The following is a 57,671-nucleotide window of genomic DNA, read 5'->3' as shown; positions in this document are numbered from 1 at the left end:
TACCACAGTACCCTCGCTGGTAGACGTTTCCATCTTAGGCGTATAGACAGGGTACTTGATAGCTTCGCCTAGCGTTTCGATTAAGCCTTGGAATAGACCAACGTCGGTATATACCCAACGAGTCAAATCGGTATCTGACTTACGAGAGATCAGTACCACATCACTAACCAAGACACCTGAACCACCAACGAGTGAACGGCCTGGTTCTAAAATAATCTCAGGCATCTCATCATCATTATAATCATCAGTCAAATAGCTGGTAATCTCTTCTGCATAGACCTTAATAGGATTGACTTCGCTGATGTAGTTGGTTGGGAAGCCGCCACCTAGATTGATCATTTGTAGCTTGATGCCTTCTTCGTTCTTCATCCAGTCAAACATATATTTAACTTTGGATAATGCATCATCCCATGCAGCGACGTCTTTTTGCTGGCTACCGACGTGGAACGAGATACCATAAGGCACTAAGCCTAACTCACGTGCTTGAACCAGTAGGTCGATTGCCATATTAGGATGGCAACCAAACTTACGTGACAATGGCCATTCTGCTGTCTCTGAGCCTTGAACCAAGATACGAACAAATATTTTAGAGCCTGGAGCGTGTTTGGCAATGTTTTTTAGATCCGCTTCTGAATCAGTCGCATATAGATCGATGCCTTTCTCAAAAGCATATTTAACATGCTCAGCTTTTTTGATGGTGTTGCCATACGAGATACGAGATGGATCAACGCCGCAACCAAGCACGCGATCAAGCTCATAAATAGAGGCACAGTCAAAGTTAGAACCAAGGTTTGCTAGTAAATTGATTACTTCCACCGCAGGGCTAGCTTTCATTGCATAATGCAGTTTTGCATTAGGAAACAGGCTTACCATTTCGTGGTATTTGGTTTCGATACGACTAAGGTCAACTACCAAGAAAGGCGTCTCGCGACCTTCAGCAGCCTTGGTGAATTTCTGCCAGCTGGCAGGTTCAAAATATTGGTCAATTTTGATCATTGTCATAGTAGTAAACCTTTTGTGGAAACTGTATCGGTTAGAAAAATTATCGCCAAACGGTGAATGCTAAATATTAACACTCACTGTGACGTAACTATGTGAAGGATAAAGACGAAATAAAAAAGATAAGAATAAAGAGTAGGGCTTTAAGAATTGACGGCTTGTGTCTGTTTTTCTGCTGATTGAGCTTCTTGCTTTTCGCGTATTTTAAGAACTTTGCGAACTTTATCACGAGCACGAGTCTGTTTAAGACGAGACAAGTAGTCAACGAAGATTACGCCATTTAGGTGATCCATTTCATGCTGGATACAAACAGCAAGCAGTCCTTCGACTACTTCGTCGATGACCTCACCGTTACCGTCTAACGCTTCAATACGGACTTTATTAGGACGCTCGACCTTGTCATAGACATCAGGTACAGATAAGCAGCCTTCTTCATACGGTTGCTTTTCTTCTACCAGTGGCGTGACTTTTGGATTGATAAAAACTCTAGGAGAGCTTTTGTCTTCAGACAAATCCATAACGATAAGCTGAATATGATGATCCACTTGACTGGCTGCAAGCCCAATGCCTTGAGCATCATACATCGTCTCGATCATGTCTGCGATTAAGGTTTTGATTTCAGCAGTCACTTCCTTGACAGGCTTGGCGATAGTACGCAAGCGAGGATCTGGGTAACTTAAGATAGGGAGTAGTGCCATAACGCTCACCTCAAAGATAAGGACAAAATAGGGTTGATATTATAAGATAAATGGGGACAAAAGTAATGCTTATCAATACTTTCGCAGTCATATGATGCTATATGCATATAGAAAAATTAAATTTCGATGATAAATGGCATAAAAAAGCCCTGCTTAACGCAAGGCTTTGTTTATATAGTATTTTAATTAGCTAGTAATTAATTACGCACAGTTTATAACTAGTTATGCACGGCGTTTGTTTACAATCATTTCATATAGGAACAATAAGATAATTGCACCAATTACTGAGAATATAAGACCAGTGAAACCGCCATCAGCGTTAATACCAATTAGGCCAGCTAGGAAACCACCTAGCATTGCACCAACGATACCCAATACGATAGTCATAATCCAACCCATAGGGTCGTTACCTGGTTTGATGGCACGTGCTAATAAACCTGCGACTAAACCTACAATAATCATCCAAATAAAGCTCATGTTATTCTCCTAATATTATTAATATTTATAATGTGTTACAAGTTTTGATAAGCCTATTGTAAACACTCCTCGGACGCAAAAGTAAGCATAAAATGTTACTACTGTAGGGGCTATGTGAGGAAAAAGTCCGATTTGCTATCGAGTAAGGGCAATAAGTAAACGAAAGGTTACAAAGGTAGCAGTGGTGCTAACAGCGTTTATCAACGTGGTACCTGTAGTGCCGAATTCATATAATGAAGGCATATAAATATTAGAAGTAAAAAACGCAGCCATCTATTAGATGAGCTGCGTTTGTATATAAGAGAATAAGAAGAGCTGCTTCTTTATCTTAGCTAGAAGCGTTAACCGTTATGCAATGCCGTTAATAAACGCTGATGAATCCCTTCAAAACCGCCATTTGACATGACCACAATCGCATCACCTGCTTTTGCATGACTGCTGATATGCTCAATAATAGCATCAATGCTTGATAGCACTTGTTGGTTGCCGATAGCGTCGCTAGTAGCCTTGGCTTGTTCGATGACCTCTTTTAAGCCCCATTCCAGACCAGTAGGCTCGTACCATAACGTGTAGTCAGCAAGTGCCGCTGATTGAGCCAAGCTGTCTTGATGAATACCCATTTTCATGGTGTTACTACGCGGCTCAATGATAGCCCAAATACGTCTATCAGCCAGCTTCTTTTTGGCACCATCCAATGTGGTTGTAATAGCTGTTGGATGATGGGCAAAATCATCAAAGACTAAGATGTCATTGACATCGCCAATCAACTCCATCCGACGCTTGATACCAGCGAAATCTGATAAGGCAGCACAGGCAGTCTCAACACTGACACCAATGTCATAAGCAGCAGCCACAGCAACTAACGCGTTATTGACGTTATGGATACCGCTCATTGACCAGTTTACGATAGCAGAGGCATCTTCATTAGCGGAAAAACTGACTTTGAACTGGCTACCGTCTTCTTGAATCAGCTCAGCCTGCCAGTCGCTACTATCTTTCAGAGCACGCGTATTTTCGCTGGTATCAGCTAAAGTAGAGTCGATGACGGCAGTACGCCAGATAGGTGTCCAAACCCCTTTTGCTAGCGTATCTTCTAAACTGATGGTCGCGGCTGGCATGATAATTTTACCAGTGCTTGGAATCATACGCACCATATGGTGGAACTGAGTTTGTATCGCATTGAGATCTGCAAAGATATCTGCATGATCAAACTCAAGGTTATTCAAAATAGCAGTACGCGGACGATAGTGAACGAACTTTGAGCGCTTATCAAAGAAGGCAGAATCATACTCATCTGCTTCAATCACAAAGTAACCAGCTTTATCATCAGCGCTTTTATCAGCACCCAAATAGCTGCTGTGCGCGAACACTTGCTGCAAATGCTTGTCAGTCGTATCAACCAATGGTACACCGCCAATCAAAAACCCTGCATCGATACCAGCATAATGTAATATCCACGCAAGCATAGTCGTGGTTGTGGTCTTACCATGCGTCCCTGCAACAGCGATTACGTGACGTGACTGCAATACTTGCTCAGATAAAAACTGCGGACCTGAGGTATAGCGCAAGCCATTATCTAGCATATACTCAATCACATCCATGCCGCGCTTCATCGCGTTCCCAACGACGACTAAGTCTGGCGTTGGTTGCAAGTGCTCTACTAGGTAGCCCTCTTCGATAGTCACGCCAGCATTTTCGAGCTGAGTGGACATAGGAGGATAGACATTGGCATCTGAACCCGTGACCGTATGTCCAAGCGCACGTGCTAGCAATGCCAGTGAGCCCATAAAAGTACCACAAATACCAAGGATATGAATATGCATAGACGTTCCGTACGCGCTTGAATGAAAAGAATAGAAAGCGGATAAAATAAAGTATGAGGTGCCTAGCTGTCATCAGTAAAAATAAACGCTTTGATAAACAACGACCAATATATCAGCTGGGCAAACAAGCAATCATTGTAAAGTAAACCCTGTTCGATGACCAATAAAAAACGCCTAACAAGTAGGCGCTATGTAGCTAATGCAATTTGGCTGTTTTAGTATGCAGCGATACGCCAACTAACAGTTAGCATGATGACGCTTTTATTTAAGTGATTCTTATTGATGCGCCTATCATTTGCGAGATAACGTATAGTCATCCTCTAAATTATCGTGTTCATCGATCCGTATCAAATGATTGTCTTGGATATGGTAGGTCTCGATATTTTTTCCTTCATAGACAATGGTGATCTTATCATTGTCTTGTCGGTAGATGCCCGATTCGAGTAGAGGTGTTTTTGGTTTTTCAGGATTATGATAATAACTTGCTTTTAGTACAGACCCATCAGCAAATAAGTTCAATGTAACGTCGATACTGTCGCAATCTATACAAGAGACCATACCACCATAATCGCCCATTAAGGTCGCTTGCAGCATACTGCTTTTCGCTTCTGATCGCTCCATAGAGCTGTCTGCATAGGTATCTTTATTTGACTGAGCAGCAGCAATCAATGATTGTCCTTCTGCCATTTCGCTTGACTCATCATTAGTTGCTGATTCAGCGTTGTCATCTTGAAAAGATTGTGAAGCACCCTGTGGTTCAGAGTTAGTAGTAGCGAACGTAGATACCATGTCTTTTTCGGTGTTAGATGAGGCACTATCACAGCCTACTAGTAACATGCATAAAGGCACTACAAGTAACGATGGACGCCACCGTTTTACGATAGCAAGCGTGGTAGAGCAAATAGGAGCAAGATATATCATGGTTATACCAAAAACAGTTTTTAAAAAGAATTTTTAAAGCTGGTTTGCACATCGACAACACAGCATTATTGGCGAAAATAAGGACAATCAAAAAGAGACGCTTAGCGATAACTTAAGTTGAAAATGATAAATGTCTTACATATTTTTCATATAAAGCATTCAGCTTTATATAGTCATAAATTTCTTAAGGCTATCTGTTAATAGAATAAGCTGGCTAAAGATATCAAAGGCTTGAAAATATCTCTGTGGATTTTTTGTTGTTGCTCATGTATCTAAAAGGTAGAGTGGGTGGTAGAAATACTTAGTGGTATTGCTAATATGGGTTGTAAGAGCGGATTAATAGTAGATAAAAAAACAGACATTGTATCGAAGATAGCAATGTCTGTTTTAAAAGCAGAACTAGGAAAGAAACCTAACGTCTTATTGAGTCATAAGATACTACTTGGAAGATTTTACGATACGCATTAATATCAAGACATGTACGATCAGCAGCACACTAAATAGAATCAACGACTGCTCAGGAATACTTAATCCCATAAGCATCCAATCAACAGAGGCGCATTCGCCAGATCCTGCAAATACTTCTTTGAATACTTGTAGGATAGGGAGGGTATCAAGCCAATAGTTCAGTCCTGGACCACAAGAAGGTACTTGGTCAGCAGGTAAATGTTGCAGCCATACATGGCGTGCTGCTACCGCAGTTGCCCAGCCGATACCTACTAGACTCCCAAGCCATAGCAATAGTCTTATCACTTTAGACTTAGGGTTAAACAACGCTGATATCAGGGCAAATCCGCCCATGACGATTAGACCAACACGCTGAAAAATACAGAGTGGGCAAGGTGAAAGCCCTAGATGACGCTGTAGATAAAACAGCGCAAAACTCATGCCTATGATGGCCATTATCACCAAAAATACTTGCAGGTTACGGTAAGTGGTTAGCTGTCGCATTGTGCGGTTACTCTTATGGGTTTATCTATAGTAGATGTGGGGTAGCAATCAAGATTAAGCAGTCAAAACCTCACAGTCAGGATTTAGAAATCAGACCTTAGCAATCGTCAACTAGTCATCAGAATTCAGCAATCAATAACTGGCAGTTAAAAGTTAGTAATCAAAAGCTAGTAATCACGCCTTAGCGATACTGCTGTAAAAATTCCGCAAAGTCTTCTGTTTCAGATTGCTCAATCTCAGCTTGCTGCAAGATAGATTTTTCTGCCAATACCTCGTATTTAGCTTGGGTATTTGGACTAAGTGTCTGCTGTAATAAAGACTCGCGATGCTGCTGAGCCAACGTAAATCCGAGCTGCCATAAGCTGCCTAAGCGTTTGCTGTCGGAATTTACTTGTGCAGAGATAGTCGACTCAGAGTGTCCTGCTTTGCCCTGCATTAGTGCTACAGCTGCACGGTAATCATTACCACCGTAGTGAGCATCAAGCAACGCAGCAAGCGGCTGCATACGCTCTAGATGCGTTAGCATCCAGCTTTCAAGTGACTGCTCTTGACTATTATTGATAATATGCAAGTCATCACGGCGACCTTCATTGACCACCCGCTCAAGATTGATAGCGAGCGTGTCTTCTTCTTCAGGTAGCAGGTCTGGTGAGTCACTAAACAGGCAATACAGCGCCATCACTTCCAAGAAACAAGCACTAGAGAGGCGAATACCTACGTCACTATATGGGTCAAGATCGATAGCACGGAACTCAACATAAGCGATACCGCGACGCTCAAGCGCCTCGGTTGGTGTTTCACCGCTCATTGCGATTTGTTTAGGACGAATAGGGCTGTAGTACTCGTTTTCTATCTGCAGAATATGATTGTTAATTTGGATTGGATTGCCATCTTCGTCTTCTAGGCCAAGCTTAGCAAAGCTTTCGTGCGGCGTTTGAATAGCACGGCGCAGACCATCGACATACTCTGGCAGATAGTTGTAACGGATATCAAGCTGCTCTTGCACGCTATTGGTATAGCCAAGCTTACCCATACGCAGGCTAGTCGCAGCAGGTTTGTAATAAGTCGAATCATTAAGCAATTCTAAATCGTGCTCACGCCCTGCCAAGAAGCAAGGACACACGCTTGGACTGGCACCTAGTAAATATAAGACAAGGCTAGTCAGACGTTTAAAGTTACGAATCAGCCCTAAGTATTTCTCGTTTTTGAACTCTGTCAATGTTTGGCTTTGTGCAGTCGGTGTTTGTGCTTGCCAAGTCTCAAACAACGTATCACCAAAAGACAAGTTGTAATGCAAACCAGCAATCGTCTGCATGCGGCGACCATAGCGGATACCAAGGCCACTACGATATAGGGTTTTTAGCTTACCCGTATTAGAGCTACCGTAATCAGCTAGTGGGATATCCTCATCTTTAGAAGACAACATACAAGGCATCGATAATGGCCACATCAGCTCACCTTCAGGTATGCCCTGATAGACCAATACGTGCAATTGGCGCAGCATATTGAGGGTCTCTTTTGGTGAGGATTTTGGTTCAGTGATGAGCTCAAGCAGACTTTCTGAGTAATCGGTAGTAATAAAAGGATGGGTAAGTTTTGACCCAAGTTTGGCTGGATGCGGGGTCTGTGCCAAGAAACCATCAGGCTTTACGCGTAGGCCCTCTTTTTCAATACCGCGGAGCATACCCGTTAAGTGTTGGCTATCAAACCAATTAGGGATTTCGAAATTAACAAAGCTACTCGCAAAATTACTCATAATAGTCATCTATTGTTATTTATTATGGCGGATCAAAACACGATAAGCGTTTGTCCATAAAATAGGTAAATGTTAGGTCAATAATTCCGTCAGTTTAGCTCAAAGCTGTCTTGAAAACCACGGACAATTACAAATACGATAAGCTTTAGGCAAAGCGATTTGTGAGGATTTTGACCCTGTTTTTAATACAAATTCATCTCGAATATAGCGTTATTCTGGCCAGACAGTTTGATAAAAAAAGCATCTACCTGAGAGATAGATGCTTTGTTCATTATGCCTACAAGCCATTTGACATAGTATTGGCACACTACCGCATTATCTTAATAACCATAGCGCGACCGCGTCTATTTAGCTTATATAGAGAATGACGAACCGCAGCCGCAAGTGGTCGTGGCATTTGGATTGGTCACGACAAAACGTGCCCCTTCCAGTCCTTCGGTGTAGTCAACGGTAGAGCCTTGCAAGTATTGATAGCTTAGCGAATCGACGACTAACGTCACATCACCATTATCAAAATTGGCATCGTCTTCGTTTAGATCGTTGGCAAAGTTAAACCCGTAAGAGAAACCAGAACAACCACCACCTGTCACATAAACACGTAACATAAGATCGCTATCACCTTCTTCTTCGCGTAGACGGCGTACTTTTTGTGCGGCACTATCGGTTAGGCTTAATACCGTAGGATCTACTGGCTGGCTTGAGCTTGGACTAAATTGGTTGGCTGATTCGTTCATATCTACCTCAGTTGCTAGGATCAAATGCGGTCGTCGTCCTGTTTGGGTTTGCAATAGGGTACTTGCAAATAAAGATACGCACGGCGTTTGATTTAATTGGGTGCTGTCATTATGGCAAAGCTATTGGTGCATTATAAGCTGTTTGTGCAATTTCAAAATAGTATTTGTGCCACTACAATATTTTATTGGCTCTATTGATAGTGGGCACTTATCTTTTAGCAGTATATCATAATGGGGGTGCTGATTCGTTTGTCAAGAGTGATGCAACTATTGAATTATTACTAATGAATAGCAGTTATCCATTTTTGATATTGTGTTTTTTAAAATAACTGCGTCAATGGGCTAAACCAATAACCAGACTAAAAAATAATAGCGTGTGACTAAATAGCGTATGACTATATAAAACACTACTTAATAATATTAGACAGTCTTAAAGCTTATTAGTCATATTACGGTATTTTACGGCCATAACCTTTATAATAGTAACAACCATGTATGAGCTCAAGAGTCGCTTGTGCAACGTAAGGTGTTTAGCGTAATAAATACTTAGTTTTGAAATAGTTATTTAATTGTTTGCCTATGGGGCGAGCGTTTGAAATAATAGCCGCCAGCTGGCATACCCTATGTGTGTTTCTTATTGCCCTATATCTATATTATTGTTGAGATGAAGAAATTATATGATCGAATTTAAAGACGTTGGTGTTCGCCGTGATGGTCGTGAGTTGTTTGCAGGGGCAAGCTTCCAGCTACATCCGGGCCACAAAGTTGGCTTGACGGGCAACAACGGCACCGGCAAATCTACCTTATTTGCCTTATTGTTGACGCGAATGGGCAGAGGAGATACCGAGGTCACGCTTGATAGAGGTGAAGTCAGTATTCCTGATAGCTGGCATGTGGCACACATGGCTCAGGAAGTCGGCGCTACGACGCAGTCTGCGATCGATTATGTATTGAGCGGTGATGAGCAGTGGTATGAGATTAATGCTTCTTTGAATGATTTGAGTAGCGTCAGTGATGAGCAGATCGGGGTATTGCATCAGCAGTTTGATGAAATTGATGGCTATCGTACACCCACTAAAGCAGCACAAATTATGGCAGGTCTTGGTTTTAATACCAGCCAGCATGAATTACCCGTAGAAGGGTTTTCGGGTGGTTGGCGCATGCGTTTGAATCTCGCCAAAACTTTGATGAGCCGTGCAGACTTAATGTTACTCGATGAGCCGACCAACCATTTGGATTTGGATGCTATTCTTTGGTTAGAGACATGGATCAATGCCTATACTGGTCTGGTCATCGTCATCTCGCATGACCAAGCCTTTTTGGATGCCACGGTTGGTCATATTCTGCATGTTGAACAACAAAAAATCACCCTTTATACTGGTAATTATCAGCAGTTTATTCGCACCCGTCATGAGCGTATGGCGCAGCAGCAGCAAGCGTTTGAGAAGCAAGAAGCGACTAAAGCACATTTGGATGACTTTATTCGTCGTTTCCGTGCCAAAGCCAGTAAAGCCAAGCAAGCACAGAGCCGTATTAAGCAGTTAGAGCGTATGGCAGAGCTATCACCAATGATGGCTGACAATCCGTTCTCGTTCCAGTTTTACGAGCCAGCAAACATGAGCTCACCGCTAATTGAGCTGACCAACGCAGATATTGGCTATAGTGAGACACCGCTTCTACACAATGCCAATGTACAGGTAACCCCTGACACCCGTCTTGGCTTATTGGGTATGAACGGCGCTGGTAAATCAACGCTGATTAAAGCATTAGTCGGTGAACTTGGCGTACTAACAGGGAAGTATCGTGTTTCGGATACCCTAAAGCTAGGCTATTTCAATCAGCATCAAATGGATATCCTAGATGCCAAAGCAACGCCTATAGAGATGCTACGTCGCCTAGCGGGCAAAACCTCTGATGCGATGCTACGTTCATTTTTGGGTAGCTTTGACTTCCGCGGTGAGCGCATTGATACACCAAGCGAGCTATTCTCTGGTGGTGAGCGTGCGCGTTTGACCTTGGCGTTGATTGTTTGGCAACGTCCAAATGTCCTTGTACTCGATGAGCCAACCAACCATTTAGACTTACAAATGCGTCAAGCATTGACGATTGCATTACAAGGTTTCAAAGGTGCAGTGGTACTGGTATCGCATGATCGAGAACTAATTGCCAATGTCTGTGATGAGCTGTATCTGGTACATGATGGCATCATCGAAGAGTTCGATGGTGACATTGGCGACTACGGCAAGTGGCTAGCAGAGAAGCGTAAGCAAGAGAACGCATCAGATAAAAATACAGGTAAGAAAAAAAGCAAAAAAGAGAGTAAGAAGTTTGTTTCACGTGAAACAGATAATAGTCAAATAAATAATAAAGCATCTGATAATTCGTCAAACAGTAAAGCTGCGACGCCTGCACTTACTAAAGAAGAGCAGCGTAAGCTAGCCGCTGAACAACGTAAAATGACAGCACCTATCCGCCGCGAGATAGAGGAAACAGAAAAGACATTGGCTAAGATTGATAAGCAGCTCGTGACGCTTGAAGAAAAACTGGCTGATACAGAGCTGTACGAAGAGAGCCGTAAGTCTGACTTGCTTGTATTGCTCAATGAGCAAATGGCGCTACAGCAGCAGCATAGTGATAATGAAGAGAAGTTACTACTATCAATGACGACTTTAGAAGAGATGGAAGCTAAGTTCGCATAAAGCGTTCTAGATAGTTAGTGATATAAACAGACATAAAAAAGGGATGGCATAAGCCATCCCTTTTTTATTACATTATTCCTTACGATATTTGCCATCACCGTACGATAGTATTTCCATCGTGGTCGTACAAAGCTGACAGTTTATTTCACCAGCAGCGGCTTTTGATAAATCAAGGATACGACCTCTAATAAAAGGTCCTCTGTCCGTGATTTTTACAATGACGCTCTGCTTTGTCTTTTGATTGGTTACTTGTACCTTCGTGCCGAACGGTAACGTGCGATGTGCAGCGGTTAAAGAGTTCATGTTGAAGATACTACCACTCGCTGTGCGCTTGCCATGAAACTTACTACCGTAATAACTGGTATTGGCAGCGAAAACTGTGGTGCTAATTAGTAGCGATAAAGTGACAACCAAAGACTTGATTAAATAAGACATTTAATACCTTTAAGCAATTAATAAAATAGACAGATGCTCTTGCCTACGTTATCTATACTCCCTATGAGTATGAATAATAGGGGATTCTACAAGAGCTAGCTTGTCATATTATTACTGCCGTGTAAAAAACTCATGAGGTCAAATAGCTGTTTTTTAAGGAAAAATAGCTATTTTTTAGCAAAAATAATGATGACGTAGGTACTAAAATTAGTCTTATAAAGAGTGATTCTCATAAAGAAGCCGACAAAATACTGGAAAGCCAATAACGTAATATAAATAGGTAATATATAAAGACCAAATCTATCGATATAGCATAATTATCGTTATGAAAGCTCAAATAGTAATAGATAATATAATGTAAAAAAACCTTGCTATATTCTTACTATTTTGTAGAATGCATAAGGTTAAACATTATTCTAGAGTATCTATGAAATATACTCATAATAAGTTTGATTTTTGGTCAAATAATCTATTTTTTATCGTCTTTCGAGGAAGTTTTATGTTGAAAAAAATTGCGTTCGCTTCAGTTGTTGCGGCAATGATTCCATTTAGTACAGCGAATGCTGATCTTGGTTCTAGCTTTAAAACAGCTGATACTGGTCGTACTATCGAGCAAGTATATAAAGAATGTGGTCTTGGTGGCGCTTTGTTTGGTAATTCAAGCCCTATCCTTGCTATTATCTCTAACGTGACTTGGGATTTAGGTACAACAGCTGCTACCTCTGACTCTATGTCTCCTGCTACTTGCCAAGGTGGTAATGTTAGAGCAGCTGTTTTGATCAAAGAAGCCTTCCCAAGTGTGGAAAAAGACTTAGCTTCAGGCCAAGGTGCTCATTTATCTGCACTACAAAGCGTTGCTAACTGTGATTCAGCTGCTAGTGTACGCGCACAATATGGTCAATATACTCAGACTTCTGCCTATCGTACTGCTACGCAAGATCAAAATGCTGAGACGCTATTTAGCATCGTTAAGCAAAGCTGTGCTATCTAAATATTGAAAGTGCTAGGTATTAAGTTTTTAGTTTAATACTCAAACTTTTGATGATTTAATGATAAAAACACGTAAACCTAGTGCTTACGTGTTTTTTATTGCTCATGTATTTATGGTATCTAAATAAAATGCAAAAGATGTTTTTATGGGTGGCCTGTTTGGCTGCAACGACTATTTGCAATGCGGAAGTTGATGAAACGAATGCCTATGCTTCAGATCCAGTAATAGTAGATAACGAAAATAAGTTCTCTTCTAGTAATGATTCGGCTATCGCAGCAGACATGACTTTAAGTGATCGCGAGAACTTGTCAGATATTGAGCCAAGCGTACAACGACTCACTGAATCGCAGATACAAGAGCAAAACCGAAACTCTCAAAAAAATACCGCTATTGATCCCATAAAACTAAAATCATTGGCTAAGCACTCCCAATGGCAACATTTATTGTTTTATAAAAATGGCAAGGCTGAAGTCATCTCACCAGATTTTTATTTAACCAATCCTAAGCCTCGTTCGAAACGCAATTTTGATCCCTATGCAGAGCTTATAGCAACGATAGAGCAAATAAATAATGAGGGCGTAGCTTGTAAGTATCCAGCCAGATATTTATGGCTTAATCATCATCTACCAGAGCTGAACGTCGATCTCAAAAACTGCTCAAAATTACCCGATGCGAATCAAGAAATAAGCCTGATCCTAGTAAGCAGCTATTTAAAAAACCCAGCTTCTTCATTTGGTCATGTACTGGTCAAAACCAACACGTCTATAGGTAATATAAATAATACGAACAGTGATGTTAGAGAGCTATCTAGCGAGGACTTACTTAATAATTCATACAACTTCGGCGCTCGTATTCCAGAAAATGAGAACGGTGCAATGTACGCGCTAAAAGGACTATTTGGGTTTTATGATGCTGGGTTTTCAGAGACGGAATTTTTTAAACAAGACGCGGTATACTCCAAGAACGAGCAACGTGATATGTGGGAGTACGTGCTCAATCTAGATACCTTTGAAACGCAATTATTGAACTATCATTTGTACGAAGCGAAGTTCGCTCGCTTTGACTATTACTTCATCAAGCAAAATTGTGGTTATCGCTCAGGAGAGATACTTGAGCTGATAAGCGACATAAGAACGACTGAGCGAGTAGGTCCTTGGTATGCGCCAGACTATGTATTCGATCAGCTATTAGAACACGATAACGGCGCTGATTCATTAGTGTCTTCAGTACGCTATTTGCCCTCTGAACAAACGCAGCTGCGCGAGAAGTTTGTACAATTATCTAAGCCAATACAAGCCATCATAAACTCTGTCATTCGTACAGAAAGCACTGCCCCGCTTGCTACTTTAAACGCGGACGATAGGGCGGTTGCGCTTGATTTTCTGATCTTACATCGTACTTATAAAATCACCCAAGACAATACACTGAAGCAGCGAGCTTTCAAAAGCGAATTGCTCAGTCAGCGTTTTGCGCTACCAGCTAGCAATGGTTTGGCTCAGCTGACTGTACCGAACAAACCCTCTCCAGCATTGAGTAACAAAACCACGCAGACTACCGTCGTTTTATCTGACGAGAGGGCAGAAGTTGGTTTATCGTTATTTGTAAAAGACCCACTGAACGCTCATACAGATATTGATAAGCATTTTGAAGCCGTAAAAGTGTCACTGGGTTATAACTTTGATGAGTATCAATGGACATTGACGGATTTCGTATTTTTGGATATGCAGCAGATTGAAGATCTTAGACAACCGTTATCGGGCGAACCTAAACTGTCTTGGCAATTGAAAACAGGCGCTCGTACAGACATGTTTACTGGCAATCGGCATAGCCCTTACGCACAAGCTGGCGTTGGCGCAGGCGCTAAGTTTGGTAAACATATACTTGGCTATGGTATGGTCAATGCGACGGTCCATGATCAAGATAGACACGCAGATATCGGTATTGAGCTTGGCTTACGTATGAAACGTAATAACCAAAGTGCTGAATTGTCTTACGTAACTTCAAAGCGAGAAGGGCGCGCTGCTATTGATGTTGCCAAGTTGACATTACGCCAGCAGCTATCAAAGCATAACGATGCTAGGCTTATAATGACATATTCAGACACTGTGATGGCCGATAATAGCGTAGTGTTAGGTGATTCAGATACGATAGATGCTGCAGTCGCTTGGCATCACTACTGGTAATATTTATATAACGGTGTTTGTTGTAATTATTGCTATGATGATAAGTAGGCTACAAAAATTGCTATAGCAGAATCTAGTAGCCATTTATACCGTATCGTTTGAAATTGGCAGACTGATACCACTAATATGTTTTTATTTTGGGGAAAATAACATGGCAGAGAAAAACTACTATGACATTTTAGGGGTCAAAAAAGACGCCTCAGACGCTGATATCAAAAAAAAATACCGTAAGCTCGTTCGCCAGTATCATCCCGATGTCAGTGATCATCCAGATGCTGATAATAAAATTGCAGAAATAAACAACGCTTACGAAACGATCAGAGATAAAGAAAAGCGCGCTGAATATGACGCTATGCTCAATAATCCGTTCGCAGGTCAAAGTAGATCAAGTGGGTTTGGTGGTAGTGGGCAAACTGATGCGGGTCAAGGTGGTTTTCGCTGGGAAGATATCAAAGACCAGTTTGGTGACGGTGAGGCCTTTGGTGATGGTGGTTTTCGCTTCGATGATATTTTTTCAGCATTTGGTCGCGGCGCACGTGGGTCAGCTGGTGGGCAGACGGGTGGTCGCTCTCAAAGCAGCGGCTTTGATCAATTTGGTGGTGGCTTTGGGGCGCAAGATAGCAAAGGTCAGGATCAGCATGCCGAGATTACCGTTGATTTGTCTTCAGTCTATAGTGGCGACGACTACAGCATTAAGCTAAACGTCCCTGTTCGTCAGCCCAATGGTAATGTCGAATACGACAATAAAACCCTTAAGATAAAAATCCCTAAAGGTATCACTGACGGTAAGCAAATTCGTTTAGCAGGGCAAGGTGCTGCTGGTAGCAGTAATGGCAAAAATGGCGATTTGTTTTTGAAGGTTAAAATTCGTCATGATGCCAATATTCGTATAGAAGGCGCAGACGTTTATCAAACTGTGAATATTGCACCGTGGGAAGCGGCGTTGGGTGAAAAAATCAACGTCAGTACGCCAGCGGGTGCGCTTGGTGTGACCATTCCTAAAAACAGCAAGTCCGGTAGTAATTTACGTCTTAAAGGCAAGGGTATCCCTGCCAAGCAAGCAGGCGACTTGTATCTAACTTTAAATATTGTCAATCCTGATGTCAGTAGTGATGCGTCGATACAGGCTTATGAGCAGCTAAAACAAGCCTTTGCTGATACCAATATTAGTCGTTAAACAAGATTATGAATAACCGTTACTTATTACTGAAGTAATAAACGAATAGCAGAGATGAACACGATACCGATGAAATAAAGAGAAAACGAGGATAATAGCTATGAACCACTCGACTGAATTTACAGACATCATCATGAGCTTAGATGAACTGGTCTCTGCCTGTGGCCAAGAGCGCCAATGGGTCATCGAATTAATCGAAGAAAATATCATTGAGTATGATGTACCAGAGCGTGAGCAATTCACTGGTTATCAGCTGACGACAGTGCGCCGTGCATCACGACTGAGTCGTGACTTTGAAGCCAGCGTACCAGCAATTGGTTTGATACTTGAGCTGTTAGATGAGGTTGAGCAACTGCGCCAACTTAAACGTCAAATAGAACAGCAAACACCAGTCATCGAAGTCGACATAGATAACCTAAAGTAATCAAACAATCAAAATACCGCATAAAAAAAGGGCCCTTTAAAGGCCCTTTTTTTATGTCTATATAAAACACTTTAGCAGAAATTAACGCGAATACGTAGGATCCGCTGCTGCTGTAAATAATACATCAGTTGAAGAGTTCAAGGCAGTCTCAGCTGAATCCTGAATCACACCGATGATAAAGCCAATCGCAACCACTTGCATCGCGATATCATTTGGAATGCTAAATAAGCTAGCAGCGAGTGGAATCAATAGCAACGAACCACCAGCAACACCAGAAGCACCGCAAGCACTAATCGTAGCAACCAGACTGAGTAGCAGCGCTGATGCAAACGTCACTTCGATACCCAACGTATGAGCAGCAGCAAGCGTTAAGACATTAATGGTAATCGCAGCGCCCGCCATGTTGATGGTAGCACCTAGTGGAATGGTCACCGAATAAGTGTCTTCGTGCAATCCAAGCTTACGGGCAAGGTTCATATTGACTGGAATATTGGCCGCTGAACTACGTGTAAAGAAGGCAGTAATTCCTGATTCGCGCAGACATCTGAACACGAGTGGATAAGGATTTTTGCCAGTTTTGATAAGGACGATAAGCGGATTGGCAACCAACGCAATGAATAACATACAGCTGATTAATACCATCAAGATACGTGCGTAGCCTGCCAAAGAAGCAAAGCCTGTCTCAGCAACCGTGCTAGCGACTAGGCCTAAGATACCAAATGGGGCTAAAGCAATAATCCATTTAACCACTTGTGAGATGGCATCAGCGAAATCGCCAACGACATTGCGAGCAGTATCACTGGCTTGGCGCAATGCAAAACCGATAATAATTGCCCATGCTAAGATACCAATATAGTTGGCTTCAGCGATTGCATTGATCGGGTTAGCGACCAAGTTCATGAGCAAGTTCGTCAAGACTTCTTTTAGGTCAGCAGGTGGTACTTGCGCGATATCGGCGTTGATCAAGACCAGCTCAGTCGGGAATAAAAAGCTGGCACCGACTGCCGTTAGTGCTGCCAAAAAAGTGCCGAACATGTACATGATAAGCACCGGCTTTACGTAGACTTCATTGCCACTGCGATGTTGACTAATGGCTGCCATAACCAGAATAAACACTAGGATGGGAGCGACTGCTTTTAGTGCGCCGACAAAGAGTGTACCAAGCAACCCTATGGCGGTGCCGATACTTGGCGCCAGCCAACCAATCAATACCCCTAATACCAAACCAATAATAATAAGCGGCACCAGCCCTATACGCTGATACATCGCAATCAATGAACGCATCTGTACACCCTCAAGTCCGTTAAAAGTAAGTGAATTGTCACAACAGAAAATTTATCGAAGGATGGTAGCATTTTTTGACATATTCGCATACCGCTCATAGCAGTAGCTGTTGCGTGCAAACAGAGGGATAGTAGAGTTATAGAACTAGTATAAAAAAAATGGGTGGTGTTCTAAAAAGTATGCTGGTGATAAAAGTCAATAAGAAATCTATGCTAAGTTCTCTGATTCTATAGGGCTTTCAAGGCTTCAAAAATTGTTCAAATTTTAATCAGCATACTTTTTGACACACCACCAAAAAATGTAGCACTTATAGGCAAGGGCTAGCTACTCAGAATACCTCATTTATAGGAGAGTAAAAGCAGCAATATAGGCAGTGATATATAAGGTAGGAAGAGATTTCACTATGAAAGGTAAGAGGGAAATAAACAGTAGAGCTACACCTTAAAGTGGGTCAGATCGTAACCTAATTGCTGGTAGGCTTTATATTTATTACGACCTTCTTGTGTACTTGTGGCATCAGGTAGGATCAGCTCAAGGACTCGAGAGGGTTTTGAATTATTGGTAGCAGTCATAAAATCGTTGACGGGACGTGTCGTCGTATTGAGCACGATACCATTAAAATCAGCTGGCATATGATTGCCTAATAGTACAGGCGCTAATACTTCAGAAGTAGCAATGTTACTATCATCAGTACCTCTATCACTGGTACTTTTATTGTCATTATCAGAAAGACATTGATGCGGTATAAAACTCGTAGGCTCTTGAGCCCAAAGTGCCGTATCTAGATTTGCTAGTAATGTCTCATCTTCAATTAAAATCAGCAAAGACTGAGCGCTTTTGTTAAGCGCCGTCTGAGTCAGCTGACAAATAAAGCCCAAGAAATCTTGGGCCTTACTTTCACTTAATACATAAAAACTAATTTTCATAAATGGATTAAGCCATCTCTGCGCTGTTTTTTAGATATTGCATAAACAGTGGCACAGGACGACCAGTGGCTGCTTTGTCTTTACCTGAGTTCCATGCAGTACCAGCGATGTCTAAATGCGCCCATGCTTGACCTTCTTCAATGAAACGCGATAAGAAGCAGGCGGCAGTTACGGCACCAGCACCTTTACCACCAATGTTTTGCATATCGGCAATTGGTGAATCAAGCTGAGCTTGATACTCATCATCTAAAGGCATATGCCAAATTAGGTCACCTGATAAGTTGCTAGCATTTTCTAAATCAAACAGGACATCTTCATCATTACTAAATACGGCTGAACGCACATGGCCTAGCGCAACCACACAAGCGCCAGTCAAAGTGGCAACATCGATGATGGCTTTTGGCTGATAACGCTGCACGTAGCACAAAGTATCTGCTAGTACTAAGCGACCTTCAGCATCAGTGTTCAAGATTTCAACTGATTTACCATTCATCGCTTTAACGATATCGCCTGGACGCGTGGCATCACCTGATGGCATGTTTTCAGCACAGGCTAGCGCACCAACGACGTTGATTGGTAGACGCGCTTCGCACAACGCTTTAATCGTACCGAGTACTGATGCTGAACCACCCATGTCAAACTTCATCTCATCCATCGCCGCACCTGGCTTGATTGAGATACCGCCTGAATCAAAGGTCACGCCTTTACCGACTAATACAATAGGTGCGTCGTCATTGGCCGCTTGTGCATTGTCATTGCTACTTTTGCTTGCATTTTTAGCTGACTTTTTGGTTGGTAGTTTATCGGCCAATGCCTTTAGACCACTCACTTTTGCGTTGCTAGTGGTTTGCTCGGTAGTGCCTGCATTTGAACTAAATTCTGATTTGCCACGGTACTCCATGAGCACCAGCTTACCTTCTTTGGTGGAGCCTTGTGCAACGGCCAAGAAGCAATGCATACCTAGCGCTGCCATCTCGTCTTCACCTAGTACTTTCACGGTTAATAGGTCAGGGTAAGTTTTTGCAAGCTCTTGAGCTTGTTCAGCCATATAAGCTGGGAAGCAGATGTTACCTGGCTCATTGGCTACATCGCGAGTGAGGCTCTGACCAGCAAATACTGACTGAGCAAAGGCAAGTGCAGGCTGTAATGACTCATCAGCTAATAGATAGACATCAGTCAATACAGGACTTGCTTGCTCAGACTTATACTTGTCAAAGCGGTAGCTAGCTGCCAGTAGATTAAGGGCAAATTGACCAAAGTGATTTTCTTCTAGTGCATCACCTAAGGCGACAGTGATAGAAGACACACGCTTTTGTGTGCTGCTATAGATAGTATTGGCAATTTTTTGCAGTACGGTGTTGTTAAACTTATCAGTGTTACCTACACCGACCAACAGCAGTTGTACAGGGTTTTGCTTAGTGGTTTTCTTATCACCTGCCAGCGCATAATCAGCAACAGTCTCACAGGTAGCACCCTTGAAATGTGATACTTCAATCAACTGCTCAATACGAGCGGTATATTCGCTTAGCACAGATTCAGCCAGAATGTTTTTCTTGTCATCGACCAAAACAACCAGACAAGCATCGTCTTTACTTTTGGCTTCTTTTTTCAAGATTTTTTGCGTATGAGTCTTTGGTAAATGCTGAGATAATTTGATATTCATATAGTTATCCTTATTAGAGTTATGAAAATTGCAGGATTTGTAGGACTGCTTATACCTGTCAGATTATTAGATTATTTGGTCTGTTGAGCAATCACAGTAGTGTAGCATATTGCGATAATCGTGCGCAGTTAGCAAGCCTTAGGTAATACGTTTGAATTATTATGCTGTGCTAACTTACGCTATGGTGTAGCGGTTACATTATCATTTTTCGATGATGCCAACATATTAGCCATTGACCAATTCATCGGTCGTTACCATCGCGGCAAATCTGTCTTGTAGTGCGGCCATGGCAGTATCATGCATGATTTCAGCGCTTATCGGCTCTCTAGTAGCGCTAGGTAGGTCGCGAGTGGCACAGGCATCATGGCAGACAAAACTATCGAAACCTAAATCAAATGCGGCGCGGACGCTTGAGCTGACGCACATATGACTCATAAAACCTGCAAAAATAATCTGCTTTTTTTCTGTTGCTGAGATCAATGATTGTAATTGCGTATCATAAAAGGCATTCGGATGCTTTTTGGCAATCACTGTTTCGCCATCTTGCGGCTGCAATTGCTCGACTATCTCAACGTTAGCTGATAAAGGATCAAAGACATTGCCATTCTCTGCACCATGATGGGTAATGTGAAAGATAGGTAAATCTTGCTGACGCGCTTTATCGAGTACTAGGCGTGCATTGGCGATGGCTTTTGCCCCAGCGTCCCCTAATAGCATAGCGCCATCGACATATTCATTCTGATAATCAATAAGAACGAGCGCACAATTTGACCAGTCAAGCGCATCGAATGTGCCGCCAGCGAGTTCAAGTAGGGTAGAGGGTGTAGAGGTCGTTTTATTCATTAATATTATTCTCCGTTTGACGATATAAGTATATTTTTCTATTAGTCAGTCTAGCAATTAATAACAGAGATAAATGTTCGATGATACGAATGACAAACAAACCTTTCTAAAATAAATAAAGCAAAAACTTAGCGCTATAAATGCTATCAATTCGATGTAATTTGAGGTTTTATCAATTATTTATCCAATACTTGCTATATTTGTTACTTACTGTCAATAATGCGCTCTCAGCAAGGTGTAGGTAATGTTTTCAAACACATTTCACAGCCATTTTTGGGCAAAACATGCTAGCATTAGCGGTTATATCTGTCGCTTGTGTTTATTGAGTATGACTAACCAGTCGCTTAGTAACGTTTACCGTTATTTGAGTATTTAGATGACCCATATCATGCTGATGATATGTCGTCGTACGTCCTAAATATTTAATAAGCTCATCATCAATCGCGCGCATACCAACCGTTTAAGAGTACCCATTGTGATATTACGCCGCTACATGACACAACAAGTTGCCTCGACCACTGCCTTAGTGTTGGGGTTTTTGGTAGTGATGATGCTCGGCGGTCGTTTGATACGCTATTTTGGCATCGCTGCTGAAGGTCGTTTGGACGTCAGTCTACTGTTTACGATCATTGGGTATAACCTACCGTATTTTTTAGAGCTCATTTTACCGTTAGCATTCTTTATCGCTTTGATGCTGGTATTTGGTCGCTTGTATGTCGATCAAGAAATGGCAGTGATTAATGCTAGTGGCGTGTCTCGAGGTAAGCTTGCTCGGTTAATGACACCGTTAATATTGGCGCTGTTCGTTGGTGAAGCGGCGCTATCTGTCGTTGGCAAGCCTTGGGGTGTTCGCTCGTCTGAAGCTGTGTGGCAGCAGCAAGCATTGACCAGTGCGTTTGATTTGATCCGTCCGAACGAGTTTATCAGTAGCGGTAATTATCATTTATATGTGGGTAGTCTCAGCGATGATAAGAAAAAATTGCAAGATGTGATCTTGATCCAATCTGAACCTGCGAAAAAAGGTAGTGCTGCTGAAAGTGTCGATGCTAATGCTACTGATATGAATAATACGATCGACAGCGAAACAGCCGAACAAATTGGCATATCTAACATACCAAAAAATATTATAAATAGTGGTGCAAAGGACATTAGCAAAGACACGATTACGTTGGCTAAGCGTGCTGAGCAAGTGAATACTGGCAATAGCGGCGTTACTCAGTTGGATTTGTTCCAAGGACGTCGTTACGAAGTTGGCGCAGGCAGTCTGAAATATAATCAAGTCGCTTTTGATCGTTATCGCATCACCTTGACTGAGTCTTCACAGGAAGTTATCACCGAAGACAATATTGAAATGCAGAAGATTGGACCATTGTGGCAAGTCGCAACGAGTAGCTCACCATCAGGCTCTAACAGTGCAATGCGCGCTGCACAAGGTGAGCTTGGCTATCGTTTGGCGCTACCATGGCTGATGATTATCGCGCCTATGTTGGCCGTGCCACTGGCGCAAGTCCGTCCGCGTCAAGGACGTTGGCTGCGCTTGTTTCCTTCTATCTTATTATTTGTCAGCTGTGCATTAGGTATCATCTCGCTCAAAAACGCGGTGAGCAAAGACAGCATCAGCGTATGGGCGTATGCATGGCTTATCTTAGGATTTATGGCATTGGCGCTTTATATGAATTGGGGTAGCCGTGTGCAACATCGACTGCGCTTTCGCAAACAAGAAAATAGGCTAGCCGCTGCCACCACTAGTTCAGTTAGCGACATAGATAATCAGAACAACAGCTCACAAGGAGGGCAGTTTTAATGCGCTCTTTATTTGCTAAGTCAGCCGAGTCTGATCAATTGGCTAAGAAACCTGCCAATCTAAAAGTCCTCAGTCGCTATGTCAAACTCAACGCTCTATTGGCTATTATCGCTGCCGTCATTGGTTTATGGGCCTTGCAGCTGATTTTCTCTTACTTATCAGAGCTTGATTCTTTAGGCGATAACTACACCATGGGCGAGGCGCTCAAATATATCTTTTATCGCTCGCCTTACTTTTTAGAGCAATTTATCCCAACGGGTGCGCTATTGGGTGCTGTCATAGGATTGGGCTTGCTAGCTAATAAAAGCGAGCTGGTCGTCATGCGCGCGGCTGGGGTCAGTATCTATCGTATCGTCGGCTGGGTATTACAGCCCGCTTTGATATTTGTGCTATTGGCATTGGCTATCAATCAGTTCGTCCTACCGTCTTCTAACCAGTTAGCGAAACAGATTAATGATGAAGACAGCACCTCACTGGTCACATCAGTACGCGGCTACTGGACGATACAGACACGTTTCGAAACCGCAGAAGATGGCAGTGCAACACCTGATGGTAGCGATATTTTATATATTGATTATGCTGATGTCGCGGGTAATATTGGCGAGGTGAAACGCTGGCATTTGGACAATAACGGTAATTTACAAACTGCTGTCCACGCGGAAGGTGGGAAATATACTGGCCGTGAACCAATTGATGTAAATAGTGAGAAGCCAAGTGAGCAGTATCGTTACGAGTGGCAATTAAACGATATGGTTAAGCTCTCTATCAATCAAGGTTTTGAGAGTAGCCAAGCCGTTTCACCATCAGATACGTTAAGCTTACCCTTTGCCCCAGAGTCTGTGTATCTGCTGACGCGTAAGGCAGAAGATTTGTCATTGACGCAGCTGTACGAGCATCGCGCGTTTATGCGTCAACAGGGCAATCGCTCCTTAGAGCATGAAGTGGCATTTTGGCAAAAGCTACTATCGCCATTATCCATATTGTCGCTAGTGATTGTTGCTTGTTCATTTGTCTTTGGCTCGCTACGGACGCACAGCTTAGGCTTGCGTATCGTCGTGGCGTTGTTGTTTGGTTTGCTATTTAGCTATATTCAAGACTTAGTTGGTTTTGTATCGCTAGCCACAGGCTTTTCACCAATGCTCATGGTGCTATTGCCGATTATCGGCAGCGCGCTATTAGGCGGATATTTGATAAAACGCCAGATGTAGAAGGATAGTTGGTCATACAAAATAAAAAGCACGCTAAATCTAATTTAGCGTGCTTTTTTATGTCGATTTCAATTTAAGCTTCAGTTTAAATGGCCGAAACTCAATCATGGAAAGCTAAAACTAGTCTTTGGTCGCCATCGTAATCGTATAGGTTTTACCTTGTTTGATTTTATCGCTATTACCAAACACTTCGGTAAACGAGCGTTTCACAAATTGGCGCAGACCATTGATGGTGACGACATAAAAACGGCCACCTTTACGCATGCGTGCATAAGCATCGAGGAAGTATAAGTAATGCTGCTCTTTACCGACTTTGGCTGGCAAGTTTGACATCACAAGGCTAAAGTCTTTGTCTTTTGCCACATGATTAAAGCCATTTGATAAATGTACATCAACATTGTTTAGACCATTTTTTTCACAGTTACGGCGTGCGTATTCTACTGCCATAAAGTCTTTATCAATCAGCGTATGCTGACCATTCGGACATTCACGTGCTGCCGTCATACCAAGTACACCATAACCACAGCCCAAATCAATCGAATCATCATCTTGCTCAAAATCTACATAATCAAGCAGCATCAAGCTACCATCATCGAGCTTTTGCGGTGAAAAAATGCCCCACGTGGTCGCAAAATCAAACGGCTTACCCAGCACTTCTTGGCGAAAATTGATATCTTCGCGCCAGTGTTCGGCGTTTTTTAATAGGTCAGCAGGTGGCTTATGATTTAGTGGGTGGCTCATAGGATTCTCAGATAATGAATAGGTAAAAGGTAGTGCGCAGCCCAGTTAGGCAGCATGTATATCATGACGCACTTTAATAAGGGTATTGTAACGAGAAAAGGATGGGTTTGCAGCTATCTATTTATGGAACTGCATTTTGCTATATCGCAAAAAATTCTAAGAAAAATGTTAGAGACATTAGATAAGAGGCATCGCTTAATATAGAATCAAATTTAACCTGATAGTCTCTAAGTATTATTTATGCCAGACATTATATTCGTATCCAAAATAGACTTTTGGCTTGCACTGCTACTTTGGGGTTTGAGCTTATTTACTGTGTCTGTTCCATTATGGCAGTGGAAGCGAGGTGCTCACAAATCCCTCATACAAACTATATTAATGACGGTTACTCTCATCCCTATTGCAGCACTAATGCTCATACCTTTCTTCGGTACTGAGTACACATTAACGAATGACCAACTACAAGTAGATAGTGGGTTCTCTGTTCAAAAAATTGAGCTTACAGATATCATCTATATTATGCCAACACAAAGCATGAGTTCTGCGCCAGCACTATCATTGGATAGGATTAAAATATCATATCAAGATGAAGAAATACTAATCTCACCAAAAGACCAGTCACGTTTTTATCGCGAGATACAGGCACGTAATCCTAAAATAGTGATAGATACAGCAGGCGAATAGAATGGCATTATCGTTAGCCGCATTCAGCTATACATCGTTCCTGATAGTGAATTTTTTTCGAAACTACTTCCCCAAATTCTTATTTAATAAGTGATCAAATATAAATGGCCCAAATGGCAAAAACGAGCCGAGCACACCAGCAGGTAGCGCCCAAAGCGGCATTTTTATTCTGCTCGCGGTGATGATTAATACCATGACATAAGCAACGAATAATACCCCATGCACTGGACCGATATAGCTTACCGCTTCTGGAATATCGAACATATATTTGAGTGGCATCGCGATACCAAGTAACAATAGAAAAGACGTACCCTCTAAATAACCCATGATAGTAAGGTTTCGGAGAGCAGAGTTTTGACTCTTTGTTAAGGTAGATGGTTGAGCTTGCGACACGATATATTCCTCTTACAATCATCAATAATATTAGATTTCAATGCTGCCCATATGGCAAGGCTACCCACGTGGATGATGCTCGGCATGCAATTTCTGCAATCTCGCTGTTGCCACATGAGTATAGATTTGCGTGGTTGATAAATCGCTATGTCCTAGCAATAACTGCACACTACGCAAGTCTGCACCGTGATTAAGCAAATGTGTGGCAAATGCGTGACGTAGCGTATGCGGGGATAATTCTTTATCGATACTGGCAACTTTGGCGTACTTCTTAAGTAAATACCAAAAGTTCTGCCGCGTCATATAGCCGCCTTGCGCCGTCAAAAATACCGCTTGGCAATTGCCTGATTTTAAATGCGCAATCAAGTCTCCACGCCCATGAGACAGATAATCTTCCAATGCATCCGCTGCATATTCGCCGAGGGGCACCAGTCGCGTTTTATTGCCTTTACCCGTGATTTGTAGCCAGCCAGAGTTTAGATTCACTTGCTCTAATGAGAGGTTAATCAACTCACTCACTCGCAGACCGCAGGCGTATAAAACTTCTAACATGGCTTTGTCACGCAGTCCAAGTGCCGTACTGGTATCAGGTGCAGCAAGTAGATTATCTACGTCAGCCTCAGCTAAGTCTTTTGGCAGCGGACGTCCCAGTTTTGGGCTTTTAATACGTTCACAAGGATTGTCCTCACGCAGATTGCTGGCAATCATCCATAGATAAAACTGACGCAAGCTTGAGAGCATGCGTGCTTGGGTACGTGGGGTTTTGCCTTCTTTAGCAAGCAGTGACAGACAGTGCAGCACATCATCAGGCTGCCATCGTGTCAGGGCTATAAAATTGGTCAGCTCGCAAGAGCGTAGGTCACGGACGTACGCATTGCGAGTACGCGTCGCTAGACCGCGCGCCAGCATGGCTTGACGAAACTCAGTCATATAAGCTGGCTCATCATCGACCGCCAATGCTTTAGGTTGACGCTGTTGCACGGCACGATCACGGCTCATAGGATGATACTCAGGTAGGGGTTAAGTTAGCAATAACAGACAGTTATTAAAATAATGCCAAACTTATCATGCCATTTTTTTCTTAACCAGATAGCGATATAGCGTTACGCTTGCAGGCGTATCCTCATCGCTATCGATGGTAATTTCATCAGGATCAGCGTCTAAGCTCACGTTCTCAGCCAGTGTTTCTTGGCCTACTAGTTCATGACCTAAATGACGACAGAAATTTGGAATATCGCGCGTGGTAGCCGGATCTGTCGCCAATATTTCAATCACTTCACCGCCATCTGCTTTGCGAATGACGCGGTGTAGCATCATGACGGGTTCAGGACAAATGAGCCCTTGAGTATCTAAGTGATGGTGGATAAGCGTGTCTGGTATCGAAGTGGTCATAGTCATTATCATAAAGCTAAATAAGTGGGTTGGAGGACGAGTAGGGTAAGTAGTTTGCTTAAGTGCTTATCATGGCGTACTTTGTAGATCGTCTATGCTTTAGTACTTTCAGCCTCTTCGTCGGCATCAGGCGTATCAGCTACTTCTAAAAAGTTAAAAAACCGCTTAAAACTTACTTTAAATAAAAATGCCACACCTAGCCAACAAGATAGTCCCAACCATGCAGTATCGGCAAAAATTAATCCACCAACCAATATAATAGTCGATACGCCAATACTCATGGCAATCATCGACGGTTGGTTTAAGCGATAACGATAAACGACCAATGCATCATAAATAGTAATGGGTATCGTGAGGGCTACCAGGGCGTAGGGCAAATTGTAAAATAACTGATAAAGCAGCTGGTTGTCATGGAAAGCTTTGATACTAGCAATCGTGCCAAAGACCACAAATGCAAAAATAGCCGCATAAATGAGATAAATCGCTATTTGGTTGGCACGTTGGGCGCCTTTAATACGGGCAATAGCAAGTGGAGCAAAACCATGCTGTGACTTATGTTGCGAGGGTTGGTCTGAGACAGTGGTCATAGTAATCAGTCATTTATCCGTTAAGAGGTACGATGTATCGAAGTGACATTATAGCCGCACACGTGTCTTTTACCTATTTGGCTGCTTTATTCTGCTTTGATTGCATCGATAGCGATACTGCTATTAGGATCAGCAAAATAGGTCGACATTAGGATACAAGCGGAGATATCATCGATTGGGTCGCGTTCGTTTTTGATCCAACCATTGTCCCATGCGATTTCTCTTGCTTCGATTGAAGTCAGCCGCTCATCACACAGTGATACGGTCACTGGCAAATGCTGCTCCATTATTCTATGGGCCAGACGACGAGCGAATTTGTGCGCTCGTTTTGAAAGCATGGAGCTAGTGCCATCCATATTAAGCGGTAGGCCAACCACGACTTGCGCCACGCCCCAGACTTTGATGATACCAATTAAGTTGTCCCAATCTGGCTGCCCGTTATTCATTGCCAAAATGTCAAAGGCACGTGCCGTCTGTGTGATGGTATTACCGAGTGCCATTCCCATCTTTTTGACACCGTAGTCTAGTGCCAAGATAAGATGCGGCTTTACCTCTGGCTCAATAGTTTCAGCAGTGCTATTGCTACCGTTATCGAGAGTATCAATATCAATGTCATTATCTATAGCGTCTGTGCTACTGGCTGTAAAAGTACTATCTACCATAGTAATGGGTGTCCTTTATGTCTTTATCTAAATTCGCAGAGCGTATGAGATTACGCATGACCTATGTCACTACTAAGATAGTCGAAATTGACTCCGATTTTGTCGGCTGCGATTTGCCAGCGTTCTTCAAACGGTGTATCAAATAATAAATTCAGATCAGCAGGGCAGACTAACCAATCACCATTACTCAGTTCTTGGTCTAGCTGTTTCTTACCCCAGCTGGCATGACCTAGACACAGCTGATAATGACCGACGCCTTGACCTGCGGCGATACGTTTTAGAATATCTTGGCTAGTTGTGATGCAAACGTTCTCCGAAATAGCAAAAGAAGAAGCCCATTCTGGCTGACCAGTATGCAGCACAAAGCCGACCTCCGGATACATAGGGCCACCCTCTAATGCCACATCTTCCATCACCTGCGGATTGGTCACTTCAATATCTAAATCTTCTAGTAGCTTACCTACGCGAGATTGCTCAAGCGGACGATTGACCATCAGACCTAGCGCACCGTGCTTGTCATGACGGCAAATATATATAAGTGCCTGCTCAAACCTTGGGTCTGACAGCTCTGGTGCTGCAATCAAAAAATGATGGGTCAAATTGGTTTTAGACATAGAAACAAACGCAACCTAATAACAAGGGTGAAAGACCACTATATGGTGATAATCAATAGAAAAGCAAGATTCGCACTAATTGCTACTGACTATTACTGAAATTCAAATAACCATTCGTTTTGATGAAAACGAATAATTATTTAACGTTAGATAGGTCAGGTAGAGCGTTATTTAACATCGGATAATAAGCTGCGGGCATGATCGCGCGTGACATCAGTGATAATGACACCGCCAGACATACGTGCCAGCTCGTCTACTTGCGCACTGTCGGTCAGTATGAGTAGCTCGCTTTCGGTCTGTTCTTGATGGTGCTTTTGTACCAAGATATGTTGATGCGCTTGCGCTGCGACTTGTGCTTGGTGTGTGATGGCTAGCAATTGCTGTGTTTGCCCAAGCGAGCGTAGCAGTTCGCCAACCACTTGCGCAGTACCGCCACTAATACCAACGTCGACCTCATCAAATACCAACATAGGCTTGGCGGCGTTGTTATCAGCATTGGTCGCTTGTAAGACTTGCATCACGAGCGCCATACGTGACAGTTCACCACCTGAGGCGATTTTGTGTAGAGGCTGCATTGGCATACCGACATTGGCGCTGAATAATAAATCAATATCGAAACAACCTTGAGCATTGTACTGACTAGATTCGGTTTTTTTGGTAAAAATAAATTCACAGCGAGCATTGGGTAGCGCAAGCGGTTGTAGCTGTTTGATGAGTTGCTTACTAATTATCGGAGCAGCTTTTGTGCGCTCTTTATTTAACTGTGTCGCCAGAGCGAGATAGTCTTGCCAAGCCTGCTCAATTTGCGCTGCCATTGCATCACTGCTTGGCTCGTTCTCTAGCTGCTCTAATTGCGCTTCCCAGCCTTTTGCTTCATCAATTAAATCACTCGCTGGCAAGCTATGCTTACGTGACAGACGATGTCCTAAGCTGATTAGGTTGTCTAATGTTTGCAAGCGTTCAGGATCAGGTAGTTGCTGTTCGGCATAATCTGATAGCAGCGCAGTCACCTCAGTGATTTGCTGCTGTGCTAGATGGAGCTGTTCAGAAGCTTGCTCAAACGTTTGACTGACGCCTACTTGGTTGTCACAGAGTTTAATCGCTTGTCCGAGCAAGGTCATGACATCTGGCTCGTCAGTATCATTGTCGAGCAAATGCAGACCGTGACTGGCCTCTTGCATCAAGGCTTCAATATTGGAGAGCTCTTCATGTTCAGATTCAACTTCTGAGTAGTCCACAGCCAATAACGGCGCAATATCTGCTAATTGGCTCTGCAACAACTGAATACGATCTTGACGCTGGGCTTCGCGGCTCGCGATGTCATCCGCTCGACGTTTTAGCTGCTGATAGGCTTGATAGCTACTGGCAGTTTGGATGGCTAACGGTGTTATCTGTGCCATCTCATCAAGCCATTGCACCACAAATTGCGGCTTAAGCAATGCTTGCTGAGCATGTTGGCTATGTATATTGACCAGTAAAGTGCCTAAACTCTTTAGCTCCGCTAAGCTAACCGGTGAACCATTTAGCCATGCTTTTGAGCGGCCAGTATTGCTTAATTGTCGACGAATAAGTACTTCAGGCTCTTCTAGCGGTCGCTCATTTTTGGTAAACCACTCAGCGATGACACTGTTATTTTCTACATCGAATTGAGCGTAGATATCCGCATGCGCAGCGCCATGCCTGACCATCGCACTGTCTGCTCGCTCACCGACACATAGTGATAGTGCATCTAGCAATAACGACTTGCCAGCACCTGTTTCACCAGTGATGACATTAAAACCTTCAGCCACGCTCAGCTCATGCTGAGCAATCAACGCAAACTGATGTAAAGTTAATGATACTAGCATCAACGCCTCTCAGGACAGACAATGGACATCATATAAATCTTAGGAAGCCATCTATAAATAGGGTAAATAAGGAAGTGAAAATATCTATTTAAACTTGCTAATTAGATAAATATTGTAGGCAAATAGTATGGTGTTAAATGTGCATAAATACAAACTTTAAGACGAGGTATAACAGAATTTATTATTGGAAGATTACCATAAAACTATTAAAAACTGACAATAAATCATCAACATAATACCTATAATATTAATCGTTAGGGTAATTGGATATTCAAAGATAAGCATAGTATGAGAAGAAGTATTTTGACTGATAATGATAAAAAGATACCTAAAATGATGGTCTAGCATCCGCCTAGAAAAATACCAAATGAATATTAAACGAACGGGTAGATACTTGTCATCGAATAGAATTTTCCTAGTCGCTTTAACAAACTTTATAGATATAATGTGGTAGCATAATCTCACATAATGATAAACTCTTCTTATGAGTTTGATGCGCTATGCAACCTAATAACGAGTCATAATTTTGTAAAATTGTAGGCGTATAGTGGTAAAAACAGGCCACTCGATCATTATTCAAAAGCGTTTTCATAGAACCTGTGGCTACCTTTAGCGCGCAGATATCTACTATAGAGGGATAAAGTATTTAAAGCAGGCATGTTTGCTTACTGGTCGCGTATTTGAAGCCCAGTGCAACTCTGTCAGTACTTTAACCCGTTACTTATTTTTTAGTTTTGCCATAATTATTTGATAAGGAAGCCACTATGACAGCGGCGCAATTTACTAACGTAACCGTTAATGCCCAAGCGACAGTATCTTATGATGGTCGCTGCTCAAGCCATACCATTATGTTTGAGGATGGTCGTCATAAAACGCTAGGCGTTATCTTACCTTGTGACAACTTGGTTGAGCATTATCATTTTAGCACCAACACTTCTGAGCGTATCGAAATCACCAGTGGTGAGTGTGAAGTGAAGATCAATGGTGACGATGAATTCAGCTACTACCGTGCAGGTCAATCATTTGTCGTTGAAGGCAATAGCGGTTTTAACCTACGTACTGAAGAGATTGTTCAATATGTCTGTCATCTAGAAGGCTGATATTATTAATAGGGCGCTTGAGCTTTATTATTCTAGCGCCTGTTCTATCACACGTTAGTGTTTCGAGAAAATAAACAATATCGGATTGGTATTGTTTATTTCTTTTTTGACGTTTGGTTTACTGTTCTCTCATCATCAATGAGCTATGACATTTAAAGCCGACGTTATCCTCTTTTATCCCGTCGCCTAGTGCGATATCCACTTTATATTTAGTAGGCCTATTATGGCAAAACCCATTTATTTTTACGGCATTCATGCCATTGATGCGTTACTTGAACATCGTCCTCTTGATGGTCTTAGCTTGTTTGTGCAGCAAGGGCGTGAGAGTGACAGTCATGTACAAGCTATCATGGCTGAAGCGCAAGCAAACGGTATTAGTATTCAACCGACCCAAAAAGACAAGCTAACGCAGTTGTGTGGTAGTCCGCAGCATCAAGGCGTGGTACTCAATGCTCGTCCGTTAGGTTTTGCTGATGAAGGTTTGCTTGATACTATTATTGGCCGTGAACAGTGCCTATTATTGGTACTGGATCAAATTACTGATGCACATAACTTTGGCGCCTGCCTACGTACCGCAGTGGCTATGGGTGTGGATGCAGTGGTTTGTCCAAAACACCATGCAGCGAGCCTAACGCCAACAGTGGCTAAAGTATCGGTTGGCGCAGCAGAGATGATGCCGATCGTCAGCGTTACGAACTTAGCACGCACGTTGTCGCAAATCAAAAATGCAGGCGTTTTCGTATTTGGTACGGCACTTAGTGAAGAGGCTAAGCCAATACATGCCGCTGACCTAACTGGCAAGACCGCTATTATTATGGGTTCAGAAGGAGAGGGTATGCGTCGCCTGACAATGGAAAGCTGTGATGAGTTGGTTTATATTCCAATGTCAGGAAACGAGCATGGTAATCTACAGAGCCTAAACGTGAGTGTTGCTACTGGCATGGCATTGTACGAGGTTAATCGCCAGCGAACTTTAGCTGCTGGGCAAGCGTAAGATACTCTTGGTGCAAGGGTTCTAACTGTAGATATAGAGAGGCAAGGTCGCTCTCATTGAGTATGACATTGTCTGCATGACGATTACGCTCTTCACGACTCAGCTGATTGGTCATAATGGCCTTAATTTTTTGTATGCTTTGATCATCACGCTGACTGGCACGTGCAAGCTGCGTGTCTTCGGTCGCATCCATGACTAAAATACGTTGACATAAATTGGCCAGTCCTGCCTCTGCCGCCTCTATAAGTAGAGGCGCAGACAAGATTATATACGGTGAAGTACTAGCATCTAGCTGTGCTTTTGCTGTCTCACGTATTGCTGGATGAGTGATAGCCTCAAGCTCAATCAGCGCTTCAGGATTTGCGAATACGTGTGTACGTACAGCAGCCCTATCCATAACACCATCATCGTTTAATACCCAGTCACCAAATTTTTTCTGGATTTTCTGCAGAGTGGCGCTACCTTTAGAGACAGTCTCATGGGCGATTACGTCTGCATCAATAATATTGATGCCTTGCTCAGCAAACCAAGCACTAGCGGCAGATTTACCGCTACCGATACCACCCGTCAAACCAACTACGAGCTTCTTGCTTTTTGGTTGCATGGTTTGTGGCTGGTGTGAATAAGAGTGCGATGTATTTTTTGACATAATAATGGCTTATCTGAAAGATAGAACAATGGATGCAGCTTTAAACTCATAATTGGCCTTTTAAGGCTTTATTTATAAGTCACTACCGAAAATTTACTACAATAATCTAGTGTACGCTGTCAGTTGTTAGACATACATACCGAGATACCAACTGACGATATCTGAGCCGTATAATAGGGCAACAATACCTGCTATAGCGATATAGGGTCCGAAAGCGAAAGGTCGGCTTTCACCCTGCTTTTTCATCAAGATCAGCCCGACGATAGAGCCAAGTAAAGACGATAGTAGAATAATCAAAGGTAACATCATAGGTCCAAGCCAAGCACCTAATACTGCTAGTAGTTTAAAATCCCCTTGACCCATTCCATGTTTTTTAGTGATTAAATAGAATACCTTGACTACTATCCATAGCGATAAAAACCCAAGTAGTAATCCCCATATTGATTGTGTTGGTGAGACGAACCAGCTTTGTGAGTTTACCGCCAATCCTAAGCCTGCCAAAGGAAAAATTAGACGATCAGGTAGTAGCTGCGTATCAAAGTCGATACCTGTTAGAGCAACCAGTGTCCATACTAAAACCAATGCGAACAAACCTGTAGTATTTACCCCAAACTTATATATTACTAACACAGACAGGAAGGCAGTGACTAGCTCAACGAGAGGATAACGCAGACCAATAGATGCTTTGCAGCTTGAACAGCGTCCACGTAGTAATAGCCAGCTTACTAAAGGAATATTTTCATACCACTTAATTTTATGTGCGCAATGAGGACAGCGTGAAGCAGGGCGACTTAGGGTAATCGGTTGGTCAGTAGCGACAATATTTGCTATAGGTAGCGTATGCTCGCGTGGCATATCTGCCTGTTCAGACATAAACTGGCTACACTCTTGTCTCCAACCATACACCATCATCAGCGGTATGCGATGAATCACAACATTTAAAAAACTACCAACGCAAAGACCTAATAGACCAAATATGAATAAAGCTAGGGTACTGTTCTCTTGTAGTAACTGTATAAATTGCATCAAATAATTATCCTACTACTGAGCCCATCTGGAAGATTGGCAAGTACATTGCAATGACTAGGCCACCAATTAATACACCCAATACCGACATAATGAGTGGCTCCATCAAGCTAGTTAGACCATCAACAGCGTTATCAACTTCATTCTCGTAGTAGACAGCGACTTTATCTAGCATTTCTTCTAAGCTACCAGACTCTTCGCCAATGCCAACCATCTGAATAGCTAAACTTGGGAACAAGTTGGTAGATCGTATAGAAAACTGTAATTGCTGACCAGTAGATACATCACTCTTAATTTGCTGAGTTGCATTGTAAAAAACAACATTATTGGTCGCACCAGCAGTAGAATCTAAGGCATCAATAAGCGGCACACCAGCAGCAAAAGTTGTAGATAGCGTACGTGCAAACCGAGCAATAATTGCTTGATAAGCAATGTTTCCAAAAATTGGAGCCTTTAGAGTAGCCCGATCCAAAAAGTCACGGAACTTTTTAGACCGCTTTTTAGCCTCAGTAAAGCTGATAATTGATCCACCAATGACAATGATCAAAATAAACCACCATGCCTGCATCCATTCAGACATCGCTACTACCATCTGAGTAAAAGCAGGTAATTCCGCTCCAAATGATTCAAATAATCCAGAGAATACAGGTACTACCTTTACGAGCAAAATTATAGTGACAATGATAGCAACTACGATAACAGCAATAGGGTACTTCATCGCCTTTTTGATTTTCGCTTTTAGAAGCTCACTCTTTTCTTTGTAAGTAGCGACTCGTTCAAGCATCGTCTCAAGTGCACCTGATTGTTCACCAGATTCAACAAGGGAGCAGAATAAATCATCAAAGTAACGAGGATGTTTGCGCAATGCAGAAGCAAAAGTACCACCTGCTTCAATATCTGCTTTGATTTGCAATACTAAGTCTTTCATACTCGGATTATCGAGGGAGTCGGCGACAATTTCAAAAGACTGAGTTAACGGTACACCCGCTTTCATCATTGTTGCTAATTGCCGAGCAAAAATAGCAATATCAATGGCTTTAATGGCTTTCTTAAAGGTATAAAGTGGCTTTGGTTTTTTCTTAATTCCTTTAACCGTGATACCTTGTTTACGTAGAGTTGCCTTCGCTAGCTCTAAACTACGACTGGTAGTTTCGCCCTTAACTTTCTGTCCGCGTCGATTCACACCGTCGTAAACAAAATCTAACAACATATCAGTCTTAGCTTTTGCCATGTTACTACCCTCAAAATTGTCCAATATAAATTGTAAATTTACAATAGAATACCAGACTTAAATACCAGTCAGGCATACTTTATTTTAGCGCAAAAAACCAGTGTCTATCTGTTTTATTTTTAAAAGTATCTGATAGTGAAAGTTACAGATTTATAATTTATTTAATGATTAGCAGTTAGAATAAAAAAACGCATCGTACATCTTCTATAATTTTTACTTATCATTCAGAAGTTACTCGCATCATCTCTTGAATACTGGTGACACCTTGCAACACCTTTAAAATTCCAGAACGACGTAGGTCGCGGAACCCGTTTTTAATAGCAGCGTCTTTGATGTCTATTGCATTACCATCTTCCATAATAATGCGTGAAATATCAGGGCTGACTTTCATCACTTCATAGATGCCCACACGACCTTTATAACCTTCACGGCATTCATTACAGCCGACTGGTTCATAAATAACATTATCAGTGTTATCCAGATCAGTATCAGTAAAACCAATCTCTAATAAGCTCTGACGCGGTATGCTAATAGGTTTTTTACAGTTCTTACAGAGACGTCGTGCCAATCGTTGAGCAATAACTAAATTAACTGATGTGGCAATATTGAAAGAGGCTACACCCATGTTACGTAGACGCGTTAATGTTTCAGGTGCCGAGTTAGTATGCAAAGTAGAAAGAACCATATGACCTGTCTGCGCCGCTTTAATCGCGATCTCAGCAGTCTCAAGATCACGAATCTCACCAACCATGACAATATCAGGATCTTGACGTAAAAAAGACTTGAGCGCATTGGCAAACGTTAGACCAACTTTGGCATTAACGTTGACCTGGTTAATTCCTTCAAGGTTAATTTCAACTGGATCTTCAGCCGTTGAAATATTGGTTGCGCCAGTATTCAAGATGTTGATACCAGTGTAAAGGGAGACCGTCTTACCAGAACCAGTAGGACCAGTGATAAGCAACATGCCTTGTGGTTTGTGTAATGCCTCTAAAAACATTTCCTGCTGATCTGGTTCATACCCCAATGCATCAATACCTAACATGGCTGAGGATGGATCAAGGATACGCAAAACAAGTTTTTCACCGAATAACGTCGGTAATGAGTTTACCCGGAAATCAATCGCTTTATTTTTAGAAATTTTTAGTTTAATACGCCCATCTTGCGGTACCCGGCGTTCTGAGATATCCATTTGCGACATGACCTTTAGACGTGCTGCAATTTTATTCGCAAGTTGAACAGGTGGGCTGGCCATTTTTTGCATGACGCCATCGACACGAAATCGTACTCTAAAAGATTTTTCGTATGGCTCGAAATGTAAATCAGAAGCACCCATACGGATAGCATCGACTAGCATTTTATTGACGAATTTTACGACAGGTGCTTCATCGACGCCGTCGTTCAGCTGAGTTTCGCCATCCTCTTTATCTTCATCACCGTCTTCAAAGCCAACATTTAAATCACTATCAGAGAAGCTATCAAAGCTTTGCATCGTATCTGCATATGCACTTTCAATACGCTTTTTAAGCTTATTTTCTTCGACAACAATGGTTTCTATCGACAGTCGAGAATTAAAGGCAATCGCATCAATGGCATCAACACGTGTGGGATCACTTAGTGCGACAAATAGACGTTGTCCTCGTTTAAAGAGTGGTAAAGCATTAAACTTGCGAACGATTTTTTCATCAACCAAGTCTTTTGGAGTAACATCAACGTTTAATGCATCAAGATCAAATAGAGGGTCACCGAAAGCTTGGGATAGCATTTGGGCAAGTAAATAAGCATCGGCCAGTTTATTGTCTACCAGATAAGGTACCAGTCCTATTTGCTGCTGTTGCGATTCAATTTGTGCCGTCTTCATGTTCGCTTCGCTAACGACACCGTCGCTAATCAGTTGCTGCGCTAGACCGCCGTACTTACTGGTTGCGATAGACATTGTAACCTCTCCTTTGATACAAAATATTCTGTAGAACTGCTTGGTATTAGACGTTATATACTTGTCGTTGCTAGTCGATAACTCGCTTGAACTATATTGCTTTGTTTATCTTATCTACCTGCGTATCTATATATATAGCTAGCAATAATATTTGATTTTATAAACTCTGTATTTCATCAACTCTATAGTATAGAACTTTACTTTAGTTTGAAAAATTTATATATACCATTAGACGACTAGCTCGTAAAAATAATGGTCTATTGATGCACTATCTATAGATAAGTTTACAGAAGTGATTCTGCTCATGGTGGCACGCTACTATAGCACTTACGAATTATTTGTTATACTGACGCGCATATTAGCCGAATTGGCATGAATACATGAGACAAGGTAAATAAGTATGCAAGCTTGGGTAATTGGCAATTGGAAACAGAATCCTGCGACTAACAGTGCTGTCAATGCACTGTTGGACGACTTATTGACTAAAGTTAATACTGAAGAACAAGCCAACTTACAGGCGTCAAAAAACCGCTGTAAATTAATGGTAGCGCCAAGTTGTGTTCATTTAAGTACAGTGAGTACGCGTCTAGCAGGTAGCTCAATACTTTGCGCAGCACAGGACGTTAGTACTTATAGTGCAAGTACAGGAGCCTATACGGGTGACTGCTCAGCACAGCAGGTAGCAGATGCAGGTGCTACTTGGACGCTACTTGGCCACTCTGAGCGTCGTCAATATCACAAAGAGTCTCATGAATGCCTGATAAGCAAATTGTCTCATGCGTTTTCTCAGAACTTAGGCGTGGTGTTTTGTATCGGCGAAACACAAGAACAGTATGACAATGGTCAAACACTCGACGTTATCAATGAGCAACTCTCAGTTATTAAAGACTTGCTGACTCAACAGCCAGATTTGGCATTATCGTTATCTGAAAATCTGCTCATCGCTTACGAACCTGTATGGGCGATTGGTACAGGTAAAGTGCCTACTGTGGCAGAAGTGAGTGAGACTCATCAGTATATTAAGCAAACGGTTGCAAGCTTTGCTGATACAACAGATACGATTACCGTGTTGTATGGCGGTAGTGTTAATGCTGATAATGCCAATAGCTTTGCTTCCGACGCTATGATTGATGGTGCATTAGTGGGCGGGGCCTCATTAAAAGCAGATAGCTTCTTAGCGATCGCTGATGCTTTTAGTCAAGCGAATGCTGAATCAAATAAATAATGCTCAGATATCAGTATCATAGCTGATAGACAGTATGGTTTTATCAGTTGGTAAAAGTAGGTTTAACAGTACCCTTGCAATCGTGTACAATGCGCCTTATTTATATAATCGATTTGGCATCATGAGATGCTAGTCATTATTTTTATTAACTTTACGTTTTATTTTCCGTTATCAGTCGTCATTACGCGGCAAAAGAGGCCACCATGTTTACGTTTATATTAGCCCTGCATATTATCGTGGCCATTGCCATGATCGGCTTGATTTTGATACAGCATGGTAAAGGGGCAGATGCTGGGGCTTCTTTTGGTGCCGGCTCATCAGGTACAGTATTTGGCGCAGCCGGTACTGCTAATTTCTTGACGCGTGCTACGGCAGTGCTAACGGTCATATTTTTTATTACGAGTATGACACTTGCTGTTCATGCTCGTAAGCAAGCAGAAGATCAGTTTCGTCTAGATGCGCCAGTTTCAGCACCGCAAACGCCGCGTCCATTGACTCAAAATCCTGAGTAACCCTCTTTTAAGTAGGCAGCGCTTGCTATTTTGGTAGGTTAGATTTACAATGCTTTCCTGTTTTCGCAACTCCTGTTCTATAGGTGCCTACCTTAAGCATCATTGATTATAGACTGGACGATAGAGACAGAGCAGTACAATGCGATTGTGGTGGAATGGTAGACACGCCATCTTGAGGGGGTGGTGGCGAAAGCTGTGGGGGTTCAAGTCCCCCCAATCGCACCAAGTTTTACAGACATAGCATAGCGTCAGGTTGGATTTTTAGCAGATAATACTTATTTTATAATTAATTTAAAAAAAGTATTGACACTTCTACAGAACCTCCCTATAATATGCGTTCTAGATTGATGCGGGGTGGAGCAGTCTGGTAGCTCGTCGGGCTCATAACCCGAAGGTCGTTGGTTCAAATCCAGCCCCCGCTACCACTTTTTATACTGATGTTTTGTACACTAAATTTGTCAGTACCGATTAGCCCACCATTATGTTTGTGGGTTTTTTTGTATCTGAAGGTCAGTGTTATCGCGGTATCTATCCTACTTATGCTAAGCTCTAAGTCTATAGAGTACGATATTACTCGTCACTGGTCATCATCGGCCGATACCGGCACGATGCTTCTTAAGCAACACTATCTTTTATTCCTCATACTTTTATCGATAGTAGTGCTTTATAAATAATAAAAGCATTGTTTGGCCGAGCTTGATGTTTTTTATGCTCGTCCCTATATAAATGCACAATATGTATCATATATTTGTGATTTAAAATTATATACTGACCGTGATTCTGATCATTATAAGATTGCTATATATAGATAAGAGTCAATCTTTAATACGGTTTATTAAGTACGATAGATAAGTGAATAGGAAAATACAAAGAGATTATGAAGCTTTCGACTAAAGTTGCAGAACTGACTAATATTATTGCCCCTGCTGTGGCCGCTTGTGATGTATCACTATGGGGTATCGAGTTTGCGCCACAAGGTCGTCGCTCTTTACTACGTATCTATATTGAGGCATTGCCAGAAGAGCAAGCCCAAGATAAACAAGTAACGATTGAAGACTGCGCGGCAGTAAATCACCAAGTAAGCGGTATCTTGGAAGTTCATGATCCTATCGCTGGTGAGTACATCTTAGAAGTATCTTCACCTGGTTTTGATCGTGCGTTTTTCTCAGATGAGCAAATGCATGCGTATGTTGGTCAAACTGTTAGCTTACGTCTGATTCAAGCCATCGGTACAGGCGATCAAAAACGTCGTAAAGCCACGGGTACTTTAGATAGTATTGATGAAAACTCTTTAAAACTGACGTCAAGTGATGGCGAGCAGTTTGAGATCGCATTAAGTAATATTGATAAAGCCAATTTGATTTATGAAGATGCCTAGATTTTTACTAGGGTAACTGTTTATAAATAGACAGTTTTATCTTCCAATAGCTTATGTGGCTTATAGCAACTATATAATAGCAGCACCCAAATTATAAAATTTAAGTCAATTAAAAAATGATAGGACAGGTATAGCATGAGTCGTGAAATCTTAACGGTAGTAGAAACTGTCAGTAATGAAAAGGGCTTAAATCCTGAAGATATCTTTGAAGCAATTGAAGACGCTTTGGTGGTATCGACTAAGAAAAAAGTATATACCGAGCAGCCAGAAGTGGCTGTACGGGTAGCAATCGACCGTGCAACTGGCGATTACGATACTTATCGTTACTGGACAGTGGTTGCAGATGAAGACCATGAAATGCCAGCTTGTCAGCTAGCTATCACCGATCTTGATCAAGAAGAATGGTCAATTGGTGATATTAAAGAAGAGCAAATTGAATCAATCGAATTTGGTCGTATTGCTGCTACACAAGCCAAACAGGTTATTATCCAAAAGATTCGTGAAGCTGAGCGTGCACTAGTTGCAGACGCTTTCGAGCCGCGTGTTGGTGAGATGATGTATGGCGAAGTCAAAAAACAGACTCGTGATGGCTATATCATCGATTTAGGTGACAATGCTGAAGGTTATTTGTCACGCGATCAAATGTTACCACGCGAACAATTACGTGCAAAATCGCGCATTAACGCTATCTTGTACCATGTAAATCGTGAAAACCGCGGTGCGCAGTTACTGTTATCTCGCACGCATCCTGAAATGCTATCAGCATTGATGCAAAAAGAAGTGCCTGAGATTGCAGAACAAATTATCGAAATTCGTAACGTCGCTCGTCTGCCAGGTACTCGTGCTAAAATAGCTGTGAAGACCAACGATCATCGTATCGATCCAGTTGGTGCCTGTATTGGTATGCGTGGTACACGTATCCAAGCAGTGCAGCAAGAGTTAGACGGTGAACGTATTGATGTCGTGGTATGGTCAGATGATCCTGCCCAGTTTATCATTAGCTCTCTAGAGCCTGCTGACGTAAGCAGTATCATTTTAGATGAAGATACGCAAACAGCAGATATTATCTTTAGCACCAATGATCAGTTGGCGCGTGCCATTGGCTCACAAGGTCAAAACGTACGTCTAGCGTCTGAATTGACGGGCTATAAGCTGAATATGATGCTCGAAGAAGAGTATCAGCAACGTCAACAAAACGAATCAAAAGCGTTTATTGAATTATTCTATGAGCGCCTAGAAGTAGATAAAGATTTAGCACAGGCATTGGTTGATATTGGTTTTACCAGTATCGAAGAAGTTGCCTATGTACCAGTTGAGACTTTCTATGATATCGAAGGTCTAGACGATGAAGCAATCGACATGATTCAAGAGCGTGCTAAAGAAGTTGTCATCGCTGATGAACTGGTCAAACAACAGAACATGAAAGAGCCAAGTCAAGAGCTTCAAGAGCTTGAAGGTATGACAGTCAGTTGGGCTTATAAAATGGCGCAAAAAGACATCATTACTGTTGATGACTTGGCAGAACAAGCCGTCTTCGATCTAGAAGATATCGAAGGATTAGACTCTGAAACTGCAGGAAAACTCATCATGAAAGCTCGGGAATCTTGGTTCGATGAATAAGCGGTAACTGCATATCGCTGTCTTTTGGTGATATGCTATTGAGAATAAAGCGCTGATATCTATTTATAGGTATCAGCCTTAACCCAATCATTTGTAGCCAACAACTGAATTGAACATATAGCAAATAATAGACAGTAGGTGATAATAAATGGCAGATAAGACCGTCAAAGAACTGGCAGAAATGGTAGGCAAAACTACAGATGCTGTAAAGCAGCAATTAGTAGATGCTGGCCTGCCTGCTCGCGCAGAGGATGACCTAGTCACCGAGCTTGAGCAAGAAAAGCTGGTGACGTATTTAAAGCAAAGTCATGGTCAACAAGAAAAGCGTCGTATTAGTCTTAAATCTAAGACGACCAGTACTGCACGTGTGACCGGCTCTTCTGGTAAATCTAAGAGCGTCAACGTAGAAGTGCGTAAAAAGAAAGTATTCGAAAAGCCTGATCCAGAAAAAATGGCTGAAGAGCTAGCCGCTCGTGAGCAGGCTCTAATTGAATCTCAAGAACGTGCAGCAAAAGAAGCTGAAGAACGCGCCGCTACTAAGAAAAAAGCGGAAGAGCGTCAAGCAGCAACGCTAGCAGCAATGCGCGCAAGCTTAGGATCTAGCAAAAAATCAGACGACAAGAATGATGATATTTCTACATCAGTTGTTGTCAAAAAAGGCGGTAAAGCGACGGCTGAAGTTAAGCCTAAAGAACAGCCGAAAAAGAAAGTTGCTGCAACTAAGCCTAAAGTTGAAACTGCTGCTGAGCGTAAAGCTCGCGAGACTCGTGAAAAAGAAGAAGCGCGTCTGCGTGAAATCGAATTAGAAACCCGCCGCACACAAGCTGAAGAAGCGCAAAAGCGTACACTTGAGCAAATGCGTAAAATGGCTGGTAAATATACAGATCGTGAACCTGTTACTGAAGTACGTAAAGATGAACCATTGGCTGAAGGTTTGGTCGGTGATGCACTAGAAGAGTCTTTCGAAAAAGAGCGTCGCGAAATCAAACGTGGTTCGAACAGTACTGGTACTCGTGGTCGTCGTCGTAAGAACCAAGATGAGCGCGAAATCAAAAACCGCAAAAACGGTTTGCGTTCAACTCAAGCATCACAGCATAAGTTTGAAAAACCTGTCGAAAAAATCGTCTATGATGTCGAGATTAGTGAGCAAATTTCAGTTGCCGATCTTGCTCAGCGTATGGCGGTTAAAGCTCGCGAAGTAACCAAATTACTTATGAAAATGGGTGAAATGGCTCGTGAGTCAGATACGATTGATCAAGCAACCGCAAGCTTGCTTGTTGAAGAAATGGGTCACAACCCAGTACCAGTTAGTGATACTAAAGTCGAAGATGACTTACAGTACGCAGTTGATGAGCGTAGTAGTAATATCCAGACTCGTCCACCAGTAGTGACTATTATGGGTCACGTCGATCATGGTAAGACCTCACTACTAGATAAAATTCGTGAAACGAAAGTTGCGAATGGTGAAGCGGGCGGCATTACACAGCATATCGGTGCTTACCATGTAAAAACTGATCGCGGTGTTATTACTTTCCTTGATACTCCAGGTCACGCAGCGTTTAGCGCAATGCGTTCACGTGGTGCTCAAGCGACTGATATCGTTGTATTGGTTGTTGCAGCTGATGATGGCATGATGCCACAAACAGCAGAAGCGATTGATCATGCACGTGCAGCTGGTACGCCGATTATTGTTGCTATCAACAAAATGGATAAGCCGGGCGCCGATCCTGACCGTGTTCTTAATGAATTAACGACGAAAGAAGTTGTTTCGGAAGAATGGGGTGGCGATACACCAATGGCTCGTATCTCAGCCAAAACAGGCGAAGGTATCGAAGACTTGCTAGAGTTCATTAGCTTACAAGCTGAGTTAATGGAACTAGAAGCACCATTAGACGGTGCTGCTCAGGGTGTGGTTATTGAATCGAGACTTGAAAAAGGTCGTGGTCCTGTCGTTAGTGTCCTAGTGAAAAAAGGTACATTGAAACAAGGCGACTTGGTTCTAGCTGGTGAGCATTATGGTAAAGTTCGTGCATTGACTGACGAGCATGGCCAACGTATCAAGTCAGCTGGTCCTTCTATCCCTGTAGAGATTTTAGGTCTGCCTGAAACACCTGCTGCTGGTAGTGAGTTCCTAGTTGTAACGGATGAGAAAAAAGCTCGTGAAGTTGCGGACTTTAGAACCAACCGTGAGCGTGAGCGTCAACTCGAACGTCAAAATGCGATGCGTTTGGAAAGCATGTTTGATCAGATGGGCCAAGGCGATGTGTCATTCTTGAATATCGTACTAAAAACAGACGTACGTGGTTCACTTGAAGCACTACTAGCTGCCCTAAATGAATTGTCTACTGACGAAGTAAAAGTCAGAGTTATCAGTTCAGGCGTTGGTCCTATCTCTGAGTCTGACGTAACCCTTGCCGAATCTAGTGAAGCGGTACTTTTAGGCTTTAACGTTCGTGCAGATGCTACCGCACGTCGCAAAGCAGACACTGCTAACATGGATATTCGCTACTATAGCGTAATCTATGGTTTGATCGATGATGTTAAATCAGCAATGAGCGGTATGCTTGCTCCTGAACATCGTGAGAAAATCCTTGGTGTCGCAGACGTTCGTGAAGTATTCCGTTCTAGTAAGTTCGGTGCTGCTGCTGGTTGTATGGTGGTTGAAGGTACAATTTATCGCAACAAACCTATCCGCGTATTGCGTGATGATCAAGTTATCTTTACTGGTCAATTGCAATCATTGCGTCGTTATAAAGAAGACGTTAATGAAGTACGTACTGGTATGGAATGTGGTCTGGCCGTTCGTGGCTATGATGTTGAAGCTGGCGATAAGATCGAAGTCTTTGAAATCCAAGAGTTCGCACGTACTATCTAAAGCTGCTGTTCGATAGCAGAGTATGTATCAATGCAATATGCGTAATCCGCTGAGCTGTTTAGATACTTTGCTAATATTCAGCTGTACTTAGGCCTAACAGGTACATCCTGCTAGGCCTTTTTTAGCACATATCAGTGCAACATCTATTAATCAGCAGACTTATACAGTAATAAAATAAGCCCATTAAAGTAAGGTAACAACATGAACCAACGTTTACAAAGATTGTCGGATCAGATTCAGCGTGAGCTTGCTGTTCTTATTCGCGATGAAGTCAATGATCCTCGTTTGACTGGTTTTGTCACAATCTCCAGTGTCAAAGTTAGCCCAGATTTAGGCTATGCAGATGTCTATGTCACTATCATGGAGCCTGAGCTCAATGATGCTATGAACAAGACCAATCATGAAGAAAGCATCAAAGTATTGAATAAAGCGGCAGGGTTTTTGCGTACGGAATTAAGCCATAGCTTAAAGACACGTACTACGCCGCGCCTACGTTTTCATTACGATGAAGTAACGGCTCGTGGTAACTACATGATGGACTTGATTAGCAAGGCCGTGACTAAAACTGAGCAAAACGAGAATGACGAGTAAATTATTATTATGTCTATAGCGTCTAAGCAAGTTGATAAAAAAGCCAATAAAGTACCTGAAAAAGTAAAAGTTTCAGGTGTCATATTGGTGGATAAACCCAAAGGTATGACCTCGCAGCAAGTCGTGTCAAAAGTGAAGTATTTATTTAAATCACCGATACACGATAGTAAAAAGGCAGGACATACAGGAACGCTTGATCCGATGGCAACTGGCCTGTTGCCTATTTGCCTGGGTGAGGCCACCAAGTTTAGCCATTATCAACTGGATGCTGATAAATCTTATCAAGCGACTATCTTGCTAGGTAGTCAAACCGATACTGGTGATGCTGATGGCCAAATCGTAACGAAGGCTTCTATCCCAGAGTTTGATGAAGCCTCATTAGTGACTATTGCACAGCAGTTTTTAGGTGCTCAGCAGCAAATACCACCGATGTATTCAGCGCTAAAAAAAGATGGTAAAAAACTGTATGAATATGCTCGCGCTGGCATTGAGGTTGATAGACCACCTAGAGATATTACGATTAAAGCAATCAATCTACAGATGATAGATAATACCCAGATTAATCTAACGGTTACTTGTACTAAAGGTACTTACGTACGTGTATTAGCGGAAGATATTGCAAAGCAGCTAGGTACGCTAGGACATTTGACGGCATTACGTCGTACACAAGTAGGGAACTTCAGCATTGATGATGCGATCGCTTTATCATCATTAGAAGAGCATGGTTTAGAGGAGCGTCAGTCTTGGCTGCTGACTATCGATGCTTGTATTGATATCGATGCTGAACTGACGCTGACAGAGGAGCAATGCGCCCGCGTACATATGGGGCAGCGCCTAAACGTATTTGATGAGCTGACAGGTAAGCTCAAAGATTATGTTGCTAATATGGTTTCTAACCAACTATCTAATAATAGCTCTGTTAGTGTTGATGATAACGCTAGTACCAATGGTAAAACTGATACTGATCTTGATGTGCCTCAGCTCCTAGAGCACGAAATTCCAGTTGATATACGTCTACTCAATGAGCAGGGAGAGTTTCTTGGTTTGGGATCTGTGAGCTTAAACGGACGTTTACAACCTAAGAAATTGATTCAGCGCTAATAGTAACGTTTTCATCAATGTTACTTAAATAGATAAAATACCACCTAACATTGGCCTGATTTACTAATAGTTTACACTAATCACATACCGTCACATTTTATTGCAGGTTTCGCCTATGGTGAAACCTGTTTTTTTTGTACTCTGGATTCATCAGATAGGGAATGCTGAGTTAAAAAATAAAACGGATAAATATTACAAAAATAAAAAATTGCTATAAAGTTAATAATTAAAATAATAGCCAATTAAAAGTAAAGTCAATGCGGAAAGGATGCATTTTAATAAAAATAAAATAGTTCAAAGGAAAATGTACTACCGAATAATAATATTATAAAAATATACTGGCTCACAAAAACTAATAGATAAGAAGAAGGAAAGTTATGAAAACGATCGCTTTTTTACTGCATAACCACTTCGAACAAGCAGAGTACGAAGACGTTAATAATCAGCTAAAAGACAAAGGCTACAAAACACTTCTCATAACAACAAATGATAAAAAAGAAGTGCAAGCCATGCAGCAAGACGTAAATAAGAGTGATACTTTTACTGCTGATATCTTTGCAGAAGATGCCAACGTTTCTGAGTATGATGCATTGGTGTTACCAGGTGGTACTGTCAACGCTGATACTATTCGTGGTAACGAAAAGGCTCATCAAATTATCAATGCTATTAATGAAGCAGGAAAGCCATTAGCTGTTATTTGTCATGCTCCTTGGGTTCTCGTCAACACAGGTATTGCTAAAGGCAAAACCCTTACCGCTTACCCTACGTTGCAACTAGATTTAGAAAATGCTGGAGCGAACTACGTAGATAAGACAGTACAAGTAGATGGTAATCTTATTACTTCGCGCAACCCAGATGATATACCCAATTTTGTTGATGCCATAGACAAAGCTTTATCTTAGAATTTTGAATTCTAACTAAACAATTTCAGTTAATTAAGTACTATTAAATTTCAAATTTTTATAACTAACATTTATAACCATAACTAAGGAAGATACTATGTCAAACTCTAACCCAAACGATACTAAGCTTGAGCAACAACGTTCTGATTCAGCAGAAGCAGCACTTAAAGGTCAAACTGAAGACAATCACAATGAAAATAGCGAAGCAGCAGCAGAACGTATCGCAGCTAATTTAGAAAACGCGAAAGAAGACAAGTAAGTTTTTAATATGCCACCTGTAGTAGGGTGGCATTAATACGTTTATAGTTTGCACGTCTTATGATCGATGAGTGCAACTACAGTTAGTCCACAAAATAATAATTCAGGAGCTAATATGAGTAATTCACCGAACAATATGGACGAGCAAGAAAAAGAGATTGAAAAGCTTGCAGAAGAAATCAATCCAAGCGAGCATACTGCCCCAGACAGTCTAGCAGAAGTGACTACTGCCGCGCCTCTTGAAGATGATGAACTAGGCGGCAATGCAAAAGAATCTGATGTTAATGAGTAGTCTGCTTAGGTAGGATGTTAATAGCTAGTTATCTGTAGGATATTAGTTACTAGAAATTAAATGTCGCTTTACAAGTATTATGAAAAACTGCTGCTAGTTCAGCAGTTTTTTGTTATAATTACCCCCACATTTAAATTAGGTTTTGGATGATGTACTGTAGTTAGCCCATTACTTTGATTAAGTAGTGCTATAGCTAAATACAATGTACGATTCAAAACGTACTAAATGGTTGTTAACTGAGCTTGTCGTACACTAGGTCAACTCTAGTAATGCAGGGTTGTCCTGAATGGCGTACAGGTTATTTTATTTATTATTCTATTGCTTTAATACTGACTCAAATTGCAGCCTGTATTTAAAGTTTTTAGCATTGCCGGAGATATTTATGCTAACTAATACCGATCGTGAACAAATCATCGCTCAATACCAACGTGGCGAAAATGACACTGGTTCCCCAGAAGTTCAAGTAGCTTTGTTGAGTGCTCGTATCAATGATTTGCAGAACCACTTTAAAGCACACAAAGCTGACCATCATAGCCGTCGCGGTCTTATCCGTATGGTTAACACGCGTCGTAAACTGCTTGATTACTTAAAAGGTAAAGACCTTGGTCGTTACACTACTCTAATCAGCCAGTTAGGTCTACGTCGTTAATCTAACGACAATAGTACGAGTGGATGCTGAATTTTTTGCTAAATCGCTTGGAACTTGTTTGTTGTTATCGATAAAATAGATTTTTCTAAAAACGGTGTGGAATAGTTTCACGCCGTTTTTTTATGCTTATTCGTTTTAGATACCGTGTTCAAATAGTAAGAGCTATAACTCCTTCTATAGAATCGTTAAGAGGGATATTGGTACAAACTGTACTAACCAAGTCTCAAGTACGGTATTTCCTGACGATAATTGCGCTACTGTGCAATTAATTGGTCAATGGCTATAAATCACTGTAAAATAATGCCTTGTGAGTTTGATAGCGCATCTGCTACAGATATGGCGATTATTGATATAATATTTATTATTTGGCTTGGTAATCAGCGCAGATAGCTGATATTTGAAAGTTCAGAAAATAGCCTATAGGGTTTTTAGCATCGAAGTCTTTTGACTTAATGTCTTTTTGATAGTATTTATAGTAAAGCCAAAATTGCACGACCGAATATACATAATAGTACGATGTCTAACTCAGACAAATATATGAGATAACCAAGTAACGTTATTGGCATTGGTTGCGATGATTTTTAATAGAAAACATGTCAACTGATAGCCATATACACAGAATTTTAATGACAGATATCAGCTCTTTTTGACGCTGATATCAGTTTTGTCAGTCAACATTAGGAAGATTATATGACAATGTTCAACACCATTAAGCGTGAATTTCAATATGGCAACCAGCAGGTTGTTATCGAGACAGGCCGTATTGCCCGTCAAGCAAACTCTATTTTAGTACATATGGGCGGCGTAACAGTATTAGTTGCAGCAGTCGTAAAATCAGAAGCTAAAGAAGGTCAAAACTTCTTTCCGCTAACGGTTAATTATCAAGAAAAAATGTATGCAGCGGGTAAAATCCCAGGTGCTTACGGCAAACGCGAAGGCCGTGCGAGCGAATTTGAAACCTTAACTTCACGCTTGATTGACCGTCCGATTCGTCCGCTATTCCCAGAAGGCTACGTAAACGAAATCCAAATCACCGCAACAGTTGTATCATCAGATAAAACTCAGTCTGCAGATATCGCTGCACTAATCGGTGCCTCAGCAGCATTGGCTATCTCTGATGCGCCATTTAATGGTCCTGTTGCTGCCGCTCGTGTTGGTTTCATTAACGGCGAATACGTTCTAAACCCAACATCTGAGCAGCTTGAAACCAGTGATCTAGACTTGGTTGTGGCTGGTACTAAGTCTGCGGTATTGATGGTTGAGTCTGAAGCGGCAGAGCTGTCAGAAGACCAGATGTTAGGTGCAGTATTGTACGGCCATCAGCAACAACAAATCGTTATTGATAACATTGCTTCAATGGCTGAAGAAATTGGCACTGCTAAGCAGCAATATTCTGCTCCTGAGCGTGATCAAGCACTTACCAGTAGCATGAAAGAGCAGTTCGGCGAGCAAGTTGCTGACGCTTATACCATTACTGATAAGCAAGCACGTTACACGAAGCTTGATGAAATTAAGCAATCAATTATTGATGCACTTGCTGGTGATGCTGAGTCAGAAACTTATGCTGATACCGTATCTGAGCTTAAAGAAATCTATAACGACCTTAAATATCGTACTGTTCGTGACAACATCTTGTCAGGTAAGCCGCGTATCGATGGTCGTGACCCTGAGACAGTTCGTGCGCTTGACGTACAAGTTGGTGTATTGCCATATACGCATGGTTCAGCATTGTTCACACGTGGTGAGACGCAGGCATTGGTTACTACCACACTTGGTAACAGCCGTGACGTCAACATGATTGACTCACTAGGTGGTACGATTCGTGACCATTTCATGCTGCATTACAACTTCCCGCATTTCTCAGTTGGTGAAACGGGCCGTGAAGGTATTCCAAAACGTCGTGAAATCGGTCATGGTCGTTTAGCGCGCCGTGGTGTACAAGCAATGTTACCAGATAGTGAGCGTTTCCCGTATGTGATTCGTGTGGTATCAGAAATCACTGAATCTAACGGTTCATCTTCTATGGCTTCTGTTTGTGGTGCAAGTCTGGCATTGATGGACGCAGGCGTACCTTTAAAAGCACCAGTTGCTGGTATCGCGATGGGTCTGGTTAAAGAAGGCGATCGTTTTGCTGTATTGTCAGATATCTTAGGTGATGAAGATCATCTAGGTGATATGGACTTTAAAGTAGCCGGTTCTAAAAATGGTATCACTGCACTTCAGATGGATATCAAAATCGAAGGTATTACACCTGACATCATGGAGCAAGCACTTAAACAAGCTCATGCAGGTCGTATCCATATCCTAGAAGCAATGAACCAAGTATTGCCTGAGAGCCGTACTGAAATCAATGCTCATGCACCAAACTACGCGGTTATCGAAATCAACCCGGACAAGATTCGTGACGTTATCGGTAAAGGCGGCGCAACTATCCGTCAGCTAACGGAAGAAACTGGCGCGGTTATCGATATTGATGATGCAGGTACTATCCGTATCTTTGGTGAAAACAAAGCAGCGACCAAGGCAGCTATCGGTAAAATCGAAGCACTAACTGCTGAAGTTGAAGTTGGTAAAACTTATGAAGGTACCGTTGCTCGTATCGTCGACTTCGGTGCATTTGTAAATGTCTTGCCAAACACGGATGGTCTAGTACATATTTCACAAATCGCAGAAGAGCGCGTAGAGAATGTGTCAGACTACCTAAAAGAAGGTCAGGTCGTTAAAGTACTTGTACAAGACGTTGACAACCGTGGTCGTATCAAACTAACTATGAAAGGTGTTGAGCAGAACTAATACTCAATATCTGATGTGGTTTAAATAAGAAAAAACCGCCTTGAAATGCTCGTTATGAGTATTCAAGGCGGTTTTTTTATGTGTCCAAAAAGATGATGACTGGCTAGCTAAAAGGCCATTTATAACTCAATGCTTTTAGGCAGGTGTATATCGATACGAAGTTTTGGTAGGTCTTGTAAGTACTCAGTTAGTAATGGCAAAGTATCAGCATGCCAGTCTAAAGGCAGGGTATCTACTGTAGTGCTTTCACTGGATACGATATCACGTGGTCTGCCTGAGATAAGTGGCCGCGCAAGCAATGCAACTCTGCGTATGCCTTGGTAACGTATAAGCGGCATTATTTGCTGTTGCAAATCAATCAAGGCAGCAGTCAGCCAACGTGTGCGCGCTGGATGATAAGGATGGTTTGATATCACAAGGTTGGCAATATAGTTTGGCTGGTTACCGTTACTACTGATACCAAGTCCGACCTGCTCACGTGTACGCTTATTAAGTAAGCAGCTACCAACATTCAGACTACCATCGCGGCATGCACGATGATAGCGACTATAGTTATCAGGAAATAGAGTTTTCGCTCGTGTGAGTACAGGATCTAAAACGATACCAGTATTGTTGACAGGTAAAACAAGCAGCTGTGCATTGCTATTTAAAATAGAGGCATGTGTGAATTGCAAAATCGCCATCGTAAGCCTCTCTATAACCAAATCAAGTATACGGTTATTGAACCGTCGCTTTATTAGAGTCGTTTGCTTCTAACTGAGCAATTTGTTGTTCGAGTAGCGCAATTTGTTCTGCCTTCATATCAGTCAACTGCTTATTCATAGCCACTTGTTCAGCGGCTAACTTTTCTTGTTCGGCCAGTCGCTGACGCTCATCTTCTAAACGATCAATCTCTTCTTTAGCCAAGCTGTCATTTTCTGGTAGAGGCGCATCTAATATAGCAGTAGGATTTGGTATCGCGTTATTGTCATTATTGGCTGCTTCAGAGTTTTCATCCATGAGCACACCATCGTTAATCACAGAGTCATCTATTAATTCCGAAGTGCTGTCTTTGGCTAATTCTGTCTGTGCTTGGTCAGTTACTGGTGCTGAAGTGGCGTTATCTACAGGGAGTGTGGATTGAGTGCCAGTCCTTCCTACGATAAGGTAGACAATGATAATAAGTAGCAATATGGAGATAAGTACTACCAAAATTTTCTGACGTGATTTAGTCTGTTTCTTCTTAGAAGTGTGGGTGGATGAAGGCCGGATATTGTCTGGTTTCATATTATGATCGATTCATGTCAAGAATATAAGTAGCCATACTATAGCAAACTCAAAATAAAAAGCCTATCTATCGATAGATAGGCTTAATAGACCGTTAAATAATAAAGTATTTAATCTAGTTTCAAGTGTAAGTGCTAGATAGCTAAGGCTTAAATTTTACAGTGCCGCTGGTGCCAGTTGCCATCGCATCACGAGCCATCTGATCTTCTAAATGGTTCTTAGCACTAATGGCATCAGGGTCAGGGCGATGCTCTGTGTGTCCGCACTGAGTACATTCAATATACTCATCTGGGGCAGGGGTGACGATATTGACTTGCACCACAGCATCCATCTCCTGACATTTCGGACAACGTACCCCTGCTAAGAATCGGCGCTTAGGACTAGATGACTGATAACGCATTTAAATGACCTCGCGCGTCGTTTGAGTATTTGCGGCATCGATATTTTTAGCATCAGTGAAACCATTATGACGTAGCAAGGCGTCGATACTGGCGGTACGACCGCGGAAATTTTCAAAGTTGGTCTTCGCTGGGAAACTACCGCCAACAGATAAGATGGACTCACGGAACGCTTTGCCTGTCGCTGGGTTGAAAATACCGTCTTCTTCAAACTTACTAAACGCATCAGCTGATAGCAGTTCCGCCCATTTATATGAGTAATAACCTGCAGCATAACCACCCGCGAAGATATGACTAAAACCATTAGCAAAACGGTTATAGTCAGGCGTTTGCATAACGGAGATATCATTACGGACAGTATTGAGCGTCTCTAAAATACCATCGTAATTAAGCGCTGGCGTATGAGCATGAATGAGTAAGTCAAATAGAGCAAACTCAATCTGACGCAGCGTCTGCATGCCGCTTTGGAAATTTTTCACTGCTAATAGTGCATCAAGTTTGTCTTTAGGTAATGGCTCACCAGTCTCAACGTGACTACTGATAAGCGCGATACCTTCAGCGTCCCAAGCCCAGTTTTCCATAAACTGACTAGGAAGTTCGACCGCATCCCACTCGACGCCATTGACGCCAGCGACATCACCCACCGTCACTTGGGTTAATAAATGATGTAACCCATGACCAAACTCGTGGAATAAGGTTAATACTTCATCATGGGTCAATAAACTAGGTTTGCCATCAAGTGCTGGCGTGAAATTACCAACCATAAAGCAAACGGGCAGCTGCTGATGGTTCTGTTCTTCGTAGTTATAGCGAGATTGAAAACCACTCATCCATGCACCGCCACGCTTACCGCTACGCGCAAACAAGTCAAAGTAGAAGCCACCGAGCAAGCGATCATCAGCATCGAATAATTGATAAAAGCTTACATCGTCATGCCAGCGAGAGACTGAGTCACTTTCTGCATTTTTATGGCTTTGCTCTTGTACTTTGATACCGTATAGACGCTCAACGATAGTGAACAAGCCATTAATCACTTTGGGTAATGGGAAATATGGACGAATTTCCTCTTGCGATAAACTGAACTCACTTTGTTTCACTTTTTCAGCGATGTAGGCGCTATCCCACGGTTGCAATTCGTCAATGCCATAATCGCTTGCGTATTTCTGTAGCTGTGCCAAATCTGCTTTGGCAGCAGGGGTTGCTTGCGTTGCTAAGTCACGTAAGAATGTTTCAACTTCTAAGACGCTATCTGCCATCTTGGTCGATAGCGATACTTCAGCATAATTTGCAAAACCAAGTAGCTTGGCTTTTTGCTCACGTAATGAGAGTATTTGACTCATATTGTCAGCATTATTTAATGAGTTTCCTTTTGCATTGGTATGCGTATCAAACTCAGAAGCACGCGTAACATAAGCACGATACAACATCTCACGCAGGCTGCGATCGTCCGCATGAGTCATGATCGCTAGATATACAGGGATATTTAAACTGGCCACATAATAAGGAGTAGGAAGTGCATCTACATCAGCTTGGCTAAGAGCATCGCTAGCAAGCTCACGCGCTTTGTATTGCTCGCCTGCATCTGCCAATAGTGCCAGACCGCTCTCTGTTAACCCCTTTAACTGAGAATCTTCTAAAGGCAGGGCAAATGCTTGTGTCGCATCCAAGATATTGTCCGAAAAGGTTGCAGACAGGGTTGATAACTCACTTTGGATAGCGGCAAACTTTTCTTGCTCAGCTTGAGGTAACGCAACGCCTGATAACTCAAAACTACGTAATGCCAGTTCGATTGCACGTGCACGAGCAGGCTCTAACGTAGCAAAGAAATCTGTGTCATTGACGATAGTTTGATAGCGATTAAACAAAGGCTGATGCTGTCCAACTCGCGTACCGTAAGCAGATAGTTTTGGTAGCAGCTCATGGTGAACATGACGAATCTCATCATTGCTCATCACGCTATTGAGATGCGACAAAATACCCCAGCTACGATCTAAAGCCAAATTGATATGGTCAAAGCTCATCACATCTGCCAAAGCTTGTTCAGCGCTTATTTTTTCAGCACTTGCTTTTTCAGCACTGTCGCTTTCTATCACGGTTAAGGTATCTAAAAAAGCATTGGCAGCATCAATAGCGTCAATCACTTGATTTTGTAAGGTATGTGGCGCAGTGTCGGCAAAATCGACAAGGCGTAAATCTAAAGGAGCAGGTGTCATATAGGTATCCGATATCAATGAATTATTATTAATCAAAATGAGAAAAGTCTGGCTACTATTGAAATATACAGTGTGTTCTTATTTTATATATAGATTATATAAAAGATGGGTTCGTTTGGTAAAAATACAACCTAAGCACTTTTATATATACGATTCAACTAATTAGGACAGTGCTAGCAATCTGAAAGTAGATGTCGAGATTCTGGTATTTAGATTCAAATTCTCAAGATAATTATCTGAATATGTAGCTATGTTCGTTAAGGCAGTTCTTTAACAATATAGAGTGCTCTACTTACAAAGCGCTATCATTTGCTTGCAAATTAACCCTACAGGGAGTGGGGTATAGCTGTTAGCATCAAGATAATGGAATTTAAATATTATGCATCGATAAGATGTAAGAAAAACACGGATAGAAATTTCTAAGCTCATAAAAATATATGAGTAAAGAAATACATAAAGTTAAAAATGAACGATAATAAAACAAGGAGCAATATATGAAAGCGACTCTTAAAAGTTTACGTGAGACTAAAGCGAATCCTGCAGTAAGTATCTTTGTTAAAACGCATCGTGAACATCCAGCCAATGAGCAAGATCCTATCGCTCTAAAAAATCAATTGAAAGTTGCCGAAGATCGTCTGACAAAAGAGTACGATAAACGCACAGCGACTACCATTTTAGATAATATTCAAAATAAAATCAGTGAGCTCAATCATAATTATAACCTTGATACTTTAGCTATATTTGCTAGTACAGATGATGTGCAAGTCATTCGTATGCCAATTGATACAACAGAACGCGTTGTGATCTCAGATAGATTTGCTACGCGTGACTTGGTTCGTGATATGGCAAGTGCGGTTCATTATTATACGGTGGTCTTAACTCGTGATAATGCGCGTTTGATTGAAGCGTCTAACGACCGCGTTGTAAGAGAGTTCGATAAAGATGATGATGCACAAAACAATATGGAGAACATTCAGTTCCCTGTTGAAAACAACGGACTATACACAACAGGCGACGGTGGCTCAGATCGCTCATCAAACAATGAAAGCAGTCACTTAAAAGAATTCTTTAACCAAGTTGATAAAAGTGTCCAAGAATTGTGGGGCGAGCATAAAATGCCTCTTGTGATAGTTGGTGATGCAAAAAATATTGGCTACTATAAAGAAATCTGTGATCGTCCAGATAACATCATCGCTACAGTATCGAATGCGACCAATCTAGAAGACGGTAGTGCTCAGCATATCGTAGATAGCGTGCAAGAAGCCGTAGAAGAGTATCGCACCTCATTACATAAAGCTGCATTGGGCGAAATCGACAAAGCTCGCGGTGCGAATATGTTGCAGACTGACTTGCAGGAAGTATATCGAAGTGCTTTCCAAGGAGCTGGCGAGACACTTTATGTACGACGTGGCTATATACAATCTGCTAAGATTGATGAAAAGGCACAAACGTTAAGCCCTGCCAATGATGCTACGGAAGGCATCACAGATGATGCAATCGGTGAAATCATCGAGCACGTCATTCACAATGGCGGCGAAGCTGTATTTATGCCACAAGATATTATGGGTGAAGATCAACCAATAGCGCTAGTAACTCGCTACTAATCTGACGATGACACCTATGGAGAGTTTCCCAAACTTTGTGTAACTGCTTATAATCCACTAACAGGAGAATAAGCAATGACTAACCAATCTGACATCAAGAAACTGGCTGAGCAAATGGCCAGCAGCATGAAAAGCTTCGATG

52 protein-coding genes and 2 tRNA genes (1 of these 54 running past the window's edge) are annotated in these 57,671 nt (G+C 42.0%); 25 read left to right on the top strand and 29 right to left on the bottom strand.

The window, feature by feature from the left end; translation table 11 throughout:
- From JMX63_RS09670 to erpA, 8 genes are all read right to left on the bottom strand, one after another.
- Positions 1-996, bottom strand: the 5' portion of a protein-coding gene (locus JMX63_RS09670) for a type III PLP-dependent enzyme (RefSeq protein WP_201572182.1). 180 nt of this gene lie to the left of the window's left edge; 996 of the gene's 1,176 nt are visible here — the first part of the coding sequence; it begins with the start codon at positions 994-996; its stop codon lies beyond the left edge, outside the window.
- Between the two features lie 146 nt (positions 997-1,142).
- Complete coding sequence (gene def / locus JMX63_RS09665) at positions 1,143-1,697, bottom strand: peptide deformylase (RefSeq protein WP_057757649.1); 555 nt, start codon at positions 1,695-1,697, stop codon at positions 1,143-1,145.
- Between the two features lie 222 nt (positions 1,698-1,919).
- Positions 1,920-2,174, bottom strand: a complete 255-nt coding sequence (locus tag JMX63_RS09660; protein WP_057757652.1) for a GlsB/YeaQ/YmgE family stress response membrane protein — start codon at positions 2,172-2,174, stop codon at positions 1,920-1,922.
- A gap of 341 nt (positions 2,175-2,515) precedes the next feature.
- Complete coding sequence (mpl, locus tag JMX63_RS09655; RefSeq protein ID WP_201572169.1) at positions 2,516-3,997, bottom strand: UDP-N-acetylmuramate:L-alanyl-gamma-D-glutamyl-meso-diaminopimelate ligase; 1,482 nt, start codon at positions 3,995-3,997, stop codon at positions 2,516-2,518.
- Positions 3,998-4,288: 291 nt separating this feature from the next.
- Positions 4,289-4,918: a copper resistance protein NlpE N-terminal domain-containing protein gene (locus tag JMX63_RS09650; RefSeq protein WP_201572168.1), complete on the bottom strand. Its 630-nt coding sequence runs from the start codon at positions 4,916-4,918 to the stop codon at positions 4,289-4,291.
- A gap of 438 nt (positions 4,919-5,356) precedes the next feature.
- Positions 5,357-5,869: a disulfide bond formation protein B gene (locus JMX63_RS09645; protein ID WP_134292233.1), complete on the bottom strand. Its 513-nt coding sequence runs from the start codon at positions 5,867-5,869 to the stop codon at positions 5,357-5,359.
- A 181-nt stretch (positions 5,870-6,050) separates the two neighbouring features.
- Positions 6,051-7,625 (bottom strand): glutamate--cysteine ligase, encoded by a 1,575-nt coding sequence (gshA, locus tag JMX63_RS09640; RefSeq protein WP_134292234.1) that lies wholly within the window; start codon positions 7,623-7,625, stop codon positions 6,051-6,053.
- A gap of 353 nt (positions 7,626-7,978) precedes the next feature.
- On the bottom strand, positions 7,979-8,359 hold the full coding sequence (gene erpA / locus JMX63_RS09635) for an iron-sulfur cluster insertion protein ErpA (protein WP_057757666.1): 381 nt from the start codon (positions 8,357-8,359) through the stop codon (positions 7,979-7,981).
- A gap of 677 nt (positions 8,360-9,036) precedes the next feature.
- Between erpA and JMX63_RS09630 the strand changes: the two genes are divergently transcribed.
- A complete protein-coding gene (locus JMX63_RS09630; RefSeq protein ID WP_201572167.1) occupies positions 9,037-11,058 on the top strand; it encodes an ATP-binding cassette domain-containing protein in 2,022 nt (673 codons plus the stop codon).
- A 72-nt stretch (positions 11,059-11,130) separates the two neighbouring features.
- Here JMX63_RS09630 and JMX63_RS09625 read toward each other — a convergent pair whose 3' ends face one another.
- Positions 11,131-11,493 carry a septal ring lytic transglycosylase RlpA family protein gene (locus tag JMX63_RS09625; RefSeq protein WP_134292236.1) on the bottom strand — a complete coding sequence of 121 codons (363 nt, stop codon included), beginning with the start codon at positions 11,491-11,493 and terminating at the stop codon, positions 11,131-11,133.
- A 499-nt stretch (positions 11,494-11,992) separates the two neighbouring features.
- Between JMX63_RS09625 and JMX63_RS09620 the strand changes: the two genes are divergently transcribed.
- The 4 genes from JMX63_RS09620 to JMX63_RS09605 all read left to right on the top strand — a co-directional run bounded on the left by JMX63_RS09620 (position 11,993) and on the right by JMX63_RS09605 (position 16,268).
- Positions 11,993-12,484 (top strand): DUF3015 family protein, encoded by a 492-nt coding sequence (locus tag JMX63_RS09620; protein WP_166739218.1) that lies wholly within the window; start codon positions 11,993-11,995, stop codon positions 12,482-12,484.
- A 158-nt stretch (positions 12,485-12,642) separates the two neighbouring features.
- Positions 12,643-14,667: a lipoprotein N-acyltransferase Lnb domain-containing protein gene (locus JMX63_RS09615; protein WP_201572166.1), complete on the top strand. Its 2,025-nt coding sequence runs from the start codon at positions 12,643-12,645 to the stop codon at positions 14,665-14,667.
- Positions 14,668-14,818: 151 nt separating this feature from the next.
- The gene (locus JMX63_RS09610) at positions 14,819-15,844 is read left to right on the top strand and encodes a DnaJ C-terminal domain-containing protein (protein ID WP_134292239.1); all 1,026 of its coding nucleotides are present in this window, start codon (positions 14,819-14,821) and stop codon (positions 15,842-15,844) included.
- A 100-nt stretch (positions 15,845-15,944) separates the two neighbouring features.
- Complete coding sequence (locus tag JMX63_RS09605) at positions 15,945-16,268, top strand: chaperone modulator CbpM (RefSeq protein ID WP_134292240.1); 324 nt, start codon at positions 15,945-15,947, stop codon at positions 16,266-16,268.
- 81 nt (positions 16,269-16,349) lie between these two features.
- On the opposite strand, the gene sstT is transcribed toward JMX63_RS09605, so the two are convergent.
- The 4 genes from sstT to JMX63_RS09585 all read right to left on the bottom strand — a co-directional run bounded on the left by sstT (position 16,350) and on the right by JMX63_RS09585 (position 20,984).
- On the bottom strand, positions 16,350-17,552 hold the full coding sequence (sstT, locus tag JMX63_RS09600) for a serine/threonine transporter SstT (protein WP_057757687.1): 1,203 nt from the start codon (positions 17,550-17,552) through the stop codon (positions 16,350-16,352).
- 434 nt (positions 17,553-17,986) lie between these two features.
- A complete protein-coding gene (locus JMX63_RS09595; RefSeq protein ID WP_165596850.1) occupies positions 17,987-18,478 on the bottom strand; it encodes a DNA polymerase III subunit chi in 492 nt (163 codons plus the stop codon).
- A gap of 7 nt (positions 18,479-18,485) precedes the next feature.
- Positions 18,486-20,141: a leucyl aminopeptidase gene (locus JMX63_RS09590; RefSeq protein WP_201572165.1), complete on the bottom strand. Its 1,656-nt coding sequence runs from the start codon at positions 20,139-20,141 to the stop codon at positions 18,486-18,488.
- 225 nt (positions 20,142-20,366) lie between these two features.
- Positions 20,367-20,984, bottom strand: coding sequence for a cysteine hydrolase family protein (locus JMX63_RS09585; RefSeq protein ID WP_134292244.1), 618 nt, complete (start codon positions 20,982-20,984; stop codon positions 20,367-20,369).
- Positions 20,985-21,477: 493 nt separating this feature from the next.
- Between JMX63_RS09585 and JMX63_RS09580 the strand changes: the two genes are divergently transcribed.
- Positions 21,478-22,788 carry an LPS export ABC transporter permease LptF gene (locus tag JMX63_RS09580; RefSeq protein ID WP_134292245.1) on the top strand — a complete coding sequence of 437 codons (1,311 nt, stop codon included), beginning with the start codon at positions 21,478-21,480 and terminating at the stop codon, positions 22,786-22,788.
- Entirely contained in the window at positions 22,788-23,996 is a 1,209-nt protein-coding gene (gene lptG, locus JMX63_RS09575) for an LPS export ABC transporter permease LptG (RefSeq protein ID WP_201572164.1), read from the top strand. Before JMX63_RS09580 ends, lptG begins: the two co-directional genes overlap by 1 nt.
- A 120-nt stretch (positions 23,997-24,116) precedes the next feature.
- Here lptG and JMX63_RS09570 read toward each other — a convergent pair whose 3' ends face one another.
- The gene (locus JMX63_RS09570) at positions 24,117-24,737 is read right to left on the bottom strand and encodes a class I SAM-dependent methyltransferase (protein WP_201572163.1); all 621 of its coding nucleotides are present in this window, start codon (positions 24,735-24,737) and stop codon (positions 24,117-24,119) included.
- Positions 24,738-24,977: 240 nt separating this feature from the next.
- Here JMX63_RS09570 and JMX63_RS09565 point away from each other — a divergent pair, with 240 nt between their 5' ends.
- Positions 24,978-25,421 carry a PH domain-containing protein gene (locus tag JMX63_RS09565; protein WP_201572161.1) on the top strand — a complete coding sequence of 148 codons (444 nt, stop codon included), beginning with the start codon at positions 24,978-24,980 and terminating at the stop codon, positions 25,419-25,421.
- A gap of 63 nt (positions 25,422-25,484) precedes the next feature.
- Here JMX63_RS09565 and JMX63_RS09560 read toward each other — a convergent pair whose 3' ends face one another.
- The 7 genes from JMX63_RS09560 to recN all read right to left on the bottom strand — a co-directional run bounded on the left by JMX63_RS09560 (position 25,485) and on the right by recN (position 30,916).
- Positions 25,485-25,814, bottom strand: a complete 330-nt coding sequence (locus JMX63_RS09560; RefSeq protein ID WP_227673306.1) for a DUF3817 domain-containing protein — start codon at positions 25,812-25,814, stop codon at positions 25,485-25,487.
- 60 nt (positions 25,815-25,874) lie between these two features.
- Positions 25,875-26,813, bottom strand: coding sequence for a site-specific tyrosine recombinase XerD (gene xerD / locus JMX63_RS09555; protein WP_201572159.1), 939 nt, complete (start codon positions 26,811-26,813; stop codon positions 25,875-25,877).
- Positions 26,814-26,879: 66 nt separating this feature from the next.
- A complete protein-coding gene (gene tusA, locus JMX63_RS09550) occupies positions 26,880-27,206 on the bottom strand; it encodes a sulfurtransferase TusA (RefSeq protein ID WP_201572157.1) in 327 nt (108 codons plus the stop codon).
- 92 nt (positions 27,207-27,298) lie between these two features.
- Entirely contained in the window at positions 27,299-27,793 is a 495-nt protein-coding gene (locus tag JMX63_RS09545; protein ID WP_201572155.1) for a hypothetical protein, read from the bottom strand.
- Between the two features lie 86 nt (positions 27,794-27,879).
- The gene (gene ruvX / locus JMX63_RS09540; protein ID WP_227673305.1) at positions 27,880-28,455 is read right to left on the bottom strand and encodes a Holliday junction resolvase RuvX; all 576 of its coding nucleotides are present in this window, start codon (positions 28,453-28,455) and stop codon (positions 27,880-27,882) included.
- Positions 28,456-28,505: 50 nt separating this feature from the next.
- The gene (locus JMX63_RS09535) at positions 28,506-29,069 is read right to left on the bottom strand and encodes a YqgE/AlgH family protein (RefSeq protein WP_101204671.1); all 564 of its coding nucleotides are present in this window, start codon (positions 29,067-29,069) and stop codon (positions 28,506-28,508) included.
- A gap of 167 nt (positions 29,070-29,236) precedes the next feature.
- The gene (recN, locus tag JMX63_RS09530) at positions 29,237-30,916 is read right to left on the bottom strand and encodes a DNA repair protein RecN (protein WP_201572153.1); all 1,680 of its coding nucleotides are present in this window, start codon (positions 30,914-30,916) and stop codon (positions 29,237-29,239) included.
- A 764-nt stretch (positions 30,917-31,680) separates the two neighbouring features.
- On the opposite strand from recN, the gene ppnP reads away from it, so the two are divergent.
- A complete protein-coding gene (gene ppnP, locus JMX63_RS09525; protein WP_057757729.1) occupies positions 31,681-32,016 on the top strand; it encodes a pyrimidine/purine nucleoside phosphorylase in 336 nt (111 codons plus the stop codon).
- Between the two features lie 223 nt (positions 32,017-32,239).
- Complete coding sequence (gene rlmB, locus JMX63_RS09520; protein ID WP_201572151.1) at positions 32,240-33,010, top strand: 23S rRNA (guanosine(2251)-2'-O)-methyltransferase RlmB; 771 nt, start codon at positions 32,240-32,242, stop codon at positions 33,008-33,010.
- Here rlmB and coaE read toward each other — a convergent pair.
- The 4 genes from coaE to pilB form a co-directional block, all read right to left on the bottom strand.
- On the bottom strand, positions 32,973-33,659 hold the full coding sequence (coaE, locus tag JMX63_RS09515; protein WP_201572150.1) for a dephospho-CoA kinase: 687 nt from the start codon (positions 33,657-33,659) through the stop codon (positions 32,973-32,975). The two genes, rlmB and coaE, sit on opposite strands and share 38 nt — an antisense overlap.
- A 126-nt stretch (positions 33,660-33,785) precedes the next feature.
- Entirely contained in the window at positions 33,786-34,685 is a 900-nt protein-coding gene (locus JMX63_RS09510) for a prepilin peptidase (RefSeq protein ID WP_201572149.1), read from the bottom strand.
- Between the two features lie 7 nt (positions 34,686-34,692).
- A complete protein-coding gene (locus tag JMX63_RS09505; protein ID WP_201572148.1) occupies positions 34,693-35,916 on the bottom strand; it encodes a type II secretion system F family protein in 1,224 nt (407 codons plus the stop codon).
- A 220-nt stretch (positions 35,917-36,136) separates the two neighbouring features.
- On the bottom strand, positions 36,137-37,852 hold the full coding sequence (gene pilB, locus JMX63_RS09500; protein WP_201572147.1) for a type IV-A pilus assembly ATPase PilB: 1,716 nt from the start codon (positions 37,850-37,852) through the stop codon (positions 36,137-36,139).
- 400 nt (positions 37,853-38,252) lie between these two features.
- Here pilB and tpiA point away from each other — a divergent pair, with 400 nt between their 5' ends.
- From tpiA to pnp, 14 genes are all read left to right on the top strand, one after another.
- Positions 38,253-39,077 (top strand): triose-phosphate isomerase, encoded by an 825-nt coding sequence (gene tpiA / locus JMX63_RS09495; protein ID WP_134292258.1) that lies wholly within the window; start codon positions 38,253-38,255, stop codon positions 39,075-39,077.
- Positions 39,078-39,280: 203 nt separating this feature from the next.
- Entirely contained in the window at positions 39,281-39,589 is a 309-nt protein-coding gene (secG, locus tag JMX63_RS09490) for a preprotein translocase subunit SecG (protein WP_021814138.1), read from the top strand.
- A 141-nt stretch (positions 39,590-39,730) separates the two neighbouring features.
- A tRNA-Leu gene (locus JMX63_RS09485) sits at positions 39,731-39,814 on the top strand.
- 123 nt (positions 39,815-39,937) lie between these two features.
- Positions 39,938-40,014: transfer RNA gene (locus JMX63_RS09480), tRNA-Met, on the top strand.
- Between the two features lie 452 nt (positions 40,015-40,466).
- Positions 40,467-40,967 (top strand): ribosome maturation factor RimP, encoded by a 501-nt coding sequence (gene rimP / locus JMX63_RS09475; RefSeq protein WP_057757748.1) that lies wholly within the window; start codon positions 40,467-40,469, stop codon positions 40,965-40,967.
- A gap of 135 nt (positions 40,968-41,102) precedes the next feature.
- Positions 41,103-42,587, top strand: coding sequence for a transcription termination factor NusA (gene nusA / locus JMX63_RS09470; RefSeq protein WP_057757751.1), 1,485 nt, complete (start codon positions 41,103-41,105; stop codon positions 42,585-42,587).
- Between the two features lie 148 nt (positions 42,588-42,735).
- On the top strand, positions 42,736-45,462 hold the full coding sequence (infB, locus tag JMX63_RS09465; protein ID WP_057757754.1) for a translation initiation factor IF-2: 2,727 nt from the start codon (positions 42,736-42,738) through the stop codon (positions 45,460-45,462).
- A 201-nt stretch (positions 45,463-45,663) separates the two neighbouring features.
- Positions 45,664-46,053: a ribosome-binding factor A gene (locus JMX63_RS09460; RefSeq protein ID WP_102078739.1), complete on the top strand. Its 390-nt coding sequence runs from the start codon at positions 45,664-45,666 to the stop codon at positions 46,051-46,053.
- Positions 46,054-46,062: 9 nt separating this feature from the next.
- Positions 46,063-47,154 carry a tRNA pseudouridine(55) synthase TruB gene (gene truB / locus JMX63_RS09455; RefSeq protein WP_134292259.1) on the top strand — a complete coding sequence of 364 codons (1,092 nt, stop codon included), beginning with the start codon at positions 46,063-46,065 and terminating at the stop codon, positions 47,152-47,154.
- A 377-nt stretch (positions 47,155-47,531) separates the two neighbouring features.
- On the top strand, positions 47,532-48,056 hold the full coding sequence (locus tag JMX63_RS09450; RefSeq protein ID WP_134292260.1) for a type 1 glutamine amidotransferase domain-containing protein: 525 nt from the start codon (positions 47,532-47,534) through the stop codon (positions 48,054-48,056).
- 97 nt (positions 48,057-48,153) lie between these two features.
- On the top strand, positions 48,154-48,315 hold the full coding sequence (locus JMX63_RS09445) for a hypothetical protein (RefSeq protein ID WP_166739220.1): 162 nt from the start codon (positions 48,154-48,156) through the stop codon (positions 48,313-48,315).
- 114 nt (positions 48,316-48,429) lie between these two features.
- A complete protein-coding gene (locus JMX63_RS09440; protein WP_166739221.1) occupies positions 48,430-48,606 on the top strand; it encodes a hypothetical protein in 177 nt (58 codons plus the stop codon).
- Positions 48,607-48,988: 382 nt separating this feature from the next.
- Positions 48,989-49,255 carry a 30S ribosomal protein S15 gene (gene rpsO / locus JMX63_RS09435; protein ID WP_045443035.1) on the top strand — a complete coding sequence of 89 codons (267 nt, stop codon included), beginning with the start codon at positions 48,989-48,991 and terminating at the stop codon, positions 49,253-49,255.
- A 690-nt stretch (positions 49,256-49,945) separates the two neighbouring features.
- The gene (gene pnp, locus JMX63_RS09430; RefSeq protein WP_101204658.1) at positions 49,946-52,048 is read left to right on the top strand and encodes a polyribonucleotide nucleotidyltransferase; all 2,103 of its coding nucleotides are present in this window, start codon (positions 49,946-49,948) and stop codon (positions 52,046-52,048) included.
- Between the two features lie 119 nt (positions 52,049-52,167).
- Here the strand turns inward: pnp and JMX63_RS09425 are convergent, their stop codons facing one another.
- From JMX63_RS09425 to JMX63_RS09410, 4 genes are all read right to left on the bottom strand, one after another.
- Positions 52,168-52,731, bottom strand: coding sequence for a hypothetical protein (locus JMX63_RS09425; protein ID WP_134292261.1), 564 nt, complete (start codon positions 52,729-52,731; stop codon positions 52,168-52,170).
- A gap of 34 nt (positions 52,732-52,765) precedes the next feature.
- Positions 52,766-53,314 (bottom strand): hypothetical protein, encoded by a 549-nt coding sequence (locus JMX63_RS09420; protein ID WP_134292262.1) that lies wholly within the window; start codon positions 53,312-53,314, stop codon positions 52,766-52,768.
- A 142-nt stretch (positions 53,315-53,456) separates the two neighbouring features.
- Complete coding sequence (locus JMX63_RS09415) at positions 53,457-53,714, bottom strand: YheV family putative zinc ribbon protein (protein ID WP_134292263.1); 258 nt, start codon at positions 53,712-53,714, stop codon at positions 53,457-53,459.
- Positions 53,715-55,925, bottom strand: coding sequence for a M3 family metallopeptidase (locus JMX63_RS09410; RefSeq protein WP_134292264.1), 2,211 nt, complete (start codon positions 55,923-55,925; stop codon positions 53,715-53,717).
- A gap of 494 nt (positions 55,926-56,419) precedes the next feature.
- Between JMX63_RS09410 and JMX63_RS09405 the strand changes: the two genes are divergently transcribed.
- Positions 56,420-57,529 (top strand): AOC03_06830 family ribosome hibernation factor, encoded by a 1,110-nt coding sequence (locus tag JMX63_RS09405; RefSeq protein WP_134292265.1) that lies wholly within the window; start codon positions 56,420-56,422, stop codon positions 57,527-57,529.
- Positions 57,530-57,671 lie beyond the last annotated feature (142 nt).

This window comes from Psychrobacter nivimaris (genome assembly GCF_904846365.1).
Classification (GTDB): Bacteria; Pseudomonadota; Gammaproteobacteria; order Pseudomonadales; family Moraxellaceae; genus Psychrobacter; species Psychrobacter nivimaris_B.
Note: the sequence above shows the minus strand (reverse complement) of the source record. Positions and strands in the feature narration are given on the sequence as shown.

Excerpts from the sequence above, each read along its gene's own strand:
- tpiA (WP_134292258.1), top strand. The coding sequence starts at position 38,253 with ATGCAAGCTTGGGTAATTGGCAATTGGAAACAGAATCCTGCGACTAAC.
- JMX63_RS09425 (WP_134292261.1), bottom strand. The coding sequence starts at position 52,731 with ATGGCGATTTTGCAATTCACACATGCCTCTATTTTAAATAGCAATGCA.
- JMX63_RS09580 (WP_134292245.1), top strand. The coding sequence starts at position 21,478 with ATGACACAACAAGTTGCCTCGACCACTGCCTTAGTGTTGGGGTTTTTG.
- erpA (WP_057757666.1), bottom strand. The coding sequence starts at position 8,359 with ATGAACGAATCAGCCAACCAATTTAGTCCAAGCTCAAGCCAGCCAGTA.
- JMX63_RS09660 (WP_057757652.1), bottom strand. The coding sequence starts at position 2,174 with ATGAGCTTTATTTGGATGATTATTGTAGGTTTAGTCGCAGGTTTATTA.
- JMX63_RS09450 (WP_134292260.1), top strand. The coding sequence starts at position 47,532 with ATGAAAACGATCGCTTTTTTACTGCATAACCACTTCGAACAAGCAGAG.
- recN (WP_201572153.1), bottom strand. The coding sequence starts at position 30,916 with ATGCTAGTATCATTAACTTTACATCAGTTTGCGTTGATTGCTCAGCAT.
- JMX63_RS09535 (WP_101204671.1), bottom strand. The coding sequence starts at position 29,069 with ATGTCTAAAACCAATTTGACCCATCATTTTTTGATTGCAGCACCAGAG.
- JMX63_RS09605 (WP_134292240.1), top strand. The coding sequence starts at position 15,945 with ATGAACCACTCGACTGAATTTACAGACATCATCATGAGCTTAGATGAA.
- rimP (WP_057757748.1), top strand. The coding sequence starts at position 40,467 with ATGAAGCTTTCGACTAAAGTTGCAGAACTGACTAATATTATTGCCCCT.
- JMX63_RS09545 (WP_201572155.1), bottom strand. The coding sequence starts at position 27,793 with ATGACCACTGTCTCAGACCAACCCTCGCAACATAAGTCACAGCATGGT.
- lptG (WP_201572164.1), top strand. The coding sequence starts at position 22,788 with ATGCGCTCTTTATTTGCTAAGTCAGCCGAGTCTGATCAATTGGCTAAG.
- JMX63_RS09405 (WP_134292265.1), top strand. The coding sequence starts at position 56,420 with ATGAAAGCGACTCTTAAAAGTTTACGTGAGACTAAAGCGAATCCTGCA.
- JMX63_RS09410 (WP_134292264.1), bottom strand. The coding sequence starts at position 55,925 with ATGACACCTGCTCCTTTAGATTTACGCCTTGTCGATTTTGCCGACACT.
- sstT (WP_057757687.1), bottom strand. The coding sequence starts at position 17,552 with ATGCGTTCATTGATTGCGATGTATCAGCGTATAGGGCTGGTGCCGCTT.
- nusA (WP_057757751.1), top strand. The coding sequence starts at position 41,103 with ATGAGTCGTGAAATCTTAACGGTAGTAGAAACTGTCAGTAATGAAAAG.
- tusA (WP_201572157.1), bottom strand. The coding sequence starts at position 27,206 with ATGACCACTTCGATACCAGACACGCTTATCCACCATCACTTAGATACT.
- ppnP (WP_057757729.1), top strand. The coding sequence starts at position 31,681 with ATGACAGCGGCGCAATTTACTAACGTAACCGTTAATGCCCAAGCGACA.
- JMX63_RS09415 (WP_134292263.1), bottom strand. The coding sequence starts at position 53,714 with ATGCGTTATCAGTCATCTAGTCCTAAGCGCCGATTCTTAGCAGGGGTA.
- pnp (WP_101204658.1), top strand. The coding sequence starts at position 49,946 with ATGACAATGTTCAACACCATTAAGCGTGAATTTCAATATGGCAACCAG.
- JMX63_RS09440 (WP_166739221.1), top strand. The coding sequence starts at position 48,430 with ATGAGTAATTCACCGAACAATATGGACGAGCAAGAAAAAGAGATTGAA.
- truB (WP_134292259.1), top strand. The coding sequence starts at position 46,063 with ATGTCTATAGCGTCTAAGCAAGTTGATAAAAAAGCCAATAAAGTACCT.
- pilB (WP_201572147.1), bottom strand. The coding sequence starts at position 37,852 with ATGTCTATCGCAACCAGTAAGTACGGCGGTCTAGCGCAGCAACTGATT.
- JMX63_RS09595 (WP_165596850.1), bottom strand. The coding sequence starts at position 18,478 with ATGAAAATTAGTTTTTATGTATTAAGTGAAAGTAAGGCCCAAGATTTC.
- JMX63_RS09620 (WP_166739218.1), top strand. The coding sequence starts at position 11,993 with ATGTTGAAAAAAATTGCGTTCGCTTCAGTTGTTGCGGCAATGATTCCA.
- infB (WP_057757754.1), top strand. The coding sequence starts at position 42,736 with ATGGCAGATAAGACCGTCAAAGAACTGGCAGAAATGGTAGGCAAAACT.
- def (WP_057757649.1), bottom strand. The coding sequence starts at position 1,697 with ATGGCACTACTCCCTATCTTAAGTTACCCAGATCCTCGCTTGCGTACT.
- JMX63_RS09460 (WP_102078739.1), top strand. The coding sequence starts at position 45,664 with ATGAACCAACGTTTACAAAGATTGTCGGATCAGATTCAGCGTGAGCTT.
- JMX63_RS09510 (WP_201572149.1), bottom strand. The coding sequence starts at position 34,685 with ATGCAATTTATACAGTTACTACAAGAGAACAGTACCCTAGCTTTATTC.
- JMX63_RS09570 (WP_201572163.1), bottom strand. The coding sequence starts at position 24,737 with ATGAGCCACCCACTAAATCATAAGCCACCTGCTGACCTATTAAAAAAC.
- JMX63_RS09625 (WP_134292236.1), bottom strand. The coding sequence starts at position 11,493 with ATGTCTTATTTAATCAAGTCTTTGGTTGTCACTTTATCGCTACTAATT.
- JMX63_RS09590 (WP_201572165.1), bottom strand. The coding sequence starts at position 20,141 with ATGAATATCAAATTATCTCAGCATTTACCAAAGACTCATACGCAAAAA.
- JMX63_RS09650 (WP_201572168.1), bottom strand. The coding sequence starts at position 4,918 with ATGATATATCTTGCTCCTATTTGCTCTACCACGCTTGCTATCGTAAAA.
- ruvX (WP_227673305.1), bottom strand. The coding sequence starts at position 28,455 with ATGGTAGATAGTACTTTTACAGCCAGTAGCACAGACGCTATAGATAAT.
- gshA (WP_134292234.1), bottom strand. The coding sequence starts at position 7,625 with ATGAGTAATTTTGCGAGTAGCTTTGTTAATTTCGAAATCCCTAATTGG.
- JMX63_RS09505 (WP_201572148.1), bottom strand. The coding sequence starts at position 35,916 with ATGGCAAAAGCTAAGACTGATATGTTGTTAGATTTTGTTTACGACGGT.
- coaE (WP_201572150.1), bottom strand. The coding sequence starts at position 33,659 with ATGTCAAAAAATACATCGCACTCTTATTCACACCAGCCACAAACCATG.
- rlmB (WP_201572151.1), top strand. The coding sequence starts at position 32,240 with ATGGCAAAACCCATTTATTTTTACGGCATTCATGCCATTGATGCGTTA.
- JMX63_RS09420 (WP_134292262.1), bottom strand. The coding sequence starts at position 53,314 with ATGAAACCAGACAATATCCGGCCTTCATCCACCCACACTTCTAAGAAG.
- JMX63_RS09565 (WP_201572161.1), top strand. The coding sequence starts at position 24,978 with ATGCCAGACATTATATTCGTATCCAAAATAGACTTTTGGCTTGCACTG.
- JMX63_RS09445 (WP_166739220.1), top strand. The coding sequence starts at position 48,154 with ATGTCAAACTCTAACCCAAACGATACTAAGCTTGAGCAACAACGTTCT.
- xerD (WP_201572159.1), bottom strand. The coding sequence starts at position 26,813 with ATGAGCCGTGATCGTGCCGTGCAACAGCGTCAACCTAAAGCATTGGCG.
- mpl (WP_201572169.1), bottom strand. The coding sequence starts at position 3,997 with ATGCATATTCATATCCTTGGTATTTGTGGTACTTTTATGGGCTCACTG.
- JMX63_RS09610 (WP_134292239.1), top strand. The coding sequence starts at position 14,819 with ATGGCAGAGAAAAACTACTATGACATTTTAGGGGTCAAAAAAGACGCC.
- secG (WP_021814138.1), top strand. The coding sequence starts at position 39,281 with ATGTTTACGTTTATATTAGCCCTGCATATTATCGTGGCCATTGCCATG.
- JMX63_RS09585 (WP_134292244.1), bottom strand. The coding sequence starts at position 20,984 with ATGAATAAAACGACCTCTACACCCTCTACCCTACTTGAACTCGCTGGC.
- JMX63_RS09645 (WP_134292233.1), bottom strand. The coding sequence starts at position 5,869 with ATGCGACAGCTAACCACTTACCGTAACCTGCAAGTATTTTTGGTGATA.
- rpsO (WP_045443035.1), top strand. The coding sequence starts at position 48,989 with ATGCTAACTAATACCGATCGTGAACAAATCATCGCTCAATACCAACGT.
- JMX63_RS09630 (WP_201572167.1), top strand. The coding sequence starts at position 9,037 with ATGATCGAATTTAAAGACGTTGGTGTTCGCCGTGATGGTCGTGAGTTG.